Origin of the sequence: Labrys sp. LIt4 (assembly GCF_017813775.1) — a bacterium.
In the GTDB taxonomy this organism is placed as follows: domain Bacteria; phylum Pseudomonadota; class Alphaproteobacteria; order Rhizobiales; family Labraceae; genus Labrys; species Labrys okinawensis_A.
Window position 1 is genome coordinate 565251 of sequence record NZ_JAGIPY010000001.1, and the last position, 55208, is coordinate 620458.

Below are 55208 nucleotides of genomic sequence, written 5' to 3' on the forward strand. Positions count from 1 at the left end.
GGCCCCCGAACGCCCGATCACACCGATGAAGGCGCCGGGCGCAATTTCCAGATTCACATCGGCGACAGCCGTCTTGCCGCCGAAGCGCCTGGAAACTCCTTTGATCGCCAGCATGAACAGATCCCTTCTCGTGCAGGTTTCCGGAGTCGGTAACGCCGGGCCATTACAGAGGGATGGCAGTTCAATGATGTTTCGGTGACGATCCCCCGCGGATGTCGCGGGCAATTGCGACAGGCCGGGGGCGCAGATCGTTTCTTGTCATGGCGCTGTCGCAGGAGAATGGGAAGCAGGGGGCTTTCCAGCACCGGTGAATTGCCTTGCCAAAACTCAGCCCCACGCCTTTCGTCGACCCGACCGCTTCGATTTCAGCGAGCCGGCTCGGGCGCTACACCGAGGTGGGTCCGCGGACCAGCCTGACCGAAGTCGAGCTCGGCGACTATTCCTATGTCGTCAACGATGCGGACATCGCCTACAGCCATATCGGCCGTTTCGTCTCCATCGCGGCCCATACGCGCATCAATCCGGGCAATCACCCGATGGCCCGAGCAAGCCAGAGCCATTTCAGCTATCGCGCCTCGGCCTATTTCGAAGGCGAGGAGGACGAAGCGGATTTTTTTGCCTGGCGACGGCAGCACGGCGTCGATATCGGCCATGATGTCTGGATCGGCCACGGGGCGATCGTGCTGGCGGGGCGCCGCATCGGCAACGGCGCCGTGGTAGGGGCGGGCGCTGTAGTCACCCGCGACGTCGAGGCCTATGCCGTCGTCGCCGGCAATCCGGCGCGGCCGATCCGCCGCCGTTTCGAGGGCGCGATTGCCGACCGCCTGCAGGCCCTGGCCTGGTGGGACTGGTCGCACGAGGCACTGCGCATGGCCCTTCCGGACTTCCGCAATCTGCGGATCGAGGCCTTCCTCGACAAGTATGAGGCTCTTGCCGTTGAGGGCCTAATCGGTCCATCCTGAGGGCATGGCTGATACATTGCTCCATTTTGAAGATTTCCCCGTCGGCGAGATCGCGACCTACGGGTCGTACAAGCTGACGCGCGAGGCCATCCTCGCCTTCGCCAGGGAATATGACCCCCAGCCGTTTCATCTCGACGAGGAGGCGGCAAAAAGCACCATGCTGGGCGGGCTGGCCGCTTCCGGCTGGCATGCCTGCTGCATTTTGATGCGGCTCAACTGCGATGGCTTCATGTTCAACTCCACCTCGATGGGCGCGCCGGGCATTGACGAGGTCAGGTGGCTGGCGCCGCTTCGGCCGGATGTCACGCTGAGCGTTCGCCGCACGACCCTGGAAGCCCGTGTCTCCAAGAGCCGCCCGGAAATGGGCCTGGTGAAGTTCCTGTTCGAATTGATCGCAGACGACAAGACGGTGGTGACTACCCAGACCGGCTCCATCATGTTCGGCCGGAGGCAGGCGGCATGAAATATTTCGAGGATCTTGCCGTCGGCGATACCGACGAGATCGGCGCCTTCACCTTTTCGGCCGAGAACATCAAGCGCTTTGCGGCCCTCTACGATCCCCAGCCCTTTCATGTCGACGAGGCCGCGGCCGCGGCCAGCCATTTCGGCGGCCTGGTGGCGTCGGGCTGGCAGGTTGCCGCTGTCTGGATGAAGCTCCTGGTGGCACATCAGGAGGTCGAAATCGCCAGGGCGCGCCAGCTCGGCAAGCCGGTGGTCAAGCTCGGCCCGTCACCCGGCTTTCGCAACATGGTCTGGGCCAGGCCAGTGCGCGCCGGCGATACGCTGCGCTACAGCGTGGAAGTCACCGGCAAGAAGGAGAGTGCCTCCCGGCCCGAATGGGGCATCGTCTCCATGCTGAGCTCGGCGCTCAACCAGCATGGCGAGCAGGCCTTCCGCTTCGAAGGCACCGTTTTTTGGGAAAGGCGCGGGTGAGACGCGTCGCTGAGCCGGTCATCAGATCGGCATCGAAGGTGCTGAAGCCGTCAGCCCGGCCGCATAGTTGCTCGAACCCTGTCGGCCGGGCTAAGTAGACGTGCCTTAGCCAGGCCGGGAGGCAAGACTTGGCGAGGCGATCAGCTGGGGCTCCGAAAGGAGCAGAAGGGTTTCTCCCGCCCTCCCAGCACCAGCTCCAAGATATGATGCGATCAGGAGACCTGGTGCGATCGGGAGATCGGCCCGCCCGGTTTGCGCTCCAGCTCCGCATAGAACGCGTAGCCGCGGTAGAGGTCCCTGGTCCGGAGCTGCAGGTCCCCGCGGCTTGCGAGATTCGCCAGAGCTGCGGGCAATGCGGCGATCGGATGGACGTGGAAGCGCGCCAGCCAGGCAAAGAGCGCTCGCTTGAACCAGCGCGGCAGGCCCTCCTGCTGGCCGAAATCCACGATCAGAAGCCGGCCGCCCGGTTCCACGGCTGCAGCGGCCCGCTCCAGCACCGCCTGCCAGTCGGGGATCATCGAGAGCGTATAGGAGATATAGATGCGCTCGAAGCCCTTGCGCCCGAATTGCTCGGGCGAAAAGCGGGTGGCATCGGCCTGGGCCACGGTGACGCGGGGCAGCCCATTGCGGTCCAGCGCATGCCGCGCCGTTTCGAGCATAGCGGTCGAAATGTCGAAGCCGGAGAGCGGCGTGGCGGGATAGCGCCTGGCCACGGCGATGAGGTTGCGGCCGGTGCCGCAGCCGATTTCGAGAATGGCATCGCCGGCGGCCGGCTTGAGCGAGGCGATCAGCTGGTCCCGGCCGAGCAGGTAATATTTGCGCGTGAGATCGTAGATGTAGCGCTGGTGGCGATAGATCCGGTTCATCGCCGCCGCGGCATCGCCTGTCTGCATCTCGATGCTCAATGGAGGGCTCGCAGCTCATAGAGATGGAAGCCGCCATAGATGGCGGAGCGGTCGCGCGCGGTCCAGGCCCGGCACCGCTCGCGGTCATAGGACCACCGCGCCAGCAGGTCGGCGGGAATGCGGCCCGGCAGCAGGCTTTCCTCGGCCGCGGTGCGGAAGATCACGCGGGCGCCGGGACGGGCCGTCCGGGTGATTTCGCTCCACAGCTTGGTGAGGATGACATCGGTCATCCAGTCCTGGGCGTCGAGCAGCACATAAGCGTCGAGACTGGCCGCCGGCTGGGCCTTGAGATGGTCGATCAAATTGACGTGGCGGACCTCGATGCGGTCGGCGCGCCCGCGCACGGCCTCATAGGCGGCCTGCTGGAGATAGGGCGGCACCGGCCCGTCGCCATCGGGCTTGTAGCCGCGGCCGAAGGCCTGCCAGGCGAAGTAATTGTCCTTGAGGTCGAAGTCGCAGGCCAGGCGCTCCAGCCTTTCGCGCAACACGTCGGCGATACCTTCGCCGTCGCCCGCGGCGCCGGCCAGGGCGTCATACTGCTCCGGCGGGATGCCGAGGCCGTAGAGCGAGGCCCTGCGACGGGTAAGCCATTTGATATGCGGGCGATCGAACAGGGGAGCGATGCGCTCGTCGAAGACGCGGCGCTGCTCGGCGAGGTCGCGGGCGGCGAGCAGGTCGGCCGGATCGATGCGGTGCAGCCGCCCGATCAGATGTCCCAAGCCGATGAAACGGCCGAGCAGGCCATAGCGATAGAGGTTCTTGCCGAAATAGCCGATGCGGCGGCGCCCGAGCAGGTCACGGCCGTCCCAATAGGCGCGTGTCTCGGCATCGAGATGGGTGCGCAGCGCCGTCTCGTAGATCGAAATGTTGCGGCGCTGCCCGGCTCGCGCAAAGAAATCGTAGAAGGCGGCATGATCGGGCAGGTGCCGGGCAGCCGCGATCTTGAGGCGGTTGAGTGCGATGTGGTGGCGGTTGAGATCGACGGCGGTGATCGCGGCCGGGCCGGCCTTGAGATAGCTCATCACATTGCAGCCGCCCGAGGCGATGGCGACCAGCCGGTCGTCGGGCTTGAGAGCCAGCGCCTCCATGTCGATCTCGGGATCTTCCCAGATCTGGGCGTAGACGAGGCCGCTGAAAGCCAGGGTGAAGAGCCGGTCCTGCATGCCGCGCAGCGACAATAGCCGGTGATGTTCCACGGCCTGCTTGACATGGCCGTTCCCTGCCTGGCCCTGACCCTTGGCTCGAGCTTGCGCCCCGATGCTGTTCACATCCGTCATCCCCAGCCGCTCCTTTGTCGAATCCAGGTTGCGAGTTGGGAGTCGCGGATAAGACCTTGGGATGACGGGGGGATGACAGGAGTGGGCTAAAGCGACGTGGAGGCAACGGATCCGTCAGGCCGCACCCGTTGCCCCCACACGCTCCTGGCCGAGTGCCGCCGCCATCAGGGTCTGGGTATAGGCCTCGCGCGGCGCATCGAAGATCTGGGCGGTGGCGCCTTCCTCCACGATGCGGCCCTCCTTCATCACGACGACATAGTCGGACAAGGCCCTTACAACCGAAAGGTCGTGGCTGATGAAGAGGTAGGACAGGCCATGCGTCGCCTGCAGCTCGCGCAGCAGTTCGACGATCTGCTTCTGCACCGAGCGATCGAGCGCCGAGGTCGGCTCGTCCAGCACCACCACCTTGGGCTTGAGGATCATGGCGCGTGCGATGGCGATGCGCTGGCGCTGGCCGCCCGAGAATTCGTGCGGATAGCGGTTTCGCGCCATAGGATCGAGCCCGACCTCGGTCAGGGCCTGGACGGCCCGCCTGTCCCGCTCGGCAGCCGACAGGCCGGGCTCATGCACCCTCAAGCCTTCGGTGATGATGGATCCCACGGACATGCGGGGGGAAAGCGAGCCATAGGGGTCCTGGAACACCAGTTGCAGGGCTCGCCGCAGCGGGCGCATCTCGAGCACGCTCGCCCGCGAGATGTCCCGGCCATCGAAACGGACGTTGCCTTGGGCGGAATTCATCCGCAGCAGGGCACGCCCCAGGGTCGACTTGCCCGACCCCGATTCCCCCACGATACCGATGGTCTGCCCCTGCTGCAGGCGCAGGGAAACATCATCCACCGCCTTCAAATCCATGGCCTTGTGGCCGCCGAACAGGCTGCCGCTGAGATGATAGGTGACCCGGATGTTGCGACCCTCCAGCAGCACCGGGGCATCGGGGCGGGGCGGGTCCTTGTGGCCCGACGGCTCGGCCGCCAGCAGCATCCTGGTGTAGTCGTGCCGGGGATTGTCGAAAACCTCCTGCGTGGTGCCGGTCTCCACCACCTCGCCGCGGCGCATGACATAGACGCGATCGGCAAACCGCCGGACGATGTTGAGGTCGTGGCTGATGAAGACGATTGACATGCCCAGGCGCTGCCGGAGCTCGGCGAGCAGGGACAGGATCTGCGCCTGCACGGTGACGTCGAGCGCGGTGGTCGGTTCGTCCGCGATCAGCAGGTCGGGATCGTTGGCGAGCGCCATGGCGATCATCACGCGCTGGCGCTGGCCACCCGACATCTCATGGGGATAGGCATCGACCCGCCGCTCGGGATGGGGAATGCCCACGAGCTTGAACAGCTCCACCACCTTCTTGCGGGCTTCCTTGTAGCTGCCGCCGCGGTGATGGACGATCGGCTCTGCCACCTGGCGCCCGACCCTGTAGAGCGGGTCTAGCGAGGTCATCGGCTCCTGGAAGATCATGGTGATCTTGTCGCCGCGTATCTTGTTAAGCTCCTTCGCCGGCAGGCCGATCAACTGCCTGCCGCGATATTTGGCCGATCCCCGCACCTGGCCGTTGCCGGCCAGCAGGCCCATCAGGGCCATCATGGTCTGGCTTTTGCCGGACCCCGATTCGCCCACGATGGCGACGGTCTCGCCGCGCTTCACCGTGAGGTCGATGCCCTTGACGGCCTTGACCGTCCCATCGAGGGTGCTGAAGTCGACCTCCAGGCCGCTGACGTCGAGGAGGGTGTCTTTCGTGCCCTGGTCCGAGAGTGTCTGTTGCATCGGGCTTCCCTTGAGCAAAATGCGGCTAGGCCGAACCGCCCCCGCGTTTTTTAACGTGTTGATATCGGCAGCATTTTGCGGTTCAAAGCGCCTCCGTCTGAAAGAAAAACGCTCTAGCGATCCTTGGGGTCGAAGGCGTCGCGCAGGCCGTCGCCGATGAAATTGAGGCAGAACAGGGTGGTGACCAGGAAAATGGCCGGGCAGATCAGGAGGTAGGGGGCCGCCTCCATGGAATCGGCGCCTTCCTTGATCAGCGCGCCCCAGCTGGTGAGCGGCGCCTGCACGCCGAGGCCCAGGAAGGAGAGGAAACTCTCGAGCAGGATGATGCGGGGGATGCGCACCGTCAGGAACACCAGCACCGGGCTCAGCGTGTTGGGAATGATGTGGCGGCGGATCACCGCCCCTTCGCTGAGCCCCAGGGCATGGGCCGCCGAGATGAAGTCGCGCCGCTTCAGCGACAGGGTCTGGCCCCGCACGATACGGGCCATGTCCAGCCATTCGATGGCGCCGATGGCGACGAAGATCAGCCAGAAGTCGCGCCCGAAGGAGGCCACCAGCAGGATGACGAAGAACATGAACGGGAGCGAATAGAGGATCTCGACGAAGCGCATCATCAGATTGTCGGTGCGCCCGCCGATATAGCCCGACACGGCGCCATAGGTGACGCCGATGACGAGACTGACCAGGCTGGCGAGCAGACCGACGAGCAGCGAGACCTGGCCGCCGATCATGATACGGGTCATGAGATCGCGGCCATTGCCATCCGTGCCCAGCAGGAAATACTGGCCATTGATGTCGCCCTGCATGACGACCGTGCGGCCATCGTCGCGGGTTTCGCTGACCTTGGTGTTCCGGAACTCGTCGATGCGGTCGACATAGCGGGTGGCGCGCGGATCGATTGCCCGGCTCGACGTCAATGTCGCCGTGAACTGGGTGCCCGAAGTTTCGAAGGACTGCACCTGCAGACGGGCCTGGGAAGCCGCCCGCTTCATGGCCTCCTCGAGCGTGGCGTGCTTGGGATAGGGCGAGAGGCTGGGGGGAACCTTGACGTAGGATCCATAGACCTGGTCGTAGCCATGGGGCGAGAAGAACGGGCCCAGCACGGAAAAGAGCACGATGGCCGTAAACACGAACAGGCTGACCATGGCGGCCTTGTTGCGGCGAAGGCGCAGCCAGGCAAGTTCGAAAAGGCTGCGGCTGCGGGGGAGCGTATCAGGAGCCAGGATTGTCTCAGTCATGGCGCACCCTCGGATCGAGCCAGGCATAGATGAGGTCGACGATCAGGTTGAAGACGATGATGAAGACCGAAACCAGCACCACGGTCCCCATCACCAGCGTGTAGTCGCGGTTGAGGGCGCCCTCGACGAAATCCTTGCCGACACCGGGAATGCCGAAGACCTTCTCGACCACCACCGAACCCGTCAGCAGCGAGGCGGCGGCGGGAGCGAGATAGGTGACGATCGGCAGGATGCCGGCGCGCATCGCATGGGCAATGATGGTCAGCTTGGCGGGCAGGCCGTAAGCCTTGGCTGTGCGGATATGGTCGGCATGCAGGGCTTCCAGCATGGAGCCGCGCATCAGGCGGGCAAAGGTCGCCAGCTCCGGCAGCGCCAGCGTGATCATCGGCAGCAGCAAATAACTGAACGAACCGTCGCCCCAGCTTCCGGTCGGCAGCCAATGCAGGATTTGTCCGAAGACGAGGGCAAGGACCGGGCCGATGACGAAATTGGGAATGGTGATGCCGATGTTGCCGATCGCGGTTACGGCAACATCCACAATCGAATTCTGGCGCAGCGCAGCAATGGTTCCGATCAGAATCCCGCCGACGACCGCCAGGAGCAGCGCCATACTGCCGAGCTGCAAGGAATATGGCAGTTTTTGGAGTATGATTTCAGAGACCGTATAGTCGCGATAGACATAGCTCGGGCCAAAATCGCCGTGCAATACGTTCCAGATGTAGCTTAGATATTGTTGCCATACCGGGTCATCGAGATGATAGACCCGGTTGAGGTTTTCCATGGTCTGCGGCGGCAGGGGGCGGGCGAGATTGAAAGGCCCCCCCGGCACCTGGCGCATCAGGAAAAAGGAAAGCGTGACGATCACGAAAAGGGTCGGGATCGCGCTCGCCAGACGCTTCAGCACGAATGAAAGCATGACATTGCCTCGGATTGGCTGTCCGCGAAGCGTTCAGGCCCGGCATCAGCGAGGCGAGCACGCTTTTCCAGCCGTGGATGAGAGGCAGGAGGGCGGGCCTCCTGCCGTCTCACATGCGGCATTTCATTCCTTGGTGAGGAAACGCGTGCCGTGGTGGTTGGCGAGGTTGTCGTGCCAGCCCTTGATCTTTTTGGAGACCAGCCAGGGATCGTTATAGACCAGCAGAGGCGTGACGGAGGCGTCGCGCAGCAGCATGGCTTCCGCGTCGTGCAGGATCTGCATGCGCTTGGCCACATCCCGTTCGGTGAAGGACTTGGCCATCAGGGCATCGAATTCGGGATTGTTGTAGTGACCGTAGTTGAAGACCTTGTTGGTTGAGACGCCCAGGGTCAGGAAGTTCTCCGGATCGGCATAGTCGGCGACCCAGCCGGCCCGGGTGACGTCGAAGCTGTTGCCTTGCTGCAGATAGGCGTAGTGGGATTTGAGATCGGAATTGAGCATGGTGACCTCGGCGCCGAGGCCCTTCCACATGTCGGCGATTGCCGTGGCGACCTTCTTCCAATTCTCGTTGGTGTTGTAGCGGATCTCGACCTTGAGCGGCTTGCCGCCCGGCCCGTAGCCAGCTTCCTTCAGGAGCTCCTTGGCCTTGTCCTCGCGGTCGAGCTGAGGCGTGTCGGCGAAATCGGCCTTGGCCGGCGTGTAGTTGGCGATACCCTCCGGAATCCAGCTGTAGAGCGGCTGATAGACACCGTTCAGCACCTCATTGGCCAGGAAGTCGCGGTCGATCGCCATGGCGAAGGCTCGTCGGACCCGGATGTCGTCGAAGGGCGGCTTGCGGGTGTCGAAGGCATAATATTCGCTCGACGTCGATGGCGAGACGTGAACCTCGTCGCCGACCTTTTCCTGCAGGAACTTGCGCTGATCGGCCTGGAATTGATAGGCGAGGTCGAGTTCCCCGGCCAGGAAGCGGCGCTGAATGGCGGCTTGGTCCTCGCTCGGATAGGCGACGACGCGATCGATCTTCACATTGGCCGCGCCCCAGTAGTTGGGGTTCTTGACGAAGGTGAGGTGATCGCCGGGCACCTGCTCGGTGACCATATAGGCGCCGTTCGACACCAGCTTGCCCGCCTTGGCGAAATCGCGGCCATATTTCTCGACATTGGCCTTGTTCACCGGCACGACGCTTTGATGCGTCAGGAGTTCGGGAAAGAACGGGATGGGACTTTCCAGGGTGATTTCCAGCGTGCCGGCATCGATGGCCTTGACGCCGAGTGTATCGGGCGCCGCCTTGCCGGTGTTCACCGCCTGGGCGTTCTTGATCGGATAGGCGAGGCTGGCATATTCGCCGGCTTCCTTGGGATCGAGATTGCGCCGGAAGCTATAGACGAAATCTTCCGCCGTGACCGGATCGCCGTTCGACCACTTGGCGTTGGATCTCAATTTGAAGGTGTAGACGAGCCCGTCCGGCGAGACCGTCCAGCTTTCGGCAACGCCGGGAACCACCTTGCCGCTGCCGTCATAGGAGGTGAGCCCTTCGTAAAGGTCGTCGATGATGAACTGCTCGATATTGGTGGTGGTGTGGATGGGATCGAGCGATTGAGGTTCGCCGCCCAGACCCTTGTTCAGCACGGTTTCGGCCGAGGCCGACAAGGCCGTGCCGCTGAGCAAGCCCACGGCGAGCAATGCGCCGAACAAACGCGTTTTCAAGGCTGTCATTCTGATGTCCCCTCTGAAGCCAGTTGTTCCGGCTATTGGTTGAAGGCCGGCAGTAAAGGCCCTCGCATTCGCTACGGCAACCCGCGATTTTCGACGGGGAGAGGAAGGGTAGAGCTGCTCGGCCCGCGTGCAGGGGGATAGTATGGCGAGCGGTATAGTGATCGTCTGAAAATTGCGAATAGCCGGGACACGACGCAATATTCGTCATAACCGACCGCGCTTTGTGTCCCTCGCATTGCGGAGACTGATGGAATTCAGCTCTGGCTGAAATATGGGGATAAGCCGTGCACAACCTGGCCGCGAGGAGCGCGACAGGAGCCGGGCATTGCCGAGCGCTGCGCAAATGGAGCATGCTCAGCGCTTCTTCCGGGTGTTGCGGATAAGATGCCCATAGGCGCCAACTTAGAGCAAAGCGCGTTCAAGTATGAACGCTTATTTGCTCTAACTCGTTGTTCTGACGCGTCTTTGCGATTCTAGGTGACTCTGTCAAATCGCAAAACGCTATAGTGGAGTTTGGCGCGTGTCTGGTGGGTCGATCTCCAGATCGACCATCCTGGAAACGCCGCGCTTGCGGGATGGGAAAATGCCGATCTGGAGATCGGCACACCGCGTTTCGGGCGCCTCTACTCGCTAAGTCGGGCTATGAGCAAGATGCCCGTGCACCCCGAATGCGTCGCCGCCGTTAGGCCGGATTCAGAGCCACGCCCGATCAGTTGAACAGGCTGGAGACGCTCTCTTCATGCGCGGTGCGGCCGATGGCTTCGCCGATGAGCGGCGCGATCGAGATGACGCGGATGTTCTGGGCCACGCGTACCGCCTCGGTCGGCATGATCGAGTCGGTGATCACCAATTCGCGCAGCTTGGAGGAGGCGATACGGGCGACTGCGCCGCCCGAGAGCACGCCATGGGTGATATAGGCCAGCACGTCCTTGGCGCCGCGCTCCAGCAAGGCCTCGGCGGCGTTCACCAGCGTGCCGCCGGAATCGATGATGTCGTCGATCAGGATACAGGTGCGGCCCTTGACGTCGCCGATCACGTTCATGACCTCGCTCTCGCCGGCGCGCTCGCGGCGCTTGTCGACGATGGCGAGAGGGGCATCGATGCGCTTGGCGAGAGCGCGGGCGCGCACCACGCCGCCGACGTCGGGCGAGACCACCATGAGCTTGTCCAGCTCCATGCGGGCCTTGATGTCGCGCTCCATCACCGGTGCGGCGAAAAGATTGTCGGTGGGAATGTCGAAGAAGCCCTGGATCTGCCCGGCATGCAGGTCGAGGGTCAGCACCCGGTCGGCGCCGGCATGGGTGATCAGGTTGGCGACCAGCTTGGCCGAGATCGGCGTGCGGCCGGAAGCGCGGCGATCCTGCCGGGCATAGCCGAAATAGGGGATCACCGCCGTGATGCGCCGGGCCGAGGAGCGGCGCAGGGCATCGGTGATGATCAGCAGCTCCATCAGATGGTCGTTGGTGGGGAAGGAGGTCGACTGGATGACGAAGACGTCCGCACCGCGGACATTTTCCTGAATCTCGACGAAGATCTCCATGTCGGCGAACCGCCGCACCGAGCACTTGGTCAGAGGGGTCTTCAGATAGGTCGCAATCGATTCGGCCAGTGCACGATTCGAATTGCCGGCGACGAGCTTGATCTCGCCCGAACCGTGGCCCCTGTCACCTGCCGCCATGAAGCCGGCTCCCACTTTGAGAAAAATGCACCCGGCTCTTAGCAATTGACCGCCCCGCATACAATGGGGGCGTCACAAGGAGTTCACACTTGCATGGCTGGAATGCGTGCAGATTGGGATGATTTTCCGCTGTTCCGGTGCCCGGATGCCATCCGGATCAGCGCATCTGCAGTCCGGCATCGGCCCCGTTCAGCACCTCGCTGCCATTCTCGGTGGTCAGGCTGGTACGCCCGAGGCACATGGCGGTGCCGCTGTCGGAATCCATCAGGATCATATGGGCGAACATCACCATGCCCGGCTCCAGCACCCAGTCATTGCCCTCATAGAACATCGGCTTGTCCATCCAGGATGGGGTGAACTTGGCGCCGAGAGAATAGCCGCAGGCGGCAAGCCGGTGCTCCTCCAGCCCATGCGAATCCATCACCCGGGCATGGGCGGCGAAGACGTCGCCGGCCGTGCGTCCCGGCCGGATCTCGGCCTCGCAGGCGAGCAGGGCCTCATGCGCGGCGGTGTAGAGTTCGCTGTGACGCGGCGAGACGTCCCCCACGGTGATCGTGCGCATCAGCGCCGCGTGGTAGTGCCTGTAGACGCCGGCGAATTCCAGCGTGATCTGGTCGCGCTCGGCGAGCTTGCGGCGGCCGCTCTTGTAGCGGCAGAGCAGGGCGTCGCGTCCCGAGCCGATGATGAATTCATTGGCCGGATAGTCGCCGCCAGCCGAGAAGATGGCATTGTGCTGGGCCGCGAGGATGTCGCCCTCGTCGGCACCCGAAAACACGGCGGCGATGCCCGCCGCGTCGGCGGCGTCCGAGAGGCGGGCCGCTTCGCGCACATAGGCGATTTCGGCGGCCGATTTGACGGCCCTGAGATGGGGGACGACATCGGAGGCATCGACCAGCTCGAAGTCGCCGGCAAAGGCGGCCTCCAGCTTGCGGCCATTGGCATGAGTGAGGCCGTAGGAATCGAATTCCACGCCGATGCGCCCGCTGCTCACGCCGAGATCGCGGGCCATGTCGAGCAGCTGCTGGGCCGGCGTCGCATCCTTGCGATCGGTCCAGATGCGGATATCGGTGAGGATGGAGGTGTGCTGGGCCTGGCGCAGATCCGCCGTGCGGGTGAGCAGCGCCATCGTGCCGTCGGCCCGCACCAGCAGGGACTGGAAGAAGCAGAAGCCGAACGTGTCGTAGCCGGTCAGCCAATACATGCTCTCCTGGGAGAAGAGCAGCATGGCATCGAATTTTTGCGCGGCCATAGCCGCCTGCAGGCGCTTCAGGCGCGCAGCGAATTCATCCGTCGAGAAATGCAGCATGGCAGATCCTGCCTCGAAGCTTGTTGCCAAAGCGTTTTGCGATTTGGTCGTTTCACCAGGAATCGCAAAGACGCGTCGAACCAAAGAGTTAGAGCAAACAAGCGTTCACGCCTGAACGCGCTTTGCTCTAGTGACCCACCAGCGCGATCGCATGCAGCAGGCGGCCATAATCGGGTTCCTTGCGATGGGTCACCCGGCGATAGGAGAAGAAGCGCTCCTCGTCCTGATAGGTGCACAGCGCCATGTCCTCGAAGCGGCCGATGCCGGCGGCGGTGAGGCGCATGCCGATATAGGCCGGCAGGTCGAACATGGCGTGCCCGGCATTGGGGCTCGGACCGAAGAAACGCTCATTGGCCGCGTCGGCCTCCAGGAAGCGAGCCTTGAACTCCGGCCCGACCTCATAGGCCGACCGCGAGATCATGGGACCGAGCACAGCGACGATGTCGCCGCGCGTGGCGCCCAGGCCCACCATGGCGTCGAGCGTGGTTTCGAGCACGCCGGTGAAGGCGCCCTTCCAGCCGGCATGGGCCGCGCCGATCACGCCGGCCCTGGCGTCGGCGAACAGCACGGGGCCGCAATCGGCCGTGGCGACAGCGAGGGCGAGATTGCGCTCGCGCGTCACCATGGCGTCCACCTTGGGAGCGTGCTCGCGGGACCAGGGCGCCGTGACGGTGACGACGTTGGGCGAATGCACCTGGTAGCAGGTGATGAAACGATCGCGCGGCACGCCGAGGCTGTCGGCCATGCGCCCCCGGTTCTCGCGGACATGCTCCTGGTTGTCGTCGGAGCCTGAACCGCCGTTGAGCGAGGCATAGATGCCGTTTGACACCCCTCCCTGGCGCGTGAAGAAGCCGTGGCGGATGCCGGGCAGGTCGAGGGCGGCATGCTGGAGAGCGATGGCGGACGAATCGGTCATGGCGGCAGGATCGGGACGAAGGGAAGAGATGTCAAACGGGCGTCCGCCGGGACCGGCGCAAGTCAGGATTGTGATACCGGCGATTTCGCGGCGGGAACCGTTGCGTTTTCAGGTCGTTGGTTCAAAGTGCTCCGGTATCCGGCCGTGGCCAGGAACGATTTTTTGAAATAGGTGCCCCATGAACATCGCGAAAACCTTGTCCGCATTTGCTTTGGCGGCCTTGCTGGCGCCTGCGGCGGCCGGCTCGGCCGAGGCCGCCGTCAGGACGGGAACGCTCACCTGCGACATTGGCGGTGGTATCGGCGTGGTGCTGGGATCACGCAAGCCGGTCGCCTGCCGGTTTTCGGACTTCAACGGCTACAGCGAACTCTATGACGGCACCATCACCAAAGTCGGCGTGGATGTCGGCTTTACCTTCGCCGGGCGAATGGTCTGGGCCGTGTTCGAGCCGTCCAATCGCCATGCGCCGCTGGGCGGCAATTATGCCGGCGTGTCGGCCGAAGCCAGCGCTGCCCTCGGCGTCGGAGCCAATGTCCTGCTCGGCGGCGGCAATGGCGGCGTGACGCTGCAGCCGATCTCGGTGCAGGGGCAGACCGGCCTCAACGCGTCGGCCGGCATCGGCAGCCTGCATATCCGCCCCGTCGCGGCCCCGGTGATCATTCAGCCCGAACGGGTCTACCGTCCCCGCCACAAGGCGCATCGCCATCACTACAAGGCGAAGAAGCACCGCAAGAGCTGCCGCTGCAAGGTGTGAGGCCTTGCGGGAGGGCGAAGGATCGCGAGAGCCGCCTCGGAGCAGCCAGGCATGACCATGGCCTGGCCTCTCTCAATTGCGCTCGGTTCCCGGCGCTGAAACGGCCAGCACCTTGAAGAGCGAGCCCATGGCGCGCGGCGCGTCGTCAGTCAGGCGTTCCAGCGCCCTCGCTATCGCTTCCGCTTGTTCCGGCGTGGCATGGCGGCTGAGATTGGCGGCCATGGGACGGATGCCGAGTTCGTTGAGAAACTGGGCCTGCGTGGTGAGGATGTCGATCGACAAATGTCGGTCGGCGGCGATGCGGGCCAGCGTCTCGAAGCAGACATGGGTGGTCAGATCTGCCTCGCCGGGCCGGGCCAGCGGATCGACGAAGGCATGCCCCGCCATGGCCTGCAGCGTATCGCCCACGCCGAATTCGATATGCCCGTAGTCGATGATCAGGGCGGCGCCGCCGAACCGGGCCAGCCGCCCGGAAAGGCCGGCCATCACCCGTGAACCGGCTTCCGGATATTCCACGATGGTGCCGTCGAGCGCGCCACCGGAAAGGGACGGCGCCTGGCTGGCCGCTACGGGTTCCGGGGCAAGACCGAAGGCGAGCTCGTCATCGACCAGGCCGACAAGCCGCTCATGCCAGCGCCCGCCCCGATGCACCAGCTGGTGCACGGGCAGGGCGTCGAAGAACTCGTTGGCGATGACGATCGACGGTCCGTCGGGCAGGCCGGCGATGTCGTCATGCCAGGTCGGGTGCCGCCCTCCGAGGCTGTCGGCCAGGGCAGCGGCCTGAGCCTTGCGCAAGACGGGGCTCGTCTCGACCAGATGGAGCGCGATGGCATCGGCGAAAGCCGGCACGACCTTGCCGATGGCCCGCAGGGCGTCCGCCATCAGCGTGCCGCGTCCGGGGCCCAGTTCGACCAGGTTGATGCGGGAGGGCGAGCCGAGGATCATCCAGCGATGGGCCGCCCACAGGCCGATGATCTCGCCGAACATCTGGCTGATTTCGGGTGCGGTGGTGAAGTCCCCGCCCGCGCCGAGCGGATCGCGCGTGATGTAATAGCCGTGACGCGGATGGCCGAGTGCGAGCGCCATGTAGCGCGCCACGTCGATCGGCCCTTCCTGGCGGATCAGCTCCTTGATCTCGCGGGCGAGCGGGGTCTCGCTCATGCCGATTTCGATACGTCGGAGGCCTTGGGTGCCTCGGGGCGGTGCGCCAGGGCATAGATCACCAGGCCAAGGCCAGCCGCGACCATCGGCAGGGAATAGGCCTGGCCGACGGTCAGCACGTCCTGGATCCACCAGCCATCGGGCTCGCGATAGAGTTCGCTGAAGGAGCGGGCGGCGGCATAGCCGATGCCGAACAGGCCGGCGATCAAGCCCGGCCGTTTCAGGGCACCGAAGCGCGTCATGATGGCAAACAGCACGAACAGCGCGAAGCCCTCCAGGGCAGCCTCGATCAACTGGCTCGGATAGCGCGGCGTCGGCCCCTGTGGAAACACCGAGAACGGACTCGATGGCGAAATCATGCCCCAGGACGAGCCCCAGGCCGGACGCCCCCATAATTCGTCATTGATGAAATTGGCGATGCGACCGAGGAAGAGGCCGATCGGTGCGACGCAGGCGGCAATGTCGAGATAGGACAAGACCGGGATCTTGTTGAGCCAGGCGAACAGGATCACGGCGAGCGCCGCTCCCAGGAAGCCGCCATGGAAGGCCATGCCGCCTTCCCAGACCTTGAGGATCTCGATCGGGTTGGCGAGATAATAATCCGGCTCGTAAAGCAGCATGCCGAGCCGCCCGCCGATCACCACGCCGAGCGTGACCCAGATCAGCAGGTCATCGAATTGCAGCTTGGTGCCCGGTTGCACCGGCCAGAGCCGGGCGTTGCCGATCAGGCGGCGCCCATACCACCACCCGCCGAGCAGGCCGAAAATATAGGCCAGCGCATACCAGCGGATGGCGAGCGGGCCGAGATGGATCAGCACCGGATCGAAGGCGGGAACGATGAAATATTGCTCAGGCATGAGGGCCTTTTGGTGACTGGAGATGACAGCGTCAAGGCAGAAGCTTCTAGGGCGTGTCGTCAGTTATGGTTTCGGGCTAGACGGGGAGCGTTTTGGCCGTCTGCAACGTCGCTTCGCTGCCAAGACACAAGTCTTGGCAGCGCTCGCTCCTCCATCTCGCCATTTTTGACCTCATCTCGCTCCAAACCATAACTGACGACACGCCCTAGCGGGGCCAAGCTTTTATCGAGGTCTGGCCCGTGCTATCGACGCCGCAAAGGAGTTTCGTGATGCCACAGCAATCCGGCCGTATCTACGACGAGTTCGCCAAATTGATGACCGACGCCGCCGGCGTCGCCCAGGGCGTGCGCCGGGAAGTCGACAATGTCGTGCGCAGCCAGGCAGAGCGCATCATGCGCGATCTCGACTATGTCCGCCGCGACGAGTTCGACGCGGTGCGCGAGATGGCGATCAAGGCGCGCGACGAAAACGAACGCCTGGCGGTCCGTATCGCCGAACTCGAAGCCAGGCTCGCTGCGCGTTGAGCGCGGGGGCGCCCGCCGTGCGACAATAAGACCGGCACGGAATGAGAGGCCTCCTTGTGGACGGCGGGAACGAATCCTTGCCGATTCAGCCCGAATGCCGGAACTCTCCCCACACAGGCTGCGTATCGATCGGTATTCGCAGCGCCAATGCGCCTCCCCGGAGGCGCCGGGAGTTGCAATGTCGGTAATCGAGCTCCAGAGCGAGCGGGCCGGTCATCCGGTTGATCTCGTCGAACATCTGGCGAGTCTTCACGACTGGGCCTTCGACAGGCTCGGCGAAGACGAGATCTCCATCGTGGTGAAGGGGCATGGCTGCGACTATGCGGTGTCCTTCACCTGGATGGATGATATCGAGTCGCTGCATCTGGCCTGCTCCTTCGATGCCAAGATTCCCAAGCGCCGCCACGCCGATCTCCTCCAGACGATTGCGCTCGTCAACGAACAGCTCTGGGTCGGCCATTTCGACGTCTGGAATGCCGACCAGGTCATCATGTATCGCCATGCCCTGTTCCTGGCCGGCGGCGCCGAAGCCACGCCGCGCCAGTGCGAGGCCCTGATCGAGATCGCGGTGGAAACCTGCGAGCGCTATTTCCAGGCCTTCCAATTCGTGATCTGGGCCGGCAAGACCCCCAAGGAAGCGCTCGAAGCCGTGCTTTTCGAGACCGTGGGCGAAGCCTAGTATCTGGCGGCTTTCCGCGGTCATCGCGGGTGCAGAGAAGCAATCCGGTCCTCATACACCAGCGTTCCTGGGTTGCTTCGCCGCGCTCGCAGTGACGACCCTTTTCCGGCGACCCGAGGCCGCTCCGAGCCGGCGGCTGCCAAAGCCGGCTTTCCACCCGCAGGAGTTCTTCCCATGGCTGATACATTGGACATTGGCGGCAAGCTGTTGCTGCTGGGCGCCGGCAAGATGGGCGGGGCCATGCTGGAAGGATGGCTGAAGCTCGGCCTCGATCCTGCCGGGGTCGGGGTGATCGATCCCTATTTGCCGCCGGAAATCGCCGGCGACCTCTCCGTGAAAGGGATCGCGGTCAATCCGATGCTGGCCTCCTTCGGCACGCCGGCGGTGGTTCTCCTGGCGATCAAGCCGCAGATGATGGATGTCGCAATGAGCTCCGTCGCGCCTCTGTTCGGATCGGATACGCTGGCCGTCTCCATCATGGCCGGCAAGACCATCGCCAGCATCGCGGCATTGCTGCCGGCCGACACCGCCATCGTGCGCGCCATGCCGAATACACCGGCCGCCGTTGGCCGCGGCATCACCGCAGCGGTGCCGAATGCCTTCGTGACCGCCGATCAGGAACGGGCGGCCGATGCCCTTTTGCGGGCGACCGGCGCCGTGGAGTGGGTTGCGGATGAAAGCCTCATCGATGCGGTGACGGCGGTTTCCGGCTCGGGGCCGGCCTATGTCTTCCATCTCGTCGAAGCCATGGCCGAGGCCGGAGCCGCGGCGGGACTTCCTGCCGATCTCGCCATGCGTCTCGCACGTGCCACCGTGGCCGGGTCCGGCGAGTTGCTGCACCGGTCCGACCTGCCGGCGGCCACGCTGCGCCAGAACGTCACCAGCCCTGGCGGCACCACAGCGGCGGCGCTGGAGGTGCTGATGGCCGAAAACGGTTTGACGCCCTTGATGGAGCGGGCGGTGGAGGCGGCGCGCCGGCGCGCGGGCGAACTCGCTTCCTGAGGGCCGCGGAGGCCATGCCTGCCAACGCGCCGCATTGATCCGGACCGCAATCAGCCTATCTTTACCGGACGAGGCACATCGAAAAACGAGGTTCGAGCCATGGTTGCCAAGCCGAAAGCCGATAATGCCGTCGATCCGCGCCAGGCTGCGATAGAAGCCTTGCTGGCGCTGTGCGCCGACAATCCCTGGGGCGAGATCGGCCTGGCCGACATCGCCGGCAAGGCGGGACTGTCCCTGTCGCAATTGCGTGGCCTCTACCCTTCCAAGGGGGCCATCCTCGCCGCCTATTCCCGTCAGGTCGACCAGAAGGTGCTCGACGGCATCGACGAGGGCATGGCCGGAGAGCCGGCCCGCGAGCGACTGTTCGACATTCTGATGCGCCGCATCGATGTTCTCTCGCCGCACAAGACCGCGATCGCCAACATTTCCAGGGCCTTTGCGCTCGATCCGCTCGCCATGGCCGCCTGGAACCGCGTCGTCACCAATTCGATGCAATGGATGCTGACGGCGGCCGATATCGACGCCGATGGCCCGATGGGAGCCGTGCGTGCGCAGGGCTTGGCGCTGGCCTGGGCTCGCATCATCAAGGTCTGGCTGAAGGACGAGGACGAAGGTCTTGCCACCACGATGAAGGAAGTGGACCGGCAGCTTCGCTCTGGCGAGCGCTGGATGGAGCGGGCTGACGACCTTTGCCAGATCTTCGCGCCATTCCGCCGTGTCGCCGAACGGTCTTATGAGCGCCGCGCCCGCATGCGCGAAAGGCTGCGCGAGCGTTTCCACGATTTCGCCGAGTCGCGCCGGCGGGGCAGGGATGATCGCGACGATGCGGAGGCGGTGTGAGTAGCAGTAGCGGGCAACCGTCGGCCGAGATCGGTTTCGATGATTTCCTCAAGGTCGATATTCGCATCGGCACGGTGCTGGAGGCGGTGCCCCTGGAAGGAGCCCGCAAGCCGGCCTATCGCATGCGCATCGATTTCGGCGGCGAGATCGGCATCAAGGCCTCCTCCGCCCAGCTGACTGCCCTCTACAGGGCTGATGAGCTGGTCGGGCGCCAGGTAATGGCGGTGGTGAATTTCCCGCCGCGCCAGATCGGCAAATTCATGTCGCAGGTGTTGACGCTGGGCTTTCCCGGCCCCGACGGTGCCGTCGTGCTGGCGACACCGGAACGCCAAGTCCCGAACGGCTCGCGTCTGCTCTGAGAACGGGGGAAGGGGAAGGGAGTGTCAGCCCCCGGGCTGACATCTCGCATATCCGGCGCTCCCTCAGGCCGACCAACTGGCTCTAGGCGACCCTCTCGATTGCGATCGCCGTCGCTTCTCCGCCGCCGATGCACAGCGAGGCGATGCCGCGCCTGAGATCGTGGCGGGCCAGGGCGTGCAGCAGGGTGACGATGATGCGCGCGCCGGTCGCGCCGATCGGATGGCCGAGTGCGCAAGCCCCGCCATGGATGTTGAGGCGGTCGGCAGGGATGCCGAGGTCGTGGCGGGCGGCCATCGCCACCGCGGCGAAGGCCTCGTTGATTTCGAACAGGTCGACCTCTCCCACGCGCCAGCCCGTGCGTTCGAGCAGCTTTCGCATGGCAGGGATCGGCGCGGTGGTGAACCAGGCCGGATCCTGGCTATGCGTTGCGTGTCCCTTGATCTCGGCCAGCACGGGCAGGCCGTCGCTCTCGGCGATGGAGCGGCGGGTCAGGACGAGGGCGGCGGCACCGTCGGCATTGGCGGAGGAACTGGCAGCGGTGATGGTTCCGTCCTTGCGGAAGGCGGGCCTGAGCTGCGGGATCTTGTCGGGCGAGACCTTGAGCGGGTTCTCGTCGTTGGCAACCAGCCTGGAGCCACCCTTCCCCGGCACTTCCACCGGTGCGATCTCGGCGGCGAAGGCACCGGTTTCGACCGCCTTGCGGGCGCGGTTCAGGGTCTCGACGGCATAGGCATCCTGGTCGTCGCGGCTGAATTGATAGGCCTCAGCCGTCGCTTCGCCGAAATCACCCATCGGGCGGCCCCCTTCATAGGCGTCCTCGAGGCCGTCGAGCATCATGTGGTCGAGAAGGCGATCATGACCCATGCGGTAGCCGCTGCGGGCCTTGGCCAGCAGATAGGGCGCGTTCGACATCGATTCCATGCCGCCCGTCACCACGATGTCGGCGGAGCCGGCGCGAAGGAGATCGTGGCCGAGCATAGTTGCCTTCATGCCCGAACCACAGACCTTGTTGACGGTCGTGGCCCCCGTGGCGTCGGGCAGCCCGGCATGGCGGGCGGCCTGACGGGCCGGCGCCTGGCCAAGGCCGGCAGGGAGCACGCAGCCCAGCAAGACTTCGTCCACCCGATCGGCAGCGAGCTTCGCGCGTGCCAGGGCCTCCTTCACGACATGGGCGCCGAGCGCAGGGGAGGGCAGGCTCGAAAGGTCGCCCTGGAACCGTCCCAGCGGGGTGCGTGTGGCGGAGACGATGACGACGGGGTCGCTGGTGGACATGGCTCGATCCTCAATGACACTGCAAAGCGCTATTGCATGATGAACGACATATAATATTATGACCGTAATTTAAAGAGGAGAACGGCCATGGACGTTTCGGAGTGCGTCGACCCGCGCAAACTGGCGTCGCGGATGATCACGCCCCGGCGGCTTCCCCCGCGCGCCGTGCCGATTCCCGAAGGCGCGACCCCCTTTTCCGTCACGCATGATGGCGGCTTGATCGCCGGCTGGCGCTGGGGCCATGGCGAGCCTGTGCTCCTGGTGCATGGCTGGGAGGCCACCCATGTCGACATGCTTGCTTTCGTGGAGCCCCTGCTGGCACGCGGCCTCGGCGTGATCGCCGTCGATCTGCCGGCCCATGGCGCTTCCGAGGGCGTCTCGGCGACTATCCCGCAGATGGCCAAGGCCGTGACCGCCGTCGGGCAGACCTGCGGGCGCCTGCATGGCGTGATCGGCCATTCCGTCGGCGGGCCGGTTCTGACCGTCGCACTGGCCGGAGGGCTGGATGCGGGGCGCGTCGTCCTCATCGCCTCGCCCGCCAATTATGGCCGCCAGATGCGGGCGGCGGCGATGGCGTCGGGGGTCGTCGACGCCAGGGATCTCGCCCACCTGGCCGACGAGCTCATCCGCCTGGGTACCGAACTGCCGATCATGGATCTGCCCAGCTTCGCCGAACGGTTGACGCAACCGGCCCTTCTCTTCCATTCCAGGGACGACCGCGTCGTCGCCATTGGCGAAGCGCGGGAAATCGCCAGATATTGGCGAGGATCACGATTGATCGAGCTGGACGGACTTGGCCATGGCCGTATCCTTGGCGATGCCGGCGTGATCAGCCGAGCCGTGGACTTTCTGGCCGCGGATTTTCTGACGGTACCTTCCTGACGGGAGACGAGGCGGGCCATGCGCTATGACAAGGGCCATAAGGATGCGACGCACCGGCATATTCTCGAAACGGCCGCGTTGCGCCTGCTGCGCGATGGCATCGACGGCACCGGCATTGCGCCGTTGATGGCCGCTGCGGGCCTGACCCATGGCGGCTTCTACAGCCATTTCGCTTCGAAGGATGCCCTGGTCCGCGAAGCCGTAGCCCATACGCTGGCGCAGCGACGCGGCAAGCTGCGCCGCTCCGCCGAGCGCGCCGACGATCCGATCGAAGGGCTGATCCGCTATTATCTGCGCCCCATCCACCGGGACACGCCCGAAAAAGGCTGCGCCATCGCCGCGCTTTCCGGTGAGATCGCGCGCCAATCGGAGACGACGCGGGCCGCCTTCACCGAGGAACTCTTCGGCAGCATCGGCGTGATCGCGGATAATCTGTCCGGAGGCAATGCCGAAACGCGCCGCAGCACCGCCATCGCCATCATGGCCCTGCTGGCGGGAACGCTGCAGCTCGCACGCGTCGTCCCCGATCCCCTACAGTCCAATGCGATCCTGGAGAACGGCATCGAGGCGGCGCTGAAGCTGGCTCGCGGCTCCGCCGCCGGTGGCGAGGACGGCAGGGGCGCATAGGCGGCGCCGAGCCCGCCCGATCACCGGCCGGCATCAGACCGGGATGCGTACATTCGCCCGCAGTCCACCCAGCGGGCTGGTGGCGAGGGTGATGTCGCCGCCGTGGAAGCGGGCGATGTCGCGGGCGATGGCAAGGCCGAGGCCGGTGCCGCCATGATCCTGGTTGCGGGCCTCATCCAGCCGGAAGAAAGGCTTGAACACGTCCTCGCGGCTTTCTTCGGGTACGCCGGGCCCGTCATCGTCGACAGTGACGATGAGGTAGCGTTGCTCGCGCACGCCGGTGATGAGGATGGTCCTGGCGAAACGCTGGGCATTGGACACCAGGTTCGTCAGGCAGCGCCGGAAGGCGTCCGGACGTACCACCACGATCGGATCCCCCTGGAAGCTGACCCGCGCATCCTGGCCCTGGCGTATGGCATTGGCACGCAACTCTTCCAGCAGCGCGGCGATGTCGGTAGGCTCGGCCTGTTCGGCGGCATCGCCGCGCGCGAAGGCGAGATAAGCCTCCAGCATGCGGCTCATCTCGTCGACGTCCTTTTGCAGATCCTCATATTCGGGACTGTTTTCGTCGAGCAGGGCCAAGGACAGCTTGAAGCGTGTCAGGATGGTGCGCATGTCGTGCGAGACGCCGTTGAGCATGGCGGTGCGCTGCTCGAAGGCGCGCTCGACGCGCCGGCGCATCTCGATGAAGGCGCTGGCGGCCTGGCGCACCTCGCGCGCGCCGCGCGGGCGGAAGTTCTGGACGTCGCGCCCCTTGCCAAAATCCTGCGCGGCATTGGCGAGCTGCTGGATCGGCCGGATCTGGTTGCGCAGGAACAGGATCGCCACCGTGATGAGGATCAGCGAGGAGCCGAGCATCCAGAGCAGGTAGATATAGGAGTTGGAGGCGAAGGTCTGGCTGCGGCGGGCGAAGACGCGCAGGACGGCATCGTCGAGCTTGACGCGGATCTCGACGAAATCCGAGCGGCCGACTGTATCGATCCAGAAAGGCAGGCCGATGCGCATGCGGATCTCGTCCGACAGGGCCTGGTCCAGAATGTCGAAGAAGGGGCGGGCTCCGCGCGGCGGCAGGTCCTCGAGGGGGCGAAACTCGATGCCGAGCGCAAGCTGCTTCTGGGCTACCAGCTGGAGCAGGTCTGTCGTGCCCTTGTCATGGGGCATTTGCTGGTAGAGCTCGACGATCGCCGCGATGTCCTTGGTGGTGGCGGCCGACAGCCGCGCCGTCACGCCCTGCCAGTACTTCTCCATGAACATGTAGGTGACGATGGCCTGCAGCAGCACCATCGGCGTGATGATGATCAGCAGCGAGCGGGCGTAGAGGCCCTTGGGCATGCGATCGCCGAGCGCCGATAGCACGCGCCCGGGGCCGGCAGCCAGTTCGCGCATCCGGGGCAAGACGATACGGGCGGCCTCGGAAGTCCGCGCCAAGCCTTTTCGGAGCATCGCCCCGGCAGATTGGAGGGCCGGTGGACGGGGCTCCATCACATGTCGACCATCAGGCGATATCCTGTGCCGCGCACCGTCTGAAGATAGACCGGATTGCCCGGATCCTTCTCGATCTTGCGGCGCAGGCGGTTCACCTGCACGTCGACGGTGCGCTCATTGGCGATGTCGGCGGCGGGGCCGGCGAGCGCCAGCCTGTCCACCGTCTCGCGCGGGATCTCGACCAGCAGGCGCAGCATGTCGCGCTCGCGTTCGGTGATGCGGACCGTCTCGCCGCCTTGCTGGAGTTCACCGCGTGAGACATGGAAGGTGAAGTCGCCAAAGGTGACGATGTCGCGCACCGGCTCGGTCGGTGTCGGCGCAACCGTCCGTTTCAGGATGTTGTTGAGGCGCAGCAGCAATTCGCGCGGCTCGAACGGCTTGGGCAGATAATCGTCGGCGCCGATCTCCAGGCCCCTGATGCGATCATCCGGATCACCGCGTGCCGTCAGCATCAGGATCGGCACGCTGGAACCGGTGCGGATCCAGCGGGTCAGGTCGAAGCCGTTCTCGCCCGGCATCATCACGTCGACGATCATCAGGTCGAAAGTGAATGCCTCGATGCGCTGGCGGGCGCTGGCGGCGTGCTCGGCCGTGGTCACGCGATAGCCATGCTCGCCGAGATAGCGCGAGAGCAGCGTGCGGATGCGGTTGTCGTCGTCGACCAGCAGGATATGGGGGGCGTCGTCAGGCAGGACGGCAACCTTGTTCATCGTTTTTCACCCCGGATCTTGTCGCTTCCGGTGACATCGCCTCGGATGAGCCGGGCGACTTCTGCCCGGCCGTCCGGATCGACCATGGCGAACAGGAAGCGTTGTGCCAGCTCGGGGCCGGTCAGGCCGGCTTCTGCGAGTGCCCGCGCGATGCGCTGGGATTGGGTCGTTGCCAGTTCGACGGCCAGTTGCTTGCCTTTCACCGTGGTGGTCAGCAAGCGCTGGCGCCGATCTTCCCGGCCTTCGCGCTGCAGAATGAAGCCCTGGTCGACCAGATCCTTCAACACCCGGGCCAGCGATTGCTTGGTGATTTTCAGAATATCCAGCAATTCGGCGACAGTAAGATCCGGATTGCGGTCCACGAAATGCAGCACGCGGTGATGGGCCCGCCCGAAGCCATAGGCCTCGAGGGCATGGTCGGGATCGGCGACGAAATCGCGATAGGCGAAGAAGAAGAGTTCGATCAGCTCATAAAGCGGAGGCTCACCCCGGTCGGTTTCCGATCGGGGAGGCGAGACAGGGGAGAACGAGAAATTTACGTCAGTCATATTGACATATTTTCGTCAGATCGTTACGCAAACCGGGCTCACCGCGAAAGGATGTTCCGCCACAGCGTTTCGGGACTTGGCGGAATCGCCGAGAATCCAAAGACGCGTCGAACCAGACAGTTAGAGCAAAACAGCGTTTGCGTCTAAACGAGCTTGCTCTGCCACGGGTGGAAATCTCAACGTGCGAGGCACGGTGCCGTTTCCGGTACGAAACATAAGGGGATTTGCCCCCCGACGCAAAAGCGACGGTTGCCATTATCCAGCCACGTCCCGAGCGGAAAAAGACGCCCGTGGCGAACGGAACAGTTTCCGCAACTGCCTGCCAATGGCTATAACATTGCGGTTACCAGGGTGTTTTGCGATCTGCTGGGGCACCGGCAGGCGCAGGGCCTCGAACCAGGAGTTGGGGCAGGAGCGCTCAGGCATGAACGCGCTTTGCTCCAAAGCGTTTTGCGATTGGACGGAAGCGTTTCAAATCGCCAAGACGCGTCGAACCGAAGAGTAAGAGCAAACAAGCGTTTTCGCCAAAACGCGCTTTGCTCCAGGAAGCGCGAAGCGCTGGAGGATTTGTCATGTCGATGTTGCCCTTCGATCAACGCGATGGCTTTATCTGGCTGGACGGCCAGATGTTGGCCTGGGGCGATGCCAAGCTTCATGTCCTATCGCACGGGCTGCATTATGGCGGTGCCGTCTTCGAGGGCGAGCGCTCCTATGGCGGCAAGATCTTCAAGTCCTCCGAGCATTCCGCGCGTTTCCGCCGTTCGGCCGAGATTCTCGACTTCGCCATTCCCTATTCGGTCGAGGAACTCGATGCTGCCAAGCAGGCCGTGCTCGACAAGAACGGCCTGAAGGACGCCTATGTCAGGCCGGTTGCCTGGCGTGGCTCGGAGATGATGGCCGTGGCCGCCCAGCATGCCACCATCCACACCGCCATCGCCGTCTGGGAATGGCCGAGCATGTTCGACATGGCGACCAAGATGAAAGGCATCCGCCTCGACGTGGCCGAATATCGCCGGCCCGATCCGAAGACCGCGCCCTCCCTGTCGAAGGCGGCCGGGCTCTATATGATCTGCACCATTTCCAAGCATCGCGCCGAGCGTCGCGGCTATGCCGATGCGCTGATGTATGACTGGCAGGGTCGTGTGGCCGAATGCACCGGCGCCAATGTCTTCTTCATCCAGGACGGCAAGATCCACACGCCGATCGCCGATTGCTTCCTCGACGGCATCACCCGCCGCACGGCGATCGACCTGGCCAAGGCCCGCGGACTGGATGTGATCGAACGGCGTATCATGCCGGACGAACTCGGCAGCTTCAGCGAATGCTTCCTCACCGGCACGGCGGCCGAGATCACGCCTGTCTCCGAGATCCTCGAGCATCGCTATACGCCGGGGACCATCACCCGCACGCTGATCGAGGACTTCAACCGGGCGGTGCGCCCGGAGAGCCACTCGGCCGCGGCCTGACCTTCGTCGGGGCCTAAGGACATGGAGAGGCAGGCCCGATGGCCTGCCTTTTGCGTTTCGGCGCCGCGGCTCTAAGGGAACGGGCTGTTGCCATGGCAACAGCCGGGGGCGCCAGCCCATGCTGGAATGGATGAAGAGGCAACGTCCAAAAGGGAGGCGAGCGATGAGGGCATCTGGATCCAGGGCTTTGGCCATGATCGCAGCCCTGATGTTCGCTGGTGCTTCTGCGTCGGGCGCCGCCGCCGCGCAGGCCGGACCGCAGACGCTGCGCCTGGCTCCGCTCCAGATCATGTGCTTTCGTGCCCCCTGTCCCTGGGGCGAGATGGCGATCAGGCCGGTCGACGCCTTGGATACGCCGCATCCGCTCTATCGCGGGCCGTTACCCAGGCTTCAGGCCCGGCCTGGCGATGCTGCCGTGATCCGTCGCGCCTGGCAGCGACGGACATGCCTGATCATTCGTGGCAGCGTGGAGGGCGCGAGCCTGCGTGTTTTCCGGATCCTGGATCGATGCTGAGTTCTATAGCGTTTTGCGATTGGACGGAGTTACCCAGAAGCGCAAAGACGCGTCGAAACAAAGAGATAGAGCAAATAGGCGTTCACGCTTGAACGCGCCTTGCTCTAGGCTCTGGCGTAATGCAGCACGGCGACACCGCAGGAGAAGGGGCGGGCGTCGACCAGCCTGAGCCGTGTGGTTCTGTGAAGTTCGCCGAGCATGGCCTTGCCGCTGCCGAGCAGGGCCGGATTGACGATGAAATGGAACTCGTCGATCAGCCCGGCCTCCACCAGGGACGAGACCAGGATGGGGCCGCCATAGACGATGATGTCCTTTCCGGGTTCGCGCTTGAGGCGGTCGACCTCCTCGGCGAGGGCCGATCCGGCAATCTCGGTATTGGGCCAACGCGATTGCTTGAGGGTTCGGCTGAAGACGATCTTGCGCATGTCGCCGATCGCCCTGGCGAAACTTGACTGGGGGCTGGCGGAATCCTCCGCAACCGTTTGCCAATGCTGGTGAAAGCCTTCCTCGGCCATCATGCGGCTGAGCAGGATGCAATCGGAGGAAGAGGTCAGCTCTTCGTGATAGCGCCTGAGCTCGATGTCCCAGCCCCAGTCAGGCCCCCAGTTCCACACCATCCAGTCATTGTTGCCGTCATGGCTGGAGCTGAAGCCGTCGGCGGATATCTGCATTTCCAGTTTGAGCCTGCGCATGGCGAGCCTCGTTGTGAGTGAATGTCAGGGCGCGATTTCCGTGAGATAGGTTTCGAGCCGGTCAAAGCTCTGATTCCAGCCTTCGCCATGGCCGTCCCGTGAAGCGAGGGTGGTGAAGACAGCTTGGTGGAAGCGCATCAAGGTCTGGCCGTCCTTGTCCTCGAAGGTGACGGTCACGATGGTTTCGGGGCCGGGATTGCCTCTGTGGTCCTCCCAGGCATGGGTGAAGACGAGGCGAGCGGGCGGCTCGACCGTCAGATAGGTGCCGCGGACCCAATGGTCGGTGCCGTCGGGCGCATGCAGGCAGGTGCGGTAGAAGCCGCCTGGACTGCAATCGAAGGCGTCCGAGGTCGCGGTGAAGCCCTTGGGACCGGGCCACCGGCTGAGGTGCTGCGGTTCGGTCCAGGCTCTGAACACCAGTTCGCGCGGCGCCTTGAACAGGCGGGTGATGACGAGCTCGTGCTCGCCGGCCGCCGGGGCGGCGTTGGTCGTGCTAGTCATGCTTGTCGTCCTTGTCGTTTCCTCGGGCCTGGAGCTCGGCGAGATAGTCGTCGAGACGGTCGAAACTGTCGTCCCAGAAGCGGCGGTAATGCTGGACCCAGTCGAAGGCTTCCCGCAGCGGGCCCGGATCCAGCCGGCAGGGACGCCATTGCGCCGAGCGGCTGCGCGTGATCAGGCCGGCCTTTTCCAGGACCTTGAGATGTTTGGAGATGGCGGGCTGGGTCAGCGTGAAGGGCTCCGACAATTGCATGACGGTCGCTTCGCCCTGGGCGAGCCGGGCCAGGATGGCCCTGCGGGTGGGGTCCGCCAGGGCCGAGAAGGTGTCGCTGAGATGGTCGGGCATCGTATATAGCCATGTAGTTAATTAACCTAATGGCTATATACGATCGTTGGCGAGAGAGGTCAAGTCTTGTGGAGACTGTATCTGGCGAGGTGCAAGACCCCTCATTCCCCTGCCGGGACCTTCTCCCGCAAGGGGAGAAGGGGTTTTGTTTGGCGAGCGCAGCGGTGCTCAGCACATTGCGATTGAGATCGGCCCCTGCCGATCAAATCCCTTCTCCCCTTGCGGGAGAAGGTGGCGGCAACCGGATGAGGGTGACGCGCGACCCGAAAAGACTGCGCTCTGTCTCAGCCGATCTTTGCCCGCAGCAGGCGGAGGGCGTTCATGGTGACCAGCACGGTCGCACCGGTATCGGCAAGGATGGCCGGCCACAGGCCGGTGATGCCGGCAATCGTGGTGACCAGGAATACCGCCTTCAATCCGAGTGCCATCGCGATGTTCTGGTGAATGTTCGTCATGGTGCGGCGCGACAGCGCGACCATGCCGGCCACGTCGCTGACGCGCCCATGCAGCACGGCGGCGTCGGCCGTTTCCAGGGCGACGTCGGTGCCGCCGCCCATGGCGATGCCGATATCGGCGGCCGCCAGGGCCGGGGCGTCATTGATGCCGTCGCCGATCTTGGCCACCGTCAGCCCCTGGGCCTTGAGTTCGTTGACGATGCGCTGCTTGTCCTGCGGCAGCAATTCGGCATGCACCTCCAACCCGAGCTTGTGCCCGATCGCCTGGGCGGTGCGGGCATTGTCGCCCGTGAGCATCAGGGTGCGCACGCCGGCCGCACGCAGGGCCGACAGCCCGGCGATGGCGTCCTCGCGCGGCTCGTCGCGCATGGCGATCAACCCGGCCGGGATGCCGCCCGCCAGCAGCACCGAGACGGTCTTGCCTTCCTGGTTGAGGGCTTCGATGCGGGTCGTGATCTCGGCCGGAAGCGCTGCCTGGCTTGCTGCCGCCTTGGGCGAGCCGAGGAACAGGGCAATACCGTCGACGCTGCCGGTCACGCCCTTGCCGCCAAGCGCCTTGGAATCCGTGGCGACGGGAGCGGGGATATTGCGTTCGGCCGCCTTGCCGAGGATGGCGGTGGCCAGCGGATGGCTGGAGCCGGCCTCCAGGGCCGCGGCCAGCCGCAGCACCTCAGTTTCGTCGCGCCCGAGCGGCACGATATCGGTCACCATGGGCTTGCCCTCGGTGAGGGTGCCGGTCTTGTCGAAGGCGGCGGCGGTGATCTTGCCTACGGTTTCAAGCACGGCGCCGCCCTTCATCAGCAGGCCGCGGCGCGCGCCGGCCGAAAGCGAGGCGGCGATGGCGGCCGGCGTCGAAATGACCAGGGCGCAGGGGCAGCCGATCAAGAGGATCGCCAGGCCCTTGTAGATCCACTCGTTCCAGGAAGCGCCGCCGACGAACGGTGGCAGCACCGCCACCAGGGCGGCCACGAGCACGACGCCCGGCGTATAATAGCGCGAGAAACGGTCGATGAAGCGCTCGGTCGGCGCCTTGCTCTCCTGGGCTTCCTCGACCAGCTTGATCACCCGCGCGATGGTGTTGTCGGCGGCGGCGGCCGTCACCCGGATGCGCAGCGCGCCATCACCATTGACGGTGCCGGCGAAGACATTGTCGTCGGTCTCCTTGCGCTTGGGCGTGCTCTCGCCGGTCACAGGCGCCTCGTCTATGGCGCTCTCGCCCGAGACGATGACGCCATCGGCGGGAATGCGGTCGCCCGGCCGCACCAGGATCACGGCGCTGACGGCGAGACTATCGGCCGGCACTTCCTTGGTGCGTCCCTCTTCTTCGAGAAGAGCGGTCTTGGGCACCAGGCTGGCGAGGGACTGGATGCTGGCGCGCGCCTTGCCGGCGGCAACGCCCTCCAGCAATTCGCCGACCAGGAAAAGGAAGACCACGGCGGCGCCTTCCTCGGCGGCCCCGATGATCACCGCGCCGACGGCGGCGATGGTCATCAGCATCTCGATGGTGAAGGGCATGCCGTAGCGGGCTGCCACCAGAGCGCGCCGCGCGATCGGAATGAGGCCGACCAGCATGGCGATGTCGAACGCCCAGACCGCGATCGCAGGCAAGAGGTGGCCGATGCCATAGGCGGCTACCAGCGCGATGCCGGCGGCGATGGTCAGGACGCCCTTGCCCGAGCGCCACCAGGGTCCGGAGGAGGGACCATGATCATGGCCGTGCAGGCCCGCAAGGGCCGGAGCCTCGCCCTGGGTGCCATGATCATGGTTGCCATGCTCGTGCCCATGCCCGGCGTGGCCATGGTCATGGCCGCCGCAGGCGCCATGATCGTGGTCGTGCTCGTGATCGTGCGCGGGCTCGGCGGCACCGGCCGGCGGCGTCGCAGCGGTCAGGGGCGAAACCTTGTAGCCGAGGCGGCGAACCCTGTCCTCGACGACGCCAAGATCCTGGCCGCCGCCATGCTTGACCGTCATCGTACCCGCGGTCACCGAGACCGAGACGTCCTCCACGCCGGTGACGCCGCGCACGGCCTTGTCGATCTTGCTGGCGCAGGAGGCGCAGTCCATGCCCTCCACGCGGTAACGGGTCTGGGTCGCAGCGATAGCCATTTCGAGTCTCGCATTTCGAATGGGTTGCATCTTCTGCGAAGGCAACTACATCCTCTAGTGGCTAGAGGAGCAAGCGGAAAAATGAAGCTTTCAGGCGTGGCGATCGGCGAAGCCGCCAAGCGCAGCGGCGTCAAGGTGCCGACCATCCGTTACTACGAGCAGGTCGGCCTGTTGCCGGCGCCGCCGCGCACGGACGGCAATCGGCGTCTCTACGAGGCGGCCGATGTGCGCAGGCTCGCTTTCATCCGCCATGCGCGCGAACTCGGCTTCGAGGTCGAGGCGATCCGTACCCTGCTCGATCTGCAGGACAATCCCGGCCAGTCCTGCGCGGTGGCCGATGCCATCGCCCGGGCCCGTCTCGCCGAGGTGGAGCAGCGCATTGCCAGCCTGCAAGCCTTGAAGGCGGAACTGCAGCGCATGGCCGAAGGCTGCCGGCACGGTCGGGTCGACGAATGCCGCGTCATCGAGATCCTAGCCGACCACGACAAATGCCTGCACGTTCATCATTGAGGAGAGGAACTGCTACGGGACCGGATGCACGCGGCCGGTCCCTTTGAAACTCAGGCAACCAGCCTCTCTCGCAGGAATGCCGCGAGCTGTTGCGTTGGTGTGCTCGCCTCCTGGCCCAGGAACAGGCCGAAATGGGCGCTGGGCGGTGGCGGCAGGCGAAAGCGGGGTGCCAGGGCTTCGCAATCGGCAGGGAGTGTCTCCGGCAACATCAGGCTGATGCCGAGACCGGCACGCAATGCGCCAACCAGCGCCGCGAAGGTGGTGACGTGGCAGGCGATCGTCCAGGCGATGCCGGCTTCGGCAAAGGCGAGGGCGGTCCGATCCTGCCAGGTGCAGGACTCTTCGAAGGCGACGAACGGCACGGGGGCGGATTCCGGCAGGTCTATGAGGCGACTTCCGCCCCAGACCAGACGCCGAGACCAATGAAACCGGGGCGCCGAGCCGAAACGGCCGGGATCGCCGATGACGATATCGCAGCGGCCTTCCCGGACGGCGCCGTCGAGTTCGGGGCTGTGGGCCGTCATCAGATCGAGCTGGATCCTGGGATGCTGCTGCCGAAACTCGGCGAGTGCGAGCGGCAGTTGCGTCATTGTCAGGTCCTCGACCAGGCCCAGTCTGACTCTGCCCGCCAATTGCCGGCCCTCGATCTGTCGCCGCGCATCGCTGGTCAACGCGAGCAGGCGCCTGGCATAGGCCGCCAGTGTTTCGCCGGCTTGCGTCAGCGAGACGCCGCGCGGCGTCCTGTCGAGCAGTCTGGCGCCGAGATCGCCCTCCAGGCGCTGCAACTGCATGCTGACCGCCGCCTGGGTCCGGGACAGGCGTTCGGCCGCAGCGCTGATCGTACCGGTTTCCGCAGCCGCAAGTAATGCGCGCAGAAGGTGGGGATCCAGGTCCCGATCCATAAATTATCCTGATATTGATATTATCATTATCAAGGTACCTTTTGGCCGGCGGATTTGGCAAGCCTGTCCCATCACGTGGATTGGAGGCAGTCTTGTCGACGCTCGCCGAACGTTTTCATGAAATCGGCCTCACTCCGCCGAATGTCGCCCGTGCCGATCTGCCATTTGCGCCCTGCGTTCGTGTCGGCGATATCCTCTACATCTCCGGCCAGATACCGGAGCGGGGCGATGACATTGCCGTGATCGGCAAGGTCGGCGAAGGCGTGAGCCTCGACGAGGCCCGCGAAGCGGCGGAACTTTGCGCCGCCAATGCCCTCTTCTGGCTCGACAGGGAATTGCGGGGGGATCTCGATCGGGTTGTCCGGATCGCCAAGGTCACCGTCTATGTCAATGCGGCGCCAGGATTTAGCCAGATCTCGCAGGTGGGGAATGGCGCTTCCGAGTTGTTTCTCAAAATCCTGGGGACGAGGGGCGAACATGCCCGCTCTGCGTTGGGAATGGCGGCGCTTCCCCTGAACGTACCGGTGGAAGTCGATGCCATCGTGCATGTGCGATAGACAGCAATAATCATAAGTTATCGGAAAATCACATGAATCTCGGTGTTGATGGCAAGCGGGCCCTGATACTGGGCGGCAATAAGGGGCTCGGCCGTGGTGTGGCCGCGCATTTGGCAGCGGAAGGTGCGATCGTCGGTCTGGTGGGGCGCGACGAAGAGGCGCTGCAGGCAACGTTGACCGATATACTGGTGGCTTCGCCAGCGTCCTTCGGCATACGCGCCGATCTCGACGATCCCGCAGATGTCTCGCTTATGCTCGCCCGGATCGATCGTGAATGGGGCGGTGTGGATATTCTGCTGCTCAATGGCGGCGGGCCACCGCCCTATGGTGCCTATGATACCGACGCGGCCCGATGGCATCGGCAGTTCGATGCCATTTTCATGACAGGGCTGCGCATCACCGCCCACGTCCTGCCCGGCATGCGGGCCCGGCGTTGGGGGCGGCTTCTCGTGGTGTCGTCCACGAGCGTGCGCGAGCCGATCAAGGGGCTGACGGCCTCGAACGCTTTGCGGGCGGCAGTGGCCGGATGGGCCAAGAGCCTGGCCGGCGAGGTCGCCGCCGATGGCGTCACCGTCAATCTCCTGCTGGCCGGCCGGCTCGATACCGACCGGACCAGGGTGCTCGACCGCCTCGATGCCGAGGCGCGGGGCGTCTCAGCCGAGACGATCGCGGCGGAAAGCCAGGCCGAGGTGCCGATCGGCCGCTATGGCACACCCGACGAATTCGGCGCGGTCGCCGCCTTCCTGGCCAGTGACCTTGCTTCCTACGTCACCGGCTCGGCTATTCCCATTGATGGCGGCTTGGCGCGAGCGATCCTTTAATTGGGGAGCAGCCCCAACCGCTGCCGCGCACTGGCCATGGTGGGACCACCGGTCACCACGACCGACATGTCGGTTCCCCTGACATCGGCGCGGGCCAGTCCGACGATGCGGCCCGTTTGGGGCGTGCTCTTGGCAAAGGAGAACGTCAGCACGACCGAATTGGCCTGTTTACGCGCGCCGATGAGGTGGCCGTCGATTCCCGCCAGGTTCGGAGAGCCCTCGGTAAGCAGCCGGAGTGCCTGGAGGAGCTTGGCATCGGTAAGGGAACGGTTGGCCATCACGCCCCGGAAACCCTGTGCGCTGCCATTCGGCAGGGAAGCAGTTCCGGTCATCACGAAGCCTGGCCCACCGCAGCGCGCGCTCCGGCAGACAAGCCCCTTGGTGAGATGCACGCCCGACGGCACGTAATATGACAAATTACGAGCTTCCTCCCAACCTCGCGACGCCAAGCCGGCATCGCTGGCCGGTGAAAGCGATACGCGTCCCGCACAGGAAGCTACAGCAAGGCAAACAGCAAAAATACCGAGAAGACGGATCAAGAGAACCCCCGAGGCATACAACAAGTGGTGTATTCCACTACGTCACCAGGCTAGGGGCAGTCCTCGTCACGAGCAAATGATTTCGAAGTGCAGATCAACGCCCGGCGATAAAAGAACAGGACAAGAAAATCGCTACTCCGCCGCGATGGGAATGCTCACGCCCGGCTCTTCCTCGAACGGGGTCTCGAGTTCGACGAACCTGTCGGGAAAGAAGCCGTTGAAATGAGTGCGCAGGCCGAGCGAATAGGCGCCGATATGGCCGATCTCGATCCAATCCCCGGTGTCGATCGTCTCGGGCAGATAGAAGGGCCGCGTCAGGATGTCGACGGAATCGCAGGTCGCGCCGCAGATGCGGAACGGCAGGAGCTTGTCCGGCGAGCCGTTGCGGCGCTTGCGGGCAGGGTCGGGGATGAAGCGGGTCGGCAGCAGCAGCTTGCCCGTCCATGAATCGGAGAGCGAGGCCCAGACACCGTCATTGATGTAGAGGCGCTGGCCCTTCTTGAGCAGCACGCGCACCATCACAGACAGGCAGCGCGCCACGATCACGCGGCCGGGCTCGGCCACCAGAGGCAGATCGTCCAGCTTCCAGTCGGCGATGTCGGCGCGGATCTGGCGCATCAGCGCCTCGGTCGTCGGCGTGCCCTGGTTGGAGCCCTTCTTCTTGGGATCTACGCCATATTGCGCGGGAAAGCCGCCGCCGATGTCGAGGCTGACGATATCTTCCTTGATGCGCGAACGCACCCAGGCGACGGAGGCCAGCGCCCGTTCATAGGTCTCGGGATCCTCGACCTGCGAGCCGACATGGAAGGCGATGCCGGTCTTGAAGCCGATGCCGGCCATGCGATCGAGCAGTTCGACGGCGTGGGTCGGCGTGGCGCCGAACTTCTTGGAGAGCTCGTAGGCCGCCGCCCCCTTGGTGGCCAGGCGCAGGAACAGCGTGATCTCCTCGGGCGGAATGTCGAGGGCGCGCACAATGCGCAGGATCTTGGCGACTTCATCCTCATGGTCGAGCGAAAGCTCGCGGATGCCGTAGGTTTCCAGCGCCAGCCGGATGTGGGATTGCGCCTTGACCGGATGCATATAAAGAAGTTCGCACTCGGGAGAGGCAGCCCGGGCCGCCTCGAATTCGGCGGGGCTGGCCACGTCGAAGGAAGTGATGCCGGCCTCGGCCAGCACCTTGAGGATCATCGGCTCGCCATTGGTCTTGACGGCATAGGCGGTCTTGCCGGGGAATTGCGCCATGAATTCGCGCGCATCGGCCGCCAGGACCTGCGGGCGGAAGCCATAGACCGGCTCATCCGGGCGGAGTGCCAGCACAGCTTCGCGGGCGGTGGTGAATTTCTGCATGGCCGAATCAACGCCCCGTTTCATGAACCCATGTTTAAGCCGGTTCACGGCTGCTGCAAAACAGCCGGGTTTCCTGACAGAAATGTGACAGTGGCGGCGAGGGGAGATGGGGCCGCGTCATACCCGACCGATTGCGACTCGGTCCTGCGGCTTGGCGCTTGACGGGCGGCCTTCACGCGGACAGATTCGCCAGGTTGCTGATTTAAGGATTCTCATCATGCGTATTGCCGGTCTTGCCGCCGTCCTGCTGGCAGCATCCTGCGCGCCGGCTCTTGCCGCCTCGGCGCTGGAGAAGAATTTCTGGCTGTCCGGGCCCAATTATGACGGCATTCTGCCCCATTGCGCCGACAAGGCTGTCTCCGATGAGATCGCCGCGCGCTTTTCCCGCAAGGAGGCCAAGTACTGGCACTCCAACCTGGCGATCCAGCAGATCGACCGCCACCGCCAGGTCGCCTTCTCGCCCTGGGGGCCGAGCTATATTCCGCGTCGCTTCTGCGTGGCGCGGGTGTTGACCAATGACGGCCATTATCGCCGCGTCTCCTATTCGATCGCCGAGGACACCGGCTGGATCGGCGCGAGCTGGGGCGTGGAATGGTGCGTCGACGGCACCGACCATAATCTGGCCTACGCGCCCGCCTGCAAGATGGCGCGTCCGTGATCCGTTGCCTGCTCGCGGCCATTTTGATGATGGCGGCGAGCAGCAGCCTTGCCGCGCGTGAAATCCGCGGCGGGGCGCCGGGCGATTTCGACCTCTATCTGCTTGCCCTGACCTGGTCGCCGGGCTTCTGCGCCACCGGCGGCACGGCCAAGCAGCCCGACCAGTGCGGTATCGGTTCGCGCCTCGGCTTTCTCGTGCATGGCCTCTGGCCTCAGGGCGAGCGCGACTATCCCACCGAATGCAATCCCGGTGCCTTCGTGCAGCGGCGCGATCTTGCCGCCACCAGGGGCGTGATGCCTTCGGAGGGCTTGGCCCGTTACGAATGGCGCAAGCACGGCACCTGCTCGGGCCTGTCGCCCGCCCGCTATTTCGAGGCGATGGCGACACTCTATCGCCGGATGGTCATTCCCGACGCCTATCGCAGCCCTGCGCAGGACAGCCGCGCCGCGCCGCTCGAGATCGAGCGGGCTTTCTCGCAGGCCAATCCCGGCCTGCGGCCCGACATGATGACGGTCGTCTGCGGCCGTGGCGAGCGCGGCAGCGTGCTCACCGAACTGCGCATCTGCCTGAGCAAGGATTTGCGCAATTTCCGGCCTTGTCCGCCGCAACTGCAGGTCCAGGGCTGCCGGACGCGAAACATTCTGATACCAGCGCTCAACTGACATTGGTCTTGGTGAACCGACATGGCTCTATGGCTCAAATTCGCAGGCACGGGGGAAGGGGAGGCCGAGGCAGGCGCCCCCAAGCCCGAACGGCTGGAAGCCGGCAATCCGGCCTTCCGCACCTGGAACAGCTATGAGAGCGCCGACGGCAAGACCTTTTGCGGCATCTGGGAGGCGACCCCGGGGCGCTGGCGCATCGTCTATGAGGAATGGGAGAGCTGCACGCTGCTCGAAGGGCGCTCCATCGTGACGCCGGATGGCGGGGCGCCGGTGGAATTGCGGCCCGGGGACACCATGATCCTCGAGCCGGGCTTTGCCGGCAGCTGGGAAGTGGTGGAAACCACGCGCAAGAGCTATGTGATCCGGCTTTGATCCAATTTCCCGGATGAGATGCGAGGCTCGCTTTTTTCGCCCGCGAGTGGGCTTCGATGGCCCGTTCATGCCGAAAGCGACTCATCTCGCCGAACCGCCCAGCCGGATGCGCGCTTTGAGGATCGATCGCGAAGTCCTGCCGATCCCGTAGCTGGCCTGATCATCCCCGCCGTCCGGCGGAGGCGGTCATATGGGCCTGGCTAGAGCAAAGCGCGTTCGCACGTGAACGCTCGTCTGCCCTAACTGTTTGTTTCGACGCGTCTTTGCGATTCTCGGTGATTCCGAGAAATCACAAAACGCTTTAGGCGATCAGGACTGATCCGTGGACTTCTCCTTGCCAGGCTGCCGGGCTGCCATTTCCCCTCTTGCCACTCCGTCGGGTTCCCGGCGATATGGGCTGGGCGGAGGTAATAGGTACAATGGCAGCACATCAGGGCGGCACCTCCAGTTTTCTACGTGAGCGCGATGGTCATGAGGCCCGCGTTTCCTATGCGGAACTCTTCTTTGATCTCGTCTATGTCTTTACGGTGACGCAGCTTTCCCATTCGCTTCTGGAGCACCTTTCCTGGGGCGGGGCGCTGCAAACCCTGGTCCTGTGGTTCGCCGTCTGGCTGGCGTGGCAATATACCTGCTGGTTCACCAACTGGTTCGATCCCGAGAAGACACCGGTTCGCATCTGCCTGTTCGTGCTGATGGCGTTGGGCCTCGTGATGGCCGCAGCCTTGCCGGAAGCCTTCGGGGAACGCGGGCTGATCTTCGCGATCTGCTTTGCGGCCATCCAGGTCGGGCGTACGGCCTTCGCCGTGCTCAGCCTGGGTGCCGGGACGCCGATTTCCCGCAATTTCCAGCGCATGATCGGCTGGAACCTGATCGCGGCCTGCATCTGGATCGCCGGCGGCCTTGCCGAGGGCGAGACCCGCATCGTGCTGTGGATCATCGCGGTGGCCTGCGAATATTTCGCCCCCTGGTTCGGCTTCTGGCTGCCCGGGCTCGGCCGCTCCGATCCCGGCAAGGAATGGACGGTGGAAGGCGGCCATATCGTCGAGCGCTGTGCGCTGTTCGTCATCGTCGCGCTGGGCGAATCCGTCCTGGTCACCGGCGCCACTCTCGCCAAATCGACGGCCTGGGATGCGCCCGGCCTGATCGCCTTCTTCGTCGCCTTCCTCGGTTCGATCGCCATGTGGTGGATCTATTTCGACATCAGCACCAAGGATGCCACGGAAGCGATCGTCGAATCCGAAGATCCCGGGCAGATCGCCGCCTATACCCATTATCTGCACGTGGCGCTGATCGCGGGTGTGATCGTCACCGCCGTCGGCAACGATCTGTCCATCGCGCATCCCGCCCATCACGTCGATTTCAGCGGCATGGCGGTGATCTTCGGCGGGCCGGCGATCTATCTCGTCGGCAATGCGCTCTATAAGCGCCTGATCTATGGCGGCGTGCCGATCACCCATGTCGTCGGCCTGCTGGCACTGGTCATTGCCGTGCCTTTCGCCTTCATGACCGATCTCCTCATGATCAGCGGCATCACCACCGTCATCATGCTCGTCGTGGCGATCTGGGAAGGCTATATCGGCAGGAAAGCGAAATCGAAGGTTCCGCATCACGCATCATGAACTATCGCCATGCCTTCCACGCCGGCAATTTTGCCGACGTCCTCAAACATATCGTGCTGGCGCGTATCCTGACCCTTCTCAAGGCGAAGGAGACGCCCTTCCGCGTGATCGACACCCATGCCGGTACCGGGCTCTACAGTCTCGAAGCCGACGAGGCCCGCCGCACCGGCGAATGGCGGGACGGCATCGGCTTGGTGGCGGCAAATCCGCCACCGGCGCGGGTCGCCGAGTTGATCGCGCCCTGGCACGGCCTGTGCCAGGGGCTGATGGCCCAGTCCCCGCCGCTCTATCCGGGCTCGCCCTGGCTCGCCGCGGATCTGACGCGGGATCAGGATCGTCTGGTTTTTTGCGAAAAGCACCCCGAGGATGCCGGCCGGCTCAAGGGCAATTTCGCCCGTGGCAAGCGGGTCAAGGTGATGGAGGGCGATGCCTGGGCCCTGCTGCCAGGCTTGCTGCCGCCGCCCGAGCGGCGCGGCCTGGTCTTCATCGATCCGCCTTTCGAGGAGGACAACGAGTTCCGGGCCATCGCGGACGGGTTGGCACAGGCCCTGCGGCGCTGGGCCACCGGTATCTATGCCATCTGGTATCCGATCAAGGGCATGCGCGAGGTCGAGAGTTTCGCGCGCAAGGTGGCCGCACTGCCCGCCAGCCGCATCCTGCGCTTCGAGCTCAGCCGCTACGCCGTGCAGCGCATCGATCGCCTCAATGGCTGCGGCATGATCATCGTGAACCCACCCTGGAAGCTGGACGAGGAATTGCGGGCCGTGGGGGACTATCTCGCACCGCTTTTTGCCAAGGAAGGCAGTGGTCTCGTGCGGCTCGACTGGCTCAAGGAAGAAGAGAAGCGCTGATTATACCAACCTGCATAAGGTTTGACTCACCAGCGCCGCCATTGCGAGCGAAGCGAAGCAATCCAGGAGCTTGAAGGCACAGGGTTTACTGCCCTGGATTGCTTCGCTTCGCTCGCAATGACGGGTCTGCCTTTATGCTCCCTGGTTTTATTACCCCGAGATTGAGGAAATCAGGCCAGGCGGGTCTCTCCCAAGGAGGCGATCGGCCGTGCGCTGGCCGACAGGGTGGCCCGCGGCGCGAAGTCGATGAACAGCGGCAGGCTGGCCGCACCCAGGGCGTGGGCGATCGAGCCGAATGTCCCCAGCCGCAGCACCGGCGCGCTGCGCGCTTCGGGAATGGCGGCGGCAAGCGCCGTTTCGAGGCGGGCAACGATTTCCCGCATGATCGGGGGCCCGAGGTCTCCGTCAATGACCACATTGGGAACGTCGAGCAGGGCCTGTGCCGACAGGACCGGTCCGACCAGGGCATCGACGCAATCGGCAATCCATTCTTCCAGTGCCGCCGGATTGGCGGCGATGGCGGCCGGCAGATCGTGCGGCCCGACGATCTTGCGACCATGCCAGCCAAGATGGCGCATCAGGGCTGCAATGGAGGCACGGGCGAGGAGGATATCATAGGGACCTTTGGGCGGAGGCACCGAAGGCAGGCGGGAGGGAGGCACGGGCAGCATGGCGACGTCGCCGGCATTGCCCTGGGCCCCCCGTCGATAATCGCCGCCCAGCACCACGCCGCCGCCGATCGCCGGCCCGAGGAAGAAATAGACGAAATCATCGGATTCCCGGCCAAAGCCGTAGAAGAGCTCGGCGATGGCGGCGGCGGTGCCGTCATTCTCGGCATGGACGTCGAGGCCGGTCAAGCTCTGCAGGGCTGCGGCAAAATCGTAGCCCTCCCACAGCGAGAGCGTGTCGATTTCCAAATTCAGCCGGTCGAGCCAGGCGCCGAGATTATAGGGCTGGGCCAGGCCGATGCCGAGCACGCGCCCGGGAGACAAGGCGTCGGCGATGGCCTTGAGATCGGCGACGTCGGCCGCCACCACCGCCAGGGCCTCCTGCGGGGCGGGCAGGGGGTAATCATGCGAACGCTTGTCAATGAGATGGCCGCCGAGATCGACAAGGGCGGTCTCGATGCGGTTGCGGTCAATGCGCACGCCGATGCCATAGGCCCCGGTCGGCTCCAGGCGTAGCAGCGTCGCCGGCTGGCCGCGCTGGCCGTGATAGCGCTTGCCGACCACGGAAATCAGTCCGAAGGCCTGCAGGTCCGAGACGATTTCGCCGATCGCCGTGTTGGTAAGGTTGGCGGCACGGGCGAGATCGGCCTTGGAGGCCTCGCGCAGGCGTCGCAGGCGCTGCAGCACGATCCGGTGGTGGTAGTGACGGATGCGCGCGGAGGTCAATCCGCGTTCCGCCATTGACGCGGGCGCCATGGCTTCCCTCCCCCTTACCGCCTGGAGCAAAATGCGTTCAGGCATGAGCGCTTGTTTGCTCTCACTTACTGGTCCGACACGTCTTTGCGATTGGAAATCATTCCATCAAAGCACAAAGCGCGCTGGGCGAGGCCACGGTCATCACGCCGCCTTTATTTATTGCCGTTGAGTAAATTCAAGTTGAGCAAAGGTGTCAAGTAACATGCAGCGGTCCTGCCTGCTGATGCATCGAAGAAATCGTGTCGTTCTTGGCCGTTTCTCATCGTCGCACCCGGATTGACGTCGGGCAGGGGGTATTGTCAGATCATTCCAAGGTGTCCGCCTCAGCCGGAGCACCGCGGTGAATGGATCATGCAATTCGATTTCAAGGACAGGCAGGTGCTGGTCAGTGGCGGCACCAGCGGCATCGGAGCAGCCATCGCGGCGGGTTTTGCCGAGGCCGGCGCCAGCGTCGTGGCGGCCGGCTTGCCGGGCGCGACGGCTCCTCCCGGCATCGAGACGGTGGAGCTCGACGTGAGGGACGGCGCTGCCGTCGCCGCGCTGGCCGGGCGCTACGAGCGGCTCGACGTGCTCGTGAATGCCGCCGGCATCATCCGGCGGGGCGCCGAGCATGAGCCCGAGACGTTCGAGGAGGTCGTCGACATCAATCTCAACGGCACCATGCGCCTGTGTGCCGCCTGCCGCAGCGCTCTGGCGGCCTCCGGTGCCGGTGCCGTGGTCAATCTCGCCTCCATGCTGTCCTTCTTCGGCGGCGGCCTGGTGCCAGCCTACAGCGCCAGCAAGGGGGGTATCGCCCAGCTCACCAAATCGCTGGCCATCGCCTGGGCCGGCGAGCGCATTCGCGTCAATGCGATTGCTCCAGGCTGGATCGAGACGCCGCTCACCAAGGCGCTGGTCGAGGACCCTGCCCGCAGCGGCCCCATCCTGGCGCGCACGCCGCTTGGGCGCTGGGGCGTGCCGGCGGATCTTGTCGGGCCCGTGCTGTTCCTATGTTCCCCCGCCGCCGCTTTCGTCACGGGCACGATCCTGCCCGTCGACGGCGGCTATCTGATTGGATGAAGCCATGACTGCGCCCGACCGCAAGCTCGACCAGAGCCGGATGCCCTATCAACTGCCGATGCCCGCGGAAGCGGCCCTCGAGATCGTGGTGCCGCATGTGCTGCCCGATGACGAGCGTGTCTGGGTGCCGCAGATGGAGAATGTCTGGTTCCGCCCCCTCTGCCTGCATGCCGGGCAGGGCTATTGGGTCAACCTGCTGCGCGTGCGCAAATCCGGCGTGCTCTCGCGCCACCGCCATCCGGCGCCGGTGCATGGCCATGTCCTCAAGGGGCGCTGGCACTATCTCGAGCATGACTGGGTGGCCGAGACCGGCTCCTATGTGTTCGAGCCGCCCGGCGAGACCCATACCCTCGTGGTGCCGGAGGATTGCGAGGAGATGATCACCCTGTTCCACATCACCGGCGCCATGATCTATGTCGACCCCTGGGGCAAGGTGACGGGGTTCGAGGACGTCTTCTCCAAGATCGACATGTGTCGGGCCCATTACGCCGCCAACGGCCTGGGCCCTGACTATGTCGAGCGTTTCATCCGGCGCTGAGCCGCCTATTGGGGGGCGGGGTGTTGCGCCGGCGCAGCGGGTTTGTCGCCGCCATGCGGGCGCGGCACCATGGCGAGCACGGCGGTTTCGAGGGACTTGTCACGGTGCTTCAGGCAATAGCCGCGCAGATGGGTGCGCAGGGCGACCGGGTCGGTGAGATCGGCAAGGGAGCGTCCGCTGCCGAAATGCCCGGGATTGGCCTTGGCATAGCCTTCGATATAGCCGCCCGCCCAGGCGATGATCTGGCTGTCTAGGATATCGCGGCGGCGTACGGCGAAGCCGCAGCGCATGTCGCCATAGTCGACCGCCTGGCTGACGGGCGCATGCGGCTTGGCGGGCGCTGGGGGCTTGACGGCCGGCGCCGCCTTGTCGGCGGGAGGCTTTTCTGTCGCCAGCGCCGGCGGAATCGGGAGGCTGCCGAGACAAAGGGCGCCTGCCAGGAATGCTGCCATCGTCATGCGCACATTTGCCTCCATCGCATTGATTTGCTGCGCCATGCTGCGCAAACAAAAGGGCGGCCGCAAGGCGTCGTGCCTAACACGGAAACGCAAATTTCCGACTGGGCGCGTTGGCTCTGAGGGAGGCGTGGAAATCCGGGCGGGCAGGAAAAACCTGGCTGGGGCGGGAGGGTTCGAACCTCCGAATGGCGGAATCAAAATCCGCTGCCTTACCACTTGGCTACGCCCCAATCGGTGCGGCTCAATAAACGGTTCGCTCAGAGGCTGCAAGATAGGGCTACAAAAAAGCGCAGCGAAATTCATCACCAAAAAAGCGCATATCCTGCTTGCGGCTCGCCGACGATCCCGCTATAGAGCCGCCCACGACTGGATACGGAGTGTGGCTCAGCCTGGTAGAGCACTACGTTCGGGACGTAGGGGTCGCAGGTTCAAATCCTGCCACTCCGACCAGTCGATTTTCCCGAACCCCAATCCCTAGATCGGCAAGCCGCAGACGTCGCTCCTGGCGGTGCTGGCCGCATGTGCAGCCGGCATGTCCATGCTGCCGTACTGGTACGCGAAGCAGCATCTCGGTGTCTTTTCCGCTGAAAGTCATGATGATACCGTCTCCGGCAAGCGCATAGCCGTTGTTCCGTGAAGTATGGCGGGGCGGGTGCCTCAACGCTCTACGGCTGTTACATGGGTAACTGAGTACAGTGTAACAACTTTATGACAATGGCTCGTCGCGGAATAGATTGCCGCTTGTTTAAGCTTTGGCGTTATTCCGTCACCGACGTAGAGATATTGTCTTTAATGTGGCATTTGGATATCTGTGCGATTAACGATTCGTTATGAGGATTGGGAATGCGGAAGCTGCTGGGCGTAGGCCTGCTTGTCGTGCTGGGTAGCTGCTCCAGTCCATCCGACGGCCCGAGCGCCGGGAGTTTCCTGAATGCGCGCCAGCCTTATACGAATGAGCGTGTTCCGGTCGTCGACATCACCTACGCCGCGCAGATGGCTCAGGGGCCGGGCGCAAGCGTTTCGTCCTTCGTCGGCACGCCGGGTCTCGCGAAACTGCGTTCGGCCGGATATACCGGCACCCAGATCAGCCGCGGCGACGTCCTGCAGATCACCGTGCTGGATACCGGCGAGGATGGCCTGTTCTCGCCGACCAACAGCAAGACGCTGGATCTTGGGCGCTTCACCGTCGATGACAATGGCTCGATCGACATTCCTTTCGTCGGCAAGCAGCGCGTAGCGGGTTCCTCGCCGGAAGCGGTGCAGAAACGCATCGTCGGCAGCCTCAAGGGCTCTTCCGTCAATCCCCAGGCCGTGGTGACCATCGTCGACCGGCCCAACAGCGCGGTTGCCGTTTCCGGCGCCGTGCGTGCGGCCGGCCGCATGGCGATGGCTTCGGGCAAGGAGCGCATCCTCGATGTGGTGGCGAGAGCCGGTGGCGCCACCGGCCCTGCCAATGCGACGACGGTGACCGTCATTCGCGGCAATCAGCGCGCCGACCAGAGCCTCGACCAGGTGATGGCCGACCCCAAGCAGAACATCTATCTGCAGCCGGGCGACCAGGTCATCCTGGGGGGCAACACGCCGAGCTTCACCGCGATGGGGGCGTTCAAGAGCGCCGGTGAGTTCAATTTCGAACCCGGCCAGCTCACCTTGGCGCAGGCCATCGCGCGTAGCGGCGGCCTGCTCGATGACCGGGCCGATTCCCGTTACGTCTACCTGTTCCGCAAGCGCGCCTATTACTGGACGACCAAGGATTGCGTGCTGGTGCGGCCCTCGCCCTATGGCAACGGCACCATGCCGCCGCGCACCAATTGCCCGGAAGCCATGGCCTCGCCGCCACCGCCGCGCGCCGTGATCTTCCGCATCAATATGAGGGATGCCTCCAGCCTCCTGATGATGCAGCAGGTCCAGATGGAGAGCGGCGACATGCTCTTCGCTAGCAATGCCGGCATGGTCGATTTCGCCAAGCTCTTCACCGTGTTCCAGAAGAGCGTACCGACGGCGGCGGCGCCGCAGCCGACGGGAGGCATCCCCTCCAGCCCGCCCCCGGCGCCGGGCGTGTCGCTGAACCTGCCGTCCCACTGACGAGGCAAGGCTTCAGGGAACCATCCGGCCGCTTCGCAGCATCGCCAGGGCAATGCTTGCCGATGCCGGCCGCCCGTCCGGGTCGGGATGGACCAGTCGTGCTGAGAATTCCTGCAGGAAATCTCGTGCATCGGTGGGAACCGCAGCTCCTTCCAGCAGCATGGACAGGATCCGTCCGCAGGCATAGAGGTCCGCCCGGCCGTCGAGCGGCTCGCCGGCCTGCTGTTCGGGGGCGCTGAAGCCCTCGCGGCCGGCCTTCGCCAGATCGACATCACCATGGCGCTGCCCGGCTTCCAGGGCGATCCCGAAATCGGCGATGCGCAGCGTGGCGAGATCCTCGCCGTCATAGAGCAGGTTGTCCGGCGCGAGATCGGCATGCACCAGTCCTGCTTCATGCACCGCCTCCAGCCCCGACAGCAGGGCGGCGGCGGTCGCGAGGATCTCGTCGTAGCAGGATGGAGCTTTCTGCATGCGCTCCGAGAGGCTGAAGGGCAGCCAGTCCATCAGCAAAGCGGGCCGTCCGTCGGCAAGCCGCAGGGCGGCCGTGGCGGCGGCGACATGGCGGTGGCGCAGCCTGGCGCCGAAACCGGCCTCGCGCAGCAGGAGATCGCGGGCGACAACATTGTCGGCCTGGTCGGGTCGAAGTGTCTTGAGAGCGTGGAGGGTGCCGAGATCGCGATGGCGGAGCCGATGGATCTCGGTGAGTGCGCCCTCATGGGCCCTTGCTTCCTGGGCGAAGCTGTTGGCGATGAAACCCGGGTCCGCCGCATCCAGCCGGTCTATGCGCCGGTCGAGCGCATCGCGCACGCGGTCGGCCAGCAGCCGGATCTCGGCGGGCGGACGCGGTCCTGCGCCGCTTCGGCTGAGGGCCTGCCACAAGGCGGCGAAGCGAGTGGCGACCGCCTCCAGGTCTTCCGGTGGCGGTTCCCCGCTCATGCGGCTTGGACTGCGACGACGATGGCGCTGACATTCTCACGCACATTGGCGATGAGAGCGTCCTGGACCAGGGCAGCGGCAGCCTCCTTCACCGGCTGCTCGGCGATGGTGGCGGCGATGGTGCGCTCGTCGAGGACACGCGCGAGCGCGGCGCTGCAGAGGAGAAAGCGATCACCGCGCTGTGCCCTGTCATAGACGATTTCGGGCACCAGCTGGCGGGGTGCACCGATGCTGCGCGCGAGCGCGAAACGCAAGCCGATCTCGACATGGTCACGCGTCAGGCAGCGCATCATGCCGTCGCGCATCAGGTAGCAGCGGGCATTGCCCGCCCAGACCACGGCGAAATCTCCGTTCTCGACGGCGAGGCTGACGACGCTGGCGCTCGGGGGCTCCACCGCGCCGGGGAAGCGAATTGATTGCACCAAGCTATGCGCCCGCCCGAGCTTGCCTTTGACATCCTGTACCAGGGTCTCGAGCATATCGGCCGGGGAGACATGGGCCAGCGTGTTGGTGACGATCTTTGCCGCTTCCGCGGCGCCGTTGCCGTCGCCGACCCCATCGGCGACCGCGAAAAGGCGCGGATTGTCGGAGACCAGCAAAGCGTCGGCATTGATCGACAGGCGGGTGCCGGCGTGGGTGGCATAGCCGCGCTCCATCGCCAATGCCGGCAGCGGAGGTGCCTCCACCCGCGGGGGAGCCATCTCGGTTTTCTCGACCGGAGGGGGCGATGTAGGTGGCCGGGAGGGCTGCTTGACGGTGGGGTTGCCGCCTTTCAGCAGGCGCACGAAATCGCCGGCACGCGGGGGCCCTTGAGTCTTGAAGCCGCTGGCCCGCCCCGTGCCGCTCTCGACGGTCCACCATAGCGAGACGCGGCCATCGGCGGCGCCGGGCGGTGGTGGCGGCACCGGCCGGGCCTGGGGCAGGCGCAGGCGCTTCAGACCGCCGAGAAAGGCCGTGATGTCGAAATCGCGCAGCGTGGAGGTCTCGGCAATCGCTTCTGCGGCGGTGAACCAGCTCTCGTCGAAGCAGAAAAGGCGCGCCGGACCTTCATAATTGCCGAGCCGCGCCGCGATCACCAGGGGGAAGCTGCGGCCGACCCTGTCCCGGCTCGGCAGCAGGATGCCGACCATGGTGGCATGCCCCCACAGGGATCGCTCGATCACGAAACGCCAGGGCGGGGAGGCGTGGAACAGGTTTTCCCATTGCGTGCCGAGCGTCTGCTCGCTTTCCTGCAGGCCCGATTGCAGCCAGTTGACGAGCTCGGTCTCGGCCTGGCGGCCAAGGCCGGTCGAGACGAAATCGCCATGGCTCGGCACCTTGCCGAAAAAGCCGATGCCGTCATTCTCGGAAGGAGCCGGATGGGATGCGCCGCGCGGAGCCATCATTCCCCCTCAGAACTGCGAGGGACATTTGAAATCCGCGATCGCCTTCAGGCGATAGGGATTGAGCGTGCCGCCGAACTGCACCCTGAACTCGGCGCTCCTGCCGTCCTGGCTGAAGCGGGCTTTGAACAGATCGGTACCTTCAGCAGTGATCACGGCCTTGTCGAGCAGCCGGAAGGTCGCCCATTCTCCGGATGCCTGTATCTTTTGATTGAATTCGGTGGGGCGCACGACGACCCAGGACTCGGCCGTGGCGTCCTTCGAGGGCCACTCGAATATCTTTGCTTGAGGACTATCCCTGAAGAGGCGAAGCGTCTCTCCAGCGGTTGTCAGAACTGCCATATCAGCCGCGTCATTCAGGGCCACGCCGGTGATGGTGATGCGAATCGAAGGCATCTCGCCATCGTTCGGGAAGAAGGCCTTGCGGATCTTATCGGCGTTCTCGAACTGCGCCAGTGCTTCGCTTGCTATACCCTCGGTGCCGGGCGCGCCTTTCCAGCGCCAGGGCGTAGCGGAGGTGTCGACGAAAGCCTGCAGCTCGTTCTGAAAGAAGCTTGGGAAAAGCCCCTTCGGGCCGAAAAGCCGGGCGAAATCCGTCAACGCCATGTCCTCCCTGGCAGACCGTTCGAAGGGATAGCGCCCAGTCATGATGGTGGAGCAGAGCCTGGCGCCGTCGCCGGCCCATTTGTCGGCCGCCTCGTTACGGGCGGTCTTGGACGCCAGTGCGCCGACATCCCCGACAAGTCCCGCTACCAGATCGTCGATCGGGGGCGGCAGGCGCCGGCTCTCTTCCGCCAGGGACTGGACGGCGGCGGCGAGCTGGCTGTCGGTGTTGAAGATCTTGTTCGCCGGCTGTGTCGACCCGGCGGCGCGCGAGAGCTGGGTATACATGGCTCCGAGGAGCGGCTTCAGGGCCTGGATCTGCGAGCGCGGCTTTTCTGAACTGGTGGTCTCGCTCTGCTTGGGTGTCTCCAGCGCTTCGCGCAGGCGGCCATAGGGATCGGGGACGCTGATCGTGCTGTCGTTCAACGCAACGCTCTCCCCGCCTTGCGGGGCCATCGCGACGGAGGCGTTCGCCTGGGGCCTGAGATCGGCAGCCTTGGCGATGGAACGCGCCAGGGATTCGATCGGGCCCGGCTCGCTGGAGAGGACGCGAAGCGTATCGGCGGCATCGGCCAGCGACTGGAACGGCTTTATGCCCAGATCGGCCAGCAGGTTTGCCCAGCGTTTCTCGTACTGATCGAAATAGAGCTGCAGCGCGGCCAGAGACAGGCTCTCCACCGTCATGCCGCCGCTCGGCGGCTCGCCGCGGACCCAGTGTTCGTCCAGCGCCTGGCGGGCGGCTTCGGCGACCTCCGGCAGGACGACGGAACGATAACCTTCGCCGGTGAACAGGCCGGGAATGCCTTCGCGCAGAGCAGCCTTGGATTTACGCTGGAACACCCGTTCGCCGAGCGGGCCGAGCGCATCGGCGGGAACCCAGGGCGCCAGGGCGCGGACCTCCCGGTTCTCCTCCAGGATGTCATAGGTGCGTGCCGCCAGGCTCTGCCCGCTGATCGCCTGCCGCGCCTTGGCGACCAGGGTCTGGTCGATATCGATCGGCGGCAACCGCCTCGCCACAAGCTGTTCGACATGCTGGAGAAGCTCGCGGCGGGCGACCGCCCGTCCCTCGCCGGGATAAAGGGCATCGAAGATCTGCTCGGCTTCCTGCGAGGCGAATTGAGCGTCGACCTGGCCCAATCCGCCGAGCATGCCATAGAGTTTGAGGGCATCGAAGGTCTGGCGGACATCGGAGGTGTCGCCCAACTGCTTCTGCAGCTGCACCATCAGGCGTGGCAGCAGCAGCGAATTGAGGGCACGCTGATAGGCTTCGCGCTGGCGGCCGGCGATCTTGTCCCTCTGGTCCAGCCCAAAGCCGATCTGCCACGTATCGGCCCCCGAAAAGCCATCGGTCACGCCTCTGATATTGTTCAGCGCCGGCAGGATGCGCAGGAAATCGGTGTCGGTGACATCCCGTACCGGAATGCCCTGCACCAGTTTCTCATAGGAACTGATGCGCTCGTCGGCCTGCGCCAGGGCACGGGAGTTCTGGAAATAGGTGGCGATCCAGCTCGAGAAGACCACGCCGAGAACCACGGCCGAGGCGCCATAGGCGATACGGCGCAGCATCAGCTGGCGGCGGGTCAGCCGCTTGTCGCGCGCAACGAGCGCGGCTTCTCCGAAGATGACTTCCTTGAATAGGCGCGGCAGGAAATAGCTGCGGCGCATGCGTGTTGCGCCAGCGGCCCCGGGTATCTCCGCCTGTGTGCCGGAAGCGAAATAGATGCCGCGCAGCAGCGGGGACTCCACCAGCTTCGACCCGGCGCAAAGTTCCACCAGAACCTCGTGCAGGCGCTCCTTGAGGGCGGCGAGTTCGGCGGGGAAACGGAAGATGCGGCCGCGTATCTCGCTGTCGGGTTCCTGCTGCAGGCGCTCGATCAGCATGGCGTCGACACGCTGCTGGAGCAGGCTGAATTCCTCCAGGAAACGCTCGGGCAGATTCTCGGCCTTGTAGCTCTCGTCGAGACCGAAGGTGGTGCCCCAGACCTGTTCGCGATCGCTGGCATTGAAGCCGTCGAAGAACTCAACGAAGCCGGTGAGCAGGTCCGATTTCGTCAGCACGAGATAAACGGGGACGCGGGCCTGCAGATATTCGTCGAGCTCCGACAGGCGCTGGCGGATGGCGCGCACCTCTTCCAAGCGCGCCGTCGGCTCGCGGGTCAGGATGTCGGCAATCGACAGGGTGACCAGGGCGCCATTCACCGGCTGCGAGCGGCGGTGCTTCTTCAGGAGGGTCAGGAATCCCTCCCAGCCGGCCTTGGAGCTGCCGTTGAGATCGTCCTGTGTGGTGTAGCGGCCCGCCGTATCGATCAGGATGGCTTCGTCGGTGAACCACCAGTTGCAGCTGCGCGTGCCGCCGATGCCCTGCACGGAATTGGCGCCGAGCGCATCGCCGAGCGGAAATTTCAGCCCCGAATGGGTGAGAGCCGTGGTCTTGCCCGAGCCGGGCGCCCCGAAGATCACATACCAGGGCAGTTCATAGACATAACCGAAGCGTTTCTTGGTGACGCGGCGCAGCAGCGCCAGGGCCTGCTTCAGGCGATCGCGGATTTCGCTGACTTCGGCCTGCTGGCTGGCGGCGGCTTCCGCCTCCGCACTCTTTTCGAGGTCGGCGACCAGCGCCTTGTCGCGCTTGCGGGCCTTGTAGATGCTGATGCCTATATAGGCGAGACCGGCAACCAGCACGATGCCGATGGCGATCAGCCGATTGGTGGCGCTGGCAAGCGGATAGAATTCGCCATAGCCGATGAGGTGGCCGTAGAACCAGATGATCAGGCAGAGCGCCGCGATCCAGACGATGGGCAGGAAGCGTTGGCCGAGCAGCGTGCCATAAGCTTCGACATAGGAGCGGATCGTATAATAATAGCTGAGCGGGTTCATGGCGTGGCGCCTCCCGGCCGTATGACGTTGCGATTGACCGGCGGCAGGCTCAGGACGAGGGGCGAGCCGGTGTAGCCGTCCTCGGGCTTGCCGATCACCAGGATCTCCGTGCGGCGGTTCTGATCCTGCCCTTCCTTCGTGTCGTTGGAGGCGACCGGGTCAGCCTCGCCTCGGCCCTCGGTACTGACGCCGCCAGCGATATAGTTCGACAAGATGTCGCCAACTGCGATGGCTCGCGCCTCTGACAATTGTTGATTGTTGCGGATGCGCGAGTTGCCATTGAAGGGCCTGTTGTCGGTATAGCCGACCACCCTCGCCTTGAATTGCGCGGTTGCCAGTGCGAAGCCGATCTTGTCGATCAGATCGCGAAAGCCGGGTTTGACGTCAGCCCTGGCCGTATCGAACAGGCCGGCATTATTGATGCGGACCAGAACCTGGCCGTTGTCGTTCCACAAGCTCACGAGCTTCTGGTCGACCTCCGGCTGCAGGAAGTTCATGAAGCCCCGCAGGCGTTTTACGCCCACAGGTTCCGGGGGGAGCTCCGCCTTGGCCTGAACCTGGACCGGGGGCGGGTCCTTCGCCTTGGGAGGCGGCGGGATGAAGACGCTGGGCGCCTCGTTGGGCGGCAGGTTGGCGAGGCGTACGAATGTGCCGTCAGAGGCCCGGTCGAGCGAGAGCGAGAAGAAGAGGTAGCCGAGCCCGAACAGCAGAGCGAGGATGCTGAGCAGCGTCCAGAGCGCCGCAGCGGTACGCAGGGGCTTGTGCCTGGCGATAACGCCGCGCCAGTGCGGCGACAATTCCCGCTCGAAGGCGCCATATTGGCCGAGCAGCGTCTTGTAGAGGCTGTCGCGGATGCGGCTGAGTTCGAGCGCCCCGCGGGGGGAGACGCGGGTGCGTCCTTCGAAGGCAAGCGACAGGCACAGATAGATCAACAGCAGCAGATCCTTGTTGGCGCCCGGGCTCTGGTGAAAATAGTCGAGCAGTTCGAAGAACTTGTCGCCACCGGTCACATCCATGTGATACGTCGAGACCAGGCCCGAGCGGGCCCAGCCGGCGCGTACGCCCCAGGGTTTGCTCAGCACCACATCGTCGACGGTGGCGCAGACGACGTAATGCGCGGCACGAGCCCGCTCCGGGCTTATCCGGGCGCCGGCGAGGTCGCGCTCATAGCGGTTGATCGCCTCGGTGGTGGTGCGGCGCAGTTGCTCGATGTCGGGCTGGTCCGCCGTGTGGCGCAGGGCATGGGCGAGATTGAGCAGGGGAGCGGCGGAGGCCACGATGGTGGGGACTTCCTCGCCGCCGAAGCGGAAATTCCGCACCAGCGTGTCCGCCGACCAGCCGCCGGAGCGTAACGGCTCGGCCGGACCTGCGGCGTCCTGCGGCGCATCGTCCAGCATCTCCGCCATCTTGCGGGCGACCTGCTGCTTCCTGGCGCCGTCCTCGGTGAGTTCGACCACCGTCGGCAGGGACTGCCAAGGCGCTGTGGTTGCCTTGTTCATCGGCTGGCCTCCTTCACTCCCTCAGTGCCCAGAGTTCCATCTCCAGGCCCGGAAAGTCGCCGGCGAGATGGAGGGCGATGGCGCCCGACGTATCGAGCTGTTTCCACAGCGGGTTCTTGGTATCGAGCTCGAAATAGATCGTGCCCGAGCGATAGGGCAGCTGGCGCGGCAGCACGGGCAGGGGCCGGACGGGAATGCCGGGCAGGGCGACATTGACCAGTTCGGCGATGCGCTCCACCGGGCCCACCTTGATCTGGGCCGGCAGGCGGCGGCGCACCTCCTCGGCCGGCATCTCGGCCCTGACGGCCAGCACGAAGCCGGCATCCTTGAGCAGCGTGCGGTCGTTGATGGTGCCCACGCGCACGCCATGCCGGCGCTCGGCAAGCTCGATGGCGACGGCCGCCTGTTCGAGCACGGCCGAGAGCGAGGTCCTGAGATCGTCGAACACGGCGGCGAAGGTCGCCTTGAGGTCGTCGTGCCGATAGGGCGGGAATTCGCTGGCGCGCTTGGAATCCATGGTGAAGGTGGCGAGTTCCCCGGCGAGCTGGATGCAATGCTCGTAGAAGGTCATCGGATGGATCCGCGTCGCATTGGCGGCGATGTGGCTGAGCAGCGGATCGGCCCGGTTGAGGATATGCAGCAGGAAGTAGTCGCCGACCTCGGCGGTGCCGCGGATGGTGGGATCGCCGATGCGCTCGGCGATCGCCGCCGCGCGGTGGCGCACGATGCCGAGAAGTTCGGCCATGAGTTCGCTGAGCCGCGCTTCGGCAGCGCAGTTCAGGCACGGGGCGATGTAGTCCGGATCGAGCAGCACGGCCTTGTCCGAGCGCACTTCGATCACCCGGGCCAGACCGATCAGCTCATAGCCGGCGAGGTCGTCGCCGCTCTTGAGATAACGCAGGCTCAGCCGACCGACATCGATGGGGGCCATGAAGTCGGTCTCGACATTGGCATCCGGCGCCTCGTAATGCGAGGCGACGAAACGCACGCCGGGCGAGGACGCCCCGCCATTGAGGGCGATGTCGGCTCGTCCGGGCCGGCGGGCCGGCAGCGCCAGATAGATGATGGCGTTCTTGGTGGCCTCGTCGAGCTCGAGCGGCGGCGGCAGGTCGGTGTCGAAGGGGGCTTCGAAGGGCGTGCCGTCGGGCAGGGTGCCGCGCAGATTCGCCAGGGCGAACTGCCCGATCGCCAGGGCGCCGCGGTCGATCCCGATCTCGGCGATACCCCAGGGATAGGCGGCAAGCTCACGCGTGGTCGCTCGAACGAGCCGCTCCGTCCAGCGGTCGGCCTGCTGGAAATGCTGCACGCGAAGGAACATTCCCTCGCTCCATGCGACCCTGTTCTCGTTTCTCATGCGACTTCGTCGTCCTTGCTTGTCGTGCTGTGCGCAGTCGGGGCCGGCTCGCCGCCGACTGGTTCGTTCCTAGCCGGCTCGAGCGAGCGCAGCATTGCCCTGCGAAACAGGTCGCGGACGGAAAGATCCCGGCCGTCGGCCTCGAATTGCCGGCGATAGGCCTGCCAGTAGGCCCCGTTGCGGCGCCAGGGCAGGCTGATCGCGCGGGCATCGATGCTCGCCTCGATGATGCGTGGCTCCAACTGGGGCCCGACTTCGCGAACCAGGGTGCCGAGCGCGTCTGCAAGCGCCTGCTGGCGTGCCAGCAGGGTTTCGAGCCGCCTCAGCAGGGCTTCCTCTCGATCGAGGCCGAAGACATCGGGTGCCGGTGTCAAGGCGGCGGGGTCGATCTCGAACGGGACGAAGGCCCTCTCGAGTGCTTCCTCGCATTGGGCCAGCAGGGTGTCGCAGCGCGGCGGCCAGGAAAAGGGCGCCGCCATGGCGGGCAGGAAATCGGCTGGATCTTCGTCCCGTTCCGTGGGAGCAGCCGCCTCAATCGCATCGTCATTTGCCGGCGCGGTTTCGGCATTGTCCTTGCTGCGCCCACGGGCCATGGGCACGGACACGAAGGTAGCCCGACCATGTTCGAGGCGGTTGCCGTAGTCGAAATCCTCGTTCCAGTCGTCCGGCAGAACCGGCTTGATCGCCTTGGGATCCGGCGGGCCGTCCCAGCCGATCTCGACATGGCGCGAGGAAGGAGGGGCCTCGCGCTTGCGACCCTTCGCTA

The 55208-nt window shown here is 64.8% G+C and carries 55 protein-coding genes and 2 tRNA genes (2 of these 57 cut by a window edge); 25 read left to right on the top strand and 32 right to left on the bottom strand.

Going from position 1 to position 55208, the window contains the following annotated elements; translation table 11 throughout:
• Window positions 1-114, bottom strand: the beginning of a protein-coding gene (gene phnC / locus J8I29_RS02645) for a phosphonate ABC transporter ATP-binding protein (RefSeq protein WP_105861624.1). 693 nt of this gene lie to the left of the window's left edge; only the first 114 of its 807 coding nucleotides appear in the window; the start codon lies at window positions 112-114; its stop codon lies off the left edge, out of view.
• Between the two features lie 197 nt (window positions 115-311).
• Between phnC and J8I29_RS02650 the strand changes: the two genes are divergently transcribed.
• The 3 genes from J8I29_RS02650 to J8I29_RS02660 are packed head-to-tail and all read left to right on the top strand — an operon-like array spanning window position 312 to window position 1895.
• Window positions 312-962 (top strand): chloramphenicol acetyltransferase, encoded by a 651-nt coding sequence (locus tag J8I29_RS02650; RefSeq protein ID WP_209430584.1) that lies wholly within the window; start codon window positions 312-314, stop codon window positions 960-962.
• Between the two features lie 4 nt (window positions 963-966).
• A complete protein-coding gene (locus J8I29_RS02655) occupies window positions 967-1425 on the top strand; it encodes a MaoC family dehydratase (RefSeq protein WP_209430518.1) in 459 nt (152 codons plus the stop codon).
• The gene (locus J8I29_RS02660) at window positions 1422-1895 is read left to right on the top strand and encodes a MaoC family dehydratase (protein WP_105861626.1); all 474 of its coding nucleotides are present in this window, start codon (window positions 1422-1424) and stop codon (window positions 1893-1895) included. The genes J8I29_RS02655 and J8I29_RS02660 overlap by 4 nt, the downstream gene beginning before the upstream one ends.
• Before the next feature lie 212 nt (window positions 1896-2107).
• Here the strand turns inward: J8I29_RS02660 and J8I29_RS02665 are convergent, their stop codons facing one another.
• The 9 genes from J8I29_RS02665 to pgeF all read right to left on the bottom strand — a co-directional run bounded on the left by J8I29_RS02665 (window position 2108) and on the right by pgeF (window position 13611).
• The gene (locus tag J8I29_RS02665; protein WP_209430519.1) at window positions 2108-2788 is read right to left on the bottom strand and encodes a class I SAM-dependent methyltransferase; all 681 of its coding nucleotides are present in this window, start codon (window positions 2786-2788) and stop codon (window positions 2108-2110) included.
• An 8-nt stretch (window positions 2789-2796) separates the two neighbouring features.
• The gene (locus J8I29_RS02670; RefSeq protein ID WP_209430520.1) at window positions 2797-4077 is read right to left on the bottom strand and encodes a DUF3419 family protein; all 1281 of its coding nucleotides are present in this window, start codon (window positions 4075-4077) and stop codon (window positions 2797-2799) included.
• 114 nt (window positions 4078-4191) lie between these two features.
• The gene (locus J8I29_RS02675; RefSeq protein WP_209430521.1) at window positions 4192-5841 is read right to left on the bottom strand and encodes an ABC transporter ATP-binding protein; all 1650 of its coding nucleotides are present in this window, start codon (window positions 5839-5841) and stop codon (window positions 4192-4194) included.
• A 113-nt stretch (window positions 5842-5954) separates the two neighbouring features.
• Window positions 5955-7079 carry an ABC transporter permease subunit gene (locus J8I29_RS02680; protein ID WP_105861629.1) on the bottom strand — a complete coding sequence of 375 codons (1125 nt, stop codon included), beginning with the start codon at window positions 7077-7079 and terminating at the stop codon, window positions 5955-5957.
• The gene (locus J8I29_RS02685; RefSeq protein ID WP_105861630.1) at window positions 7072-7995 is read right to left on the bottom strand and encodes an ABC transporter permease subunit; all 924 of its coding nucleotides are present in this window, start codon (window positions 7993-7995) and stop codon (window positions 7072-7074) included. The genes J8I29_RS02680 and J8I29_RS02685 overlap by 8 nt, the downstream gene beginning before the upstream one ends.
• 123 nt (window positions 7996-8118) lie before the next feature.
• Entirely contained in the window at window positions 8119-9711 is a 1593-nt protein-coding gene (locus J8I29_RS02690; RefSeq protein ID WP_209430522.1) for a peptide ABC transporter substrate-binding protein, read from the bottom strand.
• 709 nt (window positions 9712-10420) lie between these two features.
• Window positions 10421-11389, bottom strand: coding sequence for a ribose-phosphate pyrophosphokinase (locus J8I29_RS02695; protein ID WP_105861632.1), 969 nt, complete (start codon window positions 11387-11389; stop codon window positions 10421-10423).
• Window positions 11390-11546: 157 nt separating this feature from the next.
• Window positions 11547-12695: a Xaa-Pro peptidase family protein gene (locus J8I29_RS02700; protein WP_209430523.1), complete on the bottom strand. Its 1149-nt coding sequence runs from the start codon at window positions 12693-12695 to the stop codon at window positions 11547-11549.
• 127 nt (window positions 12696-12822) lie between these two features.
• Window positions 12823-13611, bottom strand: a complete 789-nt coding sequence (gene pgeF, locus J8I29_RS02705) for a peptidoglycan editing factor PgeF (RefSeq protein ID WP_209430524.1) — start codon at window positions 13609-13611, stop codon at window positions 12823-12825.
• A 178-nt stretch (window positions 13612-13789) separates the two neighbouring features.
• Here pgeF and J8I29_RS02710 point away from each other — a divergent pair, with 178 nt between their 5' ends.
• Window positions 13790-14365 carry a DUF992 domain-containing protein gene (locus J8I29_RS02710; protein ID WP_245196556.1) on the top strand — a complete coding sequence of 192 codons (576 nt, stop codon included), beginning with the start codon at window positions 13790-13792 and terminating at the stop codon, window positions 14363-14365.
• 72 nt (window positions 14366-14437) lie between these two features.
• Here the strand turns inward: J8I29_RS02710 and J8I29_RS02715 are convergent, their stop codons facing one another.
• Both J8I29_RS02715 and lgt read right to left on the bottom strand, forming a co-directional pair.
• Window positions 14438-15526 (bottom strand): SAM-dependent methyltransferase, encoded by a 1089-nt coding sequence (locus J8I29_RS02715; protein ID WP_209430525.1) that lies wholly within the window; start codon window positions 15524-15526, stop codon window positions 14438-14440.
• Window positions 15523-16383 (bottom strand): prolipoprotein diacylglyceryl transferase, encoded by an 861-nt coding sequence (gene lgt, locus J8I29_RS02720; RefSeq protein WP_209430526.1) that lies wholly within the window; start codon window positions 16381-16383, stop codon window positions 15523-15525. Before lgt ends, J8I29_RS02715 begins: the two co-directional genes overlap by 4 nt.
• 269 nt (window positions 16384-16652) lie before the next feature.
• Between lgt and J8I29_RS02725 the strand changes: the two genes are divergently transcribed.
• The 5 genes from J8I29_RS02725 (at window position 16653) to J8I29_RS02745 (ending at window position 19787) form a co-directional block, all read left to right on the top strand.
• Entirely contained in the window at window positions 16653-16907 is a 255-nt protein-coding gene (locus J8I29_RS02725) for an accessory factor UbiK family protein (RefSeq protein WP_105861636.1), read from the top strand.
• 178 nt (window positions 16908-17085) lie between these two features.
• Window positions 17086-17586: a YbjN domain-containing protein gene (locus J8I29_RS02730; protein ID WP_105861637.1), complete on the top strand. Its 501-nt coding sequence runs from the start codon at window positions 17086-17088 to the stop codon at window positions 17584-17586.
• Between the two features lie 174 nt (window positions 17587-17760).
• Complete coding sequence (gene proC, locus J8I29_RS02735; protein WP_105861638.1) at window positions 17761-18588, top strand: pyrroline-5-carboxylate reductase; 828 nt, start codon at window positions 17761-17763, stop codon at window positions 18586-18588.
• Window positions 18589-18687: 99 nt separating this feature from the next.
• Window positions 18688-19428, top strand: coding sequence for a TetR/AcrR family transcriptional regulator (locus tag J8I29_RS02740; protein ID WP_209430527.1), 741 nt, complete (start codon window positions 18688-18690; stop codon window positions 19426-19428).
• On the top strand, window positions 19425-19787 hold the full coding sequence (locus J8I29_RS02745) for a tRNA-binding protein (RefSeq protein ID WP_209430528.1): 363 nt from the start codon (window positions 19425-19427) through the stop codon (window positions 19785-19787). The genes J8I29_RS02740 and J8I29_RS02745 overlap by 4 nt, the downstream gene beginning before the upstream one ends.
• 82 nt (window positions 19788-19869) lie before the next feature.
• On the opposite strand, the gene J8I29_RS02750 is transcribed toward J8I29_RS02745, so the two are convergent.
• On the bottom strand, window positions 19870-21060 hold the full coding sequence (locus J8I29_RS02750) for an acetyl-CoA C-acyltransferase (RefSeq protein ID WP_209430529.1): 1191 nt from the start codon (window positions 21058-21060) through the stop codon (window positions 19870-19872).
• A gap of 87 nt (window positions 21061-21147) precedes the next feature.
• Between J8I29_RS02750 and J8I29_RS02755 the strand changes: the two genes are divergently transcribed.
• Window positions 21148-21942, top strand: coding sequence for an alpha/beta fold hydrolase (locus J8I29_RS02755; RefSeq protein ID WP_209430530.1), 795 nt, complete (start codon window positions 21148-21150; stop codon window positions 21940-21942).
• An 18-nt stretch (window positions 21943-21960) separates the two neighbouring features.
• Window positions 21961-22569 (top strand): TetR/AcrR family transcriptional regulator, encoded by a 609-nt coding sequence (locus tag J8I29_RS02760; protein WP_209430531.1) that lies wholly within the window; start codon window positions 21961-21963, stop codon window positions 22567-22569.
• A 33-nt stretch (window positions 22570-22602) separates the two neighbouring features.
• Here J8I29_RS02760 and J8I29_RS02765 read toward each other — a convergent pair whose 3' ends face one another.
• From J8I29_RS02765 to J8I29_RS02775, 3 genes are all read right to left on the bottom strand, one after another.
• Window positions 22603-23955: an ATP-binding protein gene (locus J8I29_RS02765; protein WP_105861967.1), complete on the bottom strand. Its 1353-nt coding sequence runs from the start codon at window positions 23953-23955 to the stop codon at window positions 22603-22605.
• A 95-nt stretch (window positions 23956-24050) separates the two neighbouring features.
• Complete coding sequence (locus J8I29_RS02770; protein ID WP_105861643.1) at window positions 24051-24764, bottom strand: response regulator; 714 nt, start codon at window positions 24762-24764, stop codon at window positions 24051-24053.
• On the bottom strand, window positions 24761-25312 hold the full coding sequence (locus tag J8I29_RS02775) for a MarR family transcriptional regulator (RefSeq protein ID WP_209430532.1): 552 nt from the start codon (window positions 25310-25312) through the stop codon (window positions 24761-24763). Before J8I29_RS02775 ends, J8I29_RS02770 begins: the two co-directional genes overlap by 4 nt.
• A 572-nt stretch (window positions 25313-25884) precedes the next feature.
• On the opposite strand from J8I29_RS02775, the gene J8I29_RS02780 reads away from it, so the two are divergent.
• Both J8I29_RS02780 and J8I29_RS02785 read left to right on the top strand, forming a co-directional pair.
• On the top strand, window positions 25885-26778 hold the full coding sequence (locus tag J8I29_RS02780) for a branched-chain amino acid aminotransferase (protein ID WP_105861645.1): 894 nt from the start codon (window positions 25885-25887) through the stop codon (window positions 26776-26778).
• A 163-nt stretch (window positions 26779-26941) separates the two neighbouring features.
• Complete coding sequence (locus J8I29_RS02785) at window positions 26942-27292, top strand: hypothetical protein (RefSeq protein WP_146126866.1); 351 nt, start codon at window positions 26942-26944, stop codon at window positions 27290-27292.
• Between the two features lie 104 nt (window positions 27293-27396).
• Here J8I29_RS02785 and J8I29_RS02790 read toward each other — a convergent pair whose 3' ends face one another.
• From J8I29_RS02790 to J8I29_RS02805, 4 genes are all read right to left on the bottom strand, one after another.
• A complete protein-coding gene (locus J8I29_RS02790; RefSeq protein WP_105861647.1) occupies window positions 27397-27984 on the bottom strand; it encodes a dihydrofolate reductase family protein in 588 nt (195 codons plus the stop codon).
• Window positions 27985-28008: 24 nt separating this feature from the next.
• Window positions 28009-28485 (bottom strand): SRPBCC domain-containing protein, encoded by a 477-nt coding sequence (locus J8I29_RS02795; RefSeq protein ID WP_209430533.1) that lies wholly within the window; start codon window positions 28483-28485, stop codon window positions 28009-28011.
• Window positions 28478-28828: a metalloregulator ArsR/SmtB family transcription factor gene (locus J8I29_RS02800; protein ID WP_105861649.1), complete on the bottom strand. Its 351-nt coding sequence runs from the start codon at window positions 28826-28828 to the stop codon at window positions 28478-28480. Before J8I29_RS02800 ends, J8I29_RS02795 begins: the two co-directional genes overlap by 8 nt.
• A gap of 284 nt (window positions 28829-29112) precedes the next feature.
• On the bottom strand, window positions 29113-31389 hold the full coding sequence (locus J8I29_RS02805) for a heavy metal translocating P-type ATPase (protein ID WP_209430534.1): 2277 nt from the start codon (window positions 31387-31389) through the stop codon (window positions 29113-29115).
• A gap of 81 nt (window positions 31390-31470) precedes the next feature.
• On the opposite strand from J8I29_RS02805, the gene J8I29_RS02810 reads away from it, so the two are divergent.
• Window positions 31471-31899, top strand: coding sequence for a helix-turn-helix domain-containing protein (locus tag J8I29_RS02810; RefSeq protein WP_209430535.1), 429 nt, complete (start codon window positions 31471-31473; stop codon window positions 31897-31899).
• Between the two features lie 50 nt (window positions 31900-31949).
• Here the strand turns inward: J8I29_RS02810 and J8I29_RS02815 are convergent, their stop codons facing one another.
• Entirely contained in the window at window positions 31950-32801 is an 852-nt protein-coding gene (locus J8I29_RS02815) for a LysR family transcriptional regulator (protein ID WP_209430536.1), read from the bottom strand.
• A 92-nt stretch (window positions 32802-32893) separates the two neighbouring features.
• On the opposite strand from J8I29_RS02815, the gene J8I29_RS02820 reads away from it, so the two are divergent.
• Together J8I29_RS02820 and J8I29_RS02825 are read left to right on the top strand one after the other, a co-directional pair.
• Window positions 32894-33358 (top strand): RidA family protein, encoded by a 465-nt coding sequence (locus tag J8I29_RS02820; RefSeq protein WP_209430537.1) that lies wholly within the window; start codon window positions 32894-32896, stop codon window positions 33356-33358.
• Window positions 33359-33390: 32 nt separating this feature from the next.
• Window positions 33391-34179: an SDR family oxidoreductase gene (locus J8I29_RS02825; protein WP_209430538.1), complete on the top strand. Its 789-nt coding sequence runs from the start codon at window positions 33391-33393 to the stop codon at window positions 34177-34179.
• Here the strand turns inward: J8I29_RS02825 and J8I29_RS02830 are convergent.
• Together J8I29_RS02830 and J8I29_RS02835 are read right to left on the bottom strand one after the other, a co-directional pair.
• Window positions 34176-34595: a hypothetical protein gene (locus J8I29_RS02830; RefSeq protein ID WP_209430539.1), complete on the bottom strand. Its 420-nt coding sequence runs from the start codon at window positions 34593-34595 to the stop codon at window positions 34176-34178. The genes J8I29_RS02825 and J8I29_RS02830 overlap by 4 nt on opposite strands.
• A gap of 255 nt (window positions 34596-34850) precedes the next feature.
• Complete coding sequence (locus J8I29_RS02835; protein ID WP_105861653.1) at window positions 34851-36065, bottom strand: ornithine decarboxylase; 1215 nt, start codon at window positions 36063-36065, stop codon at window positions 34851-34853.
• A 217-nt stretch (window positions 36066-36282) separates the two neighbouring features.
• Between J8I29_RS02835 and J8I29_RS02840 the strand changes: the two genes are divergently transcribed.
• The 5 genes from J8I29_RS02840 (at window position 36283) to rlmJ (ending at window position 40227) form a co-directional block, all read left to right on the top strand.
• Window positions 36283-36723, top strand: a complete 441-nt coding sequence (locus J8I29_RS02840) for a hypothetical protein (RefSeq protein ID WP_105861654.1) — start codon at window positions 36283-36285, stop codon at window positions 36721-36723.
• Window positions 36720-37385, top strand: a complete 666-nt coding sequence (locus tag J8I29_RS02845) for a ribonuclease T2 (RefSeq protein WP_348535971.1) — start codon at window positions 36720-36722, stop codon at window positions 37383-37385. Before J8I29_RS02840 ends, J8I29_RS02845 begins: the two co-directional genes overlap by 4 nt.
• A 21-nt stretch (window positions 37386-37406) precedes the next feature.
• Window positions 37407-37757: a cupin domain-containing protein gene (locus tag J8I29_RS02850; RefSeq protein ID WP_209430540.1), complete on the top strand. Its 351-nt coding sequence runs from the start codon at window positions 37407-37409 to the stop codon at window positions 37755-37757.
• 419 nt (window positions 37758-38176) lie between these two features.
• A complete protein-coding gene (locus J8I29_RS02855; RefSeq protein ID WP_209430541.1) occupies window positions 38177-39376 on the top strand; it encodes a low temperature requirement protein A in 1200 nt (399 codons plus the stop codon).
• On the top strand, window positions 39373-40227 hold the full coding sequence (gene rlmJ / locus J8I29_RS02860) for a 23S rRNA (adenine(2030)-N(6))-methyltransferase RlmJ (RefSeq protein ID WP_209430542.1): 855 nt from the start codon (window positions 39373-39375) through the stop codon (window positions 40225-40227). Before J8I29_RS02855 ends, rlmJ begins: the two co-directional genes overlap by 4 nt.
• Window positions 40228-40397: 170 nt before the next feature.
• Here the strand turns inward: rlmJ and J8I29_RS02865 are convergent, their stop codons facing one another.
• Window positions 40398-41651 (bottom strand): ROK family protein, encoded by a 1254-nt coding sequence (locus J8I29_RS02865; RefSeq protein ID WP_245196557.1) that lies wholly within the window; start codon window positions 41649-41651, stop codon window positions 40398-40400.
• 351 nt (window positions 41652-42002) lie between these two features.
• Between J8I29_RS02865 and J8I29_RS02870 the strand changes: the two genes are divergently transcribed.
• Window positions 42003-42710, top strand: coding sequence for an SDR family oxidoreductase (locus tag J8I29_RS02870; protein ID WP_105861659.1), 708 nt, complete (start codon window positions 42003-42005; stop codon window positions 42708-42710).
• A 4-nt stretch (window positions 42711-42714) separates the two neighbouring features.
• A complete protein-coding gene (locus J8I29_RS02875; protein WP_209430543.1) occupies window positions 42715-43248 on the top strand; it encodes a 2,4'-dihydroxyacetophenone dioxygenase family protein in 534 nt (177 codons plus the stop codon).
• Between the two features lie 5 nt (window positions 43249-43253).
• On the opposite strand, the gene J8I29_RS02880 is transcribed toward J8I29_RS02875, so the two are convergent.
• Both J8I29_RS02880 and J8I29_RS02885 read right to left on the bottom strand, forming a co-directional pair.
• On the bottom strand, window positions 43254-43706 hold the full coding sequence (locus J8I29_RS02880; protein ID WP_209430544.1) for a hypothetical protein: 453 nt from the start codon (window positions 43704-43706) through the stop codon (window positions 43254-43256).
• A gap of 155 nt (window positions 43707-43861) precedes the next feature.
• Window positions 43862-43936, bottom strand: a tRNA-Gln gene (locus tag J8I29_RS02885).
• A 143-nt stretch (window positions 43937-44079) separates the two neighbouring features.
• Between J8I29_RS02885 and J8I29_RS02890 the strand changes: the two genes are divergently transcribed.
• Window positions 44080-44156 (top strand) — tRNA-Pro (locus tag J8I29_RS02890).
• Window positions 44157-44549: 393 nt separating this feature from the next.
• Window positions 44550-45791 (top strand): polysaccharide biosynthesis/export family protein, encoded by a 1242-nt coding sequence (locus J8I29_RS02895; protein WP_209430545.1) that lies wholly within the window; start codon window positions 44550-44552, stop codon window positions 45789-45791.
• A gap of 12 nt (window positions 45792-45803) precedes the next feature.
• Here the strand turns inward: J8I29_RS02895 and J8I29_RS02900 are convergent, their stop codons facing one another.
• The 6 genes in view from J8I29_RS02900 to J8I29_RS02925 are tightly spaced (at most 13 nt apart) and all read right to left on the bottom strand, a layout consistent with a single transcriptional unit that may run on beyond the window.
• Window positions 45804-46727, bottom strand: a complete 924-nt coding sequence (locus J8I29_RS02900; RefSeq protein ID WP_209430546.1) for a protein kinase — start codon at window positions 46725-46727, stop codon at window positions 45804-45806.
• Window positions 46724-48112 (bottom strand): type VI secretion system-associated protein TagF, encoded by a 1389-nt coding sequence (gene tagF, locus J8I29_RS02905; protein ID WP_245196558.1) that lies wholly within the window; start codon window positions 48110-48112, stop codon window positions 46724-46726. The genes J8I29_RS02900 and tagF overlap by 4 nt, the downstream gene beginning before the upstream one ends.
• Window positions 48113-48118: 6 nt before the next feature.
• Window positions 48119-51589: a type VI secretion system membrane subunit TssM gene (tssM, locus tag J8I29_RS02910; protein WP_209430547.1), complete on the bottom strand. Its 3471-nt coding sequence runs from the start codon at window positions 51587-51589 to the stop codon at window positions 48119-48121.
• Complete coding sequence (gene icmH, locus J8I29_RS02915; protein ID WP_209430548.1) at window positions 51586-53088, bottom strand: type IVB secretion system protein IcmH/DotU; 1503 nt, start codon at window positions 53086-53088, stop codon at window positions 51586-51588. The genes tssM and icmH overlap by 4 nt, the downstream gene beginning before the upstream one ends.
• A 13-nt stretch (window positions 53089-53101) precedes the next feature.
• A complete protein-coding gene (tssK, locus tag J8I29_RS02920; protein WP_209430549.1) occupies window positions 53102-54442 on the bottom strand; it encodes a type VI secretion system baseplate subunit TssK in 1341 nt (446 codons plus the stop codon).
• Window positions 54439-55208, bottom strand: partial view of an FHA domain-containing protein gene (locus tag J8I29_RS02925; RefSeq protein ID WP_209430550.1) — the 3' portion only. It continues 481 nt past the right edge of the window; 770 of the gene's 1251 nt are visible here — the last part of the coding sequence; its start codon lies off the right edge, out of view — the gene reads right to left on this strand; it ends in the stop codon at window positions 54439-54441. Before J8I29_RS02925 ends, tssK begins: the two co-directional genes overlap by 4 nt.

What these genes read in the sequence shown, in the direction of transcription:
- J8I29_RS02655 (WP_209430518.1), top strand. Translation starts at nt 967, where the DNA reads ATGGCTGATACATTGCTCCATTTTGAAGATTTCCCCGTCGGCGAGATC.
- J8I29_RS02660 (WP_105861626.1), top strand. Translation starts at nt 1,422, where the DNA reads ATGAAATATTTCGAGGATCTTGCCGTCGGCGATACCGACGAGATCGGC.
- J8I29_RS02665 (WP_209430519.1), bottom strand. Translation starts at nt 2,788, where the DNA reads ATGCAGACAGGCGATGCCGCGGCGGCGATGAACCGGATCTATCGCCAC.
- J8I29_RS02670 (WP_209430520.1), bottom strand. Translation starts at nt 4,077, where the DNA reads ATGACGGATGTGAACAGCATCGGGGCGCAAGCTCGAGCCAAGGGTCAG.
- J8I29_RS02675 (WP_209430521.1), bottom strand. Translation starts at nt 5,841, where the DNA reads ATGCAACAGACACTCTCGGACCAGGGCACGAAAGACACCCTCCTCGAC.
- J8I29_RS02680 (WP_105861629.1), bottom strand. Translation starts at nt 7,079, where the DNA reads ATGACTGAGACAATCCTGGCTCCTGATACGCTCCCCCGCAGCCGCAGC.
- J8I29_RS02685 (WP_105861630.1), bottom strand. Translation starts at nt 7,995, where the DNA reads ATGCTTTCATTCGTGCTGAAGCGTCTGGCGAGCGCGATCCCGACCCTT.
- J8I29_RS02690 (WP_209430522.1), bottom strand. Translation starts at nt 9,711, where the DNA reads ATGACAGCCTTGAAAACGCGTTTGTTCGGCGCATTGCTCGCCGTGGGC.
- J8I29_RS02695 (WP_105861632.1), bottom strand. Translation starts at nt 11,389, where the DNA reads ATGGCGGCAGGTGACAGGGGCCACGGTTCGGGCGAGATCAAGCTCGTC.
- J8I29_RS02700 (WP_209430523.1), bottom strand. Translation starts at nt 12,695, where the DNA reads ATGCTGCATTTCTCGACGGATGAATTCGCTGCGCGCCTGAAGCGCCTG.
- pgeF (WP_209430524.1), bottom strand. Translation starts at nt 13,611, where the DNA reads ATGACCGATTCGTCCGCCATCGCTCTCCAGCATGCCGCCCTCGACCTG.
- J8I29_RS02710 (WP_245196556.1), top strand. Translation starts at nt 13,790, where the DNA reads ATGAACATCGCGAAAACCTTGTCCGCATTTGCTTTGGCGGCCTTGCTG.
- J8I29_RS02715 (WP_209430525.1), bottom strand. Translation starts at nt 15,526, where the DNA reads ATGAGCGAGACCCCGCTCGCCCGCGAGATCAAGGAGCTGATCCGCCAG.
- lgt (WP_209430526.1), bottom strand. Translation starts at nt 16,383, where the DNA reads ATGCCTGAGCAATATTTCATCGTTCCCGCCTTCGATCCGGTGCTGATC.
- J8I29_RS02725 (WP_105861636.1), top strand. Translation starts at nt 16,653, where the DNA reads ATGCCACAGCAATCCGGCCGTATCTACGACGAGTTCGCCAAATTGATG.
- J8I29_RS02730 (WP_105861637.1), top strand. Translation starts at nt 17,086, where the DNA reads ATGTCGGTAATCGAGCTCCAGAGCGAGCGGGCCGGTCATCCGGTTGAT.
- proC (WP_105861638.1), top strand. Translation starts at nt 17,761, where the DNA reads ATGGCTGATACATTGGACATTGGCGGCAAGCTGTTGCTGCTGGGCGCC.
- J8I29_RS02740 (WP_209430527.1), top strand. Translation starts at nt 18,688, where the DNA reads ATGGTTGCCAAGCCGAAAGCCGATAATGCCGTCGATCCGCGCCAGGCT.
- J8I29_RS02750 (WP_209430529.1), bottom strand. Translation starts at nt 21,060, where the DNA reads ATGTCCACCAGCGACCCCGTCGTCATCGTCTCCGCCACACGCACCCCG.
- J8I29_RS02755 (WP_209430530.1), top strand. Translation starts at nt 21,148, where the DNA reads ATGGACGTTTCGGAGTGCGTCGACCCGCGCAAACTGGCGTCGCGGATG.
- J8I29_RS02760 (WP_209430531.1), top strand. Translation starts at nt 21,961, where the DNA reads ATGCGCTATGACAAGGGCCATAAGGATGCGACGCACCGGCATATTCTC.
- J8I29_RS02765 (WP_105861967.1), bottom strand. Translation starts at nt 23,955, where the DNA reads ATGCGCGAACTGGCTGCCGGCCCCGGGCGCGTGCTATCGGCGCTCGGC.
- J8I29_RS02770 (WP_105861643.1), bottom strand. Translation starts at nt 24,764, where the DNA reads ATGAACAAGGTTGCCGTCCTGCCTGACGACGCCCCCCATATCCTGCTG.
- J8I29_RS02775 (WP_209430532.1), bottom strand. Translation starts at nt 25,312, where the DNA reads ATGACTGACGTAAATTTCTCGTTCTCCCCTGTCTCGCCTCCCCGATCG.
- J8I29_RS02780 (WP_105861645.1), top strand. Translation starts at nt 25,885, where the DNA reads ATGTCGATGTTGCCCTTCGATCAACGCGATGGCTTTATCTGGCTGGAC.
- J8I29_RS02785 (WP_146126866.1), top strand. Translation starts at nt 26,942, where the DNA reads ATGAGGGCATCTGGATCCAGGGCTTTGGCCATGATCGCAGCCCTGATG.
- J8I29_RS02790 (WP_105861647.1), bottom strand. Translation starts at nt 27,984, where the DNA reads ATGCGCAGGCTCAAACTGGAAATGCAGATATCCGCCGACGGCTTCAGC.
- J8I29_RS02795 (WP_209430533.1), bottom strand. Translation starts at nt 28,485, where the DNA reads ATGACTAGCACGACCAACGCCGCCCCGGCGGCCGGCGAGCACGAGCTC.
- J8I29_RS02800 (WP_105861649.1), bottom strand. Translation starts at nt 28,828, where the DNA reads ATGCCCGACCATCTCAGCGACACCTTCTCGGCCCTGGCGGACCCCACC.
- J8I29_RS02805 (WP_209430534.1), bottom strand. Translation starts at nt 31,389, where the DNA reads ATGGCTATCGCTGCGACCCAGACCCGTTACCGCGTGGAGGGCATGGAC.
- J8I29_RS02810 (WP_209430535.1), top strand. Translation starts at nt 31,471, where the DNA reads ATGAAGCTTTCAGGCGTGGCGATCGGCGAAGCCGCCAAGCGCAGCGGC.
- J8I29_RS02815 (WP_209430536.1), bottom strand. Translation starts at nt 32,801, where the DNA reads ATGGATCGGGACCTGGATCCCCACCTTCTGCGCGCATTACTTGCGGCT.
- J8I29_RS02825 (WP_209430538.1), top strand. Translation starts at nt 33,391, where the DNA reads ATGAATCTCGGTGTTGATGGCAAGCGGGCCCTGATACTGGGCGGCAAT.
- J8I29_RS02835 (WP_105861653.1), bottom strand. Translation starts at nt 36,065, where the DNA reads ATGCAGAAATTCACCACCGCCCGCGAAGCTGTGCTGGCACTCCGCCCG.
- J8I29_RS02840 (WP_105861654.1), top strand. Translation starts at nt 36,283, where the DNA reads ATGCGTATTGCCGGTCTTGCCGCCGTCCTGCTGGCAGCATCCTGCGCG.
- J8I29_RS02850 (WP_209430540.1), top strand. Translation starts at nt 37,407, where the DNA reads ATGGCTCTATGGCTCAAATTCGCAGGCACGGGGGAAGGGGAGGCCGAG.
- J8I29_RS02855 (WP_209430541.1), top strand. Translation starts at nt 38,177, where the DNA reads ATGGCAGCACATCAGGGCGGCACCTCCAGTTTTCTACGTGAGCGCGAT.
- rlmJ (WP_209430542.1), top strand. Translation starts at nt 39,373, where the DNA reads ATGAACTATCGCCATGCCTTCCACGCCGGCAATTTTGCCGACGTCCTC.
- J8I29_RS02865 (WP_245196557.1), bottom strand. Translation starts at nt 41,651, where the DNA reads ATGGCGCCCGCGTCAATGGCGGAACGCGGATTGACCTCCGCGCGCATC.
- J8I29_RS02870 (WP_105861659.1), top strand. Translation starts at nt 42,003, where the DNA reads ATGCAATTCGATTTCAAGGACAGGCAGGTGCTGGTCAGTGGCGGCACC.
- J8I29_RS02875 (WP_209430543.1), top strand. Translation starts at nt 42,715, where the DNA reads ATGACTGCGCCCGACCGCAAGCTCGACCAGAGCCGGATGCCCTATCAA.
- J8I29_RS02880 (WP_209430544.1), bottom strand. Translation starts at nt 43,706, where the DNA reads ATGACGATGGCAGCATTCCTGGCAGGCGCCCTTTGTCTCGGCAGCCTC.
- J8I29_RS02895 (WP_209430545.1), top strand. Translation starts at nt 44,550, where the DNA reads ATGCGGAAGCTGCTGGGCGTAGGCCTGCTTGTCGTGCTGGGTAGCTGC.
- J8I29_RS02900 (WP_209430546.1), bottom strand. Translation starts at nt 46,727, where the DNA reads ATGAGCGGGGAACCGCCACCGGAAGACCTGGAGGCGGTCGCCACTCGC.
- tagF (WP_245196558.1), bottom strand. Translation starts at nt 48,112, where the DNA reads ATGATGGCTCCGCGCGGCGCATCCCATCCGGCTCCTTCCGAGAATGAC.
- tssM (WP_209430547.1), bottom strand. Translation starts at nt 51,589, where the DNA reads ATGAACCCGCTCAGCTATTATTATACGATCCGCTCCTATGTCGAAGCT.
- icmH (WP_209430548.1), bottom strand. Translation starts at nt 53,088, where the DNA reads ATGAACAAGGCAACCACAGCGCCTTGGCAGTCCCTGCCGACGGTGGTC.
- tssK (WP_209430549.1), bottom strand. Translation starts at nt 54,442, where the DNA reads ATGAGAAACGAGAACAGGGTCGCATGGAGCGAGGGAATGTTCCTTCGC.